General features: G+C 73.9%; 35 protein-coding genes and 1 riboswitch. Of the genes, 15 read left to right on the forward strand and 20 right to left on the reverse strand.

Annotation, left to right across the window (positions count from 1 at the left end; all coding sequences use genetic code 11):
• Positions 1 to 214: 214 nt before the first annotated feature.
• From O4J56_RS19780 to O4J56_RS19810, 7 genes are all read right to left on the reverse strand, one after another.
• Positions 215 to 1,291 (reverse strand): FKBP-type peptidyl-prolyl cis-trans isomerase, encoded by a 1,077-nt coding sequence (locus O4J56_RS19780; protein WP_270687617.1) that lies wholly within the window; start codon positions 1,289 to 1,291, stop codon positions 215 to 217.
• Between the two features lie 194 nt (positions 1,292 to 1,485).
• Positions 1,486 to 2,844 (reverse strand): Pup--protein ligase, encoded by a 1,359-nt coding sequence (gene pafA / locus O4J56_RS19785; RefSeq protein ID WP_270687618.1) that lies wholly within the window; start codon positions 2,842 to 2,844, stop codon positions 1,486 to 1,488.
• A gap of 189 nt (positions 2,845 to 3,033) precedes the next feature.
• Entirely contained in the window at positions 3,034 to 3,804 is a 771-nt protein-coding gene (gene prcA, locus O4J56_RS19790) for a proteasome subunit alpha (RefSeq protein WP_270687660.1), read from the reverse strand.
• A 62-nt stretch (positions 3,805 to 3,866) separates the two neighbouring features.
• Complete coding sequence (prcB, locus tag O4J56_RS19795) at positions 3,867 to 4,712, reverse strand: proteasome subunit beta (RefSeq protein ID WP_270687619.1); 846 nt, start codon at positions 4,710 to 4,712, stop codon at positions 3,867 to 3,869.
• A gap of 214 nt (positions 4,713 to 4,926) precedes the next feature.
• A complete protein-coding gene (locus O4J56_RS19800; RefSeq protein WP_017625449.1) occupies positions 4,927 to 5,130 on the reverse strand; it encodes a ubiquitin-like protein Pup in 204 nt (67 codons plus the stop codon).
• A gap of 321 nt (positions 5,131 to 5,451) precedes the next feature.
• A complete protein-coding gene (gene dop / locus O4J56_RS19805) occupies positions 5,452 to 6,972 on the reverse strand; it encodes a depupylase/deamidase Dop (protein ID WP_408639142.1) in 1,521 nt (506 codons plus the stop codon).
• A gap of 530 nt (positions 6,973 to 7,502) precedes the next feature.
• Positions 7,503 to 9,305 (reverse strand): alkyl/aryl-sulfatase, encoded by a 1,803-nt coding sequence (locus O4J56_RS19810; protein ID WP_270687663.1) that lies wholly within the window; start codon positions 9,303 to 9,305, stop codon positions 7,503 to 7,505.
• Between the two features lie 369 nt (positions 9,306 to 9,674).
• Here O4J56_RS19810 and O4J56_RS19815 point away from each other — a divergent pair, with 369 nt between their 5' ends.
• Positions 9,675 to 10,463, forward strand: a complete 789-nt coding sequence (locus O4J56_RS19815) for an isocitrate lyase/PEP mutase family protein (protein WP_270687620.1) — start codon at positions 9,675 to 9,677, stop codon at positions 10,461 to 10,463.
• 76 nt (positions 10,464 to 10,539) lie between these two features.
• On the opposite strand, the gene arc is transcribed toward O4J56_RS19815, so the two are convergent.
• Together arc and O4J56_RS19825 are read right to left on the reverse strand one after the other, a co-directional pair.
• Complete coding sequence (gene arc / locus O4J56_RS19820) at positions 10,540 to 12,309, reverse strand: proteasome ATPase (protein WP_270687621.1); 1,770 nt, start codon at positions 12,307 to 12,309, stop codon at positions 10,540 to 10,542.
• A 225-nt stretch (positions 12,310 to 12,534) separates the two neighbouring features.
• Positions 12,535 to 13,515: a tRNA (adenine-N1)-methyltransferase gene (locus O4J56_RS19825; protein WP_270687623.1), complete on the reverse strand. Its 981-nt coding sequence runs from the start codon at positions 13,513 to 13,515 to the stop codon at positions 12,535 to 12,537.
• A gap of 242 nt (positions 13,516 to 13,757) precedes the next feature.
• Here O4J56_RS19825 and ppgK point away from each other — a divergent pair, with 242 nt between their 5' ends.
• Positions 13,758 to 14,537, forward strand: coding sequence for a polyphosphate--glucose phosphotransferase (gene ppgK / locus O4J56_RS19830; RefSeq protein WP_270687624.1), 780 nt, complete (start codon positions 13,758 to 13,760; stop codon positions 14,535 to 14,537).
• A gap of 111 nt (positions 14,538 to 14,648) precedes the next feature.
• Here the strand turns inward: ppgK and O4J56_RS19835 are convergent, their stop codons facing one another.
• Positions 14,649 to 14,927, reverse strand: coding sequence for a hypothetical protein (locus O4J56_RS19835; RefSeq protein WP_270687626.1), 279 nt, complete (start codon positions 14,925 to 14,927; stop codon positions 14,649 to 14,651).
• A gap of 305 nt (positions 14,928 to 15,232) precedes the next feature.
• On the opposite strand from O4J56_RS19835, the gene O4J56_RS19840 reads away from it, so the two are divergent.
• The gene (locus tag O4J56_RS19840) at positions 15,233 to 16,483 is read left to right on the forward strand and encodes a helix-turn-helix domain-containing protein (protein WP_270687665.1); all 1,251 of its coding nucleotides are present in this window, start codon (positions 15,233 to 15,235) and stop codon (positions 16,481 to 16,483) included.
• Positions 16,484 to 16,550: 67 nt separating this feature from the next.
• The gene (locus tag O4J56_RS19845) at positions 16,551 to 17,024 is read left to right on the forward strand and encodes a hypothetical protein (protein WP_270687628.1); all 474 of its coding nucleotides are present in this window, start codon (positions 16,551 to 16,553) and stop codon (positions 17,022 to 17,024) included.
• 16 nt (positions 17,025 to 17,040) lie between these two features.
• Here O4J56_RS19845 and O4J56_RS19850 read toward each other — a convergent pair whose 3' ends face one another.
• Positions 17,041 to 18,195 (reverse strand): site-2 protease family protein, encoded by a 1,155-nt coding sequence (locus tag O4J56_RS19850; protein ID WP_270687629.1) that lies wholly within the window; start codon positions 18,193 to 18,195, stop codon positions 17,041 to 17,043.
• Positions 18,196 to 18,249: 54 nt separating this feature from the next.
• Here O4J56_RS19850 and O4J56_RS19855 point away from each other — a divergent pair, with 54 nt between their 5' ends.
• Together O4J56_RS19855 and O4J56_RS19860 are read left to right on the forward strand one after the other, a co-directional pair.
• Positions 18,250 to 19,074, forward strand: a complete 825-nt coding sequence (locus O4J56_RS19855; protein ID WP_270687630.1) for a RecB family exonuclease — start codon at positions 18,250 to 18,252, stop codon at positions 19,072 to 19,074.
• A 96-nt stretch (positions 19,075 to 19,170) separates the two neighbouring features.
• Positions 19,171 to 20,463: a sensor histidine kinase gene (locus O4J56_RS19860; protein ID WP_270687632.1), complete on the forward strand. Its 1,293-nt coding sequence runs from the start codon at positions 19,171 to 19,173 to the stop codon at positions 20,461 to 20,463.
• Between the two features lie 57 nt (positions 20,464 to 20,520).
• Here O4J56_RS19860 and O4J56_RS19865 read toward each other — a convergent pair whose 3' ends face one another.
• The 3 genes from O4J56_RS19865 to O4J56_RS19875 all read right to left on the reverse strand — a co-directional run bounded on the left by O4J56_RS19865 (position 20,521) and on the right by O4J56_RS19875 (position 24,771).
• Positions 20,521 to 23,094, reverse strand: coding sequence for an ABC transporter permease (locus tag O4J56_RS19865; RefSeq protein WP_270687634.1), 2,574 nt, complete (start codon positions 23,092 to 23,094; stop codon positions 20,521 to 20,523).
• Positions 23,091 to 23,861 carry an ABC transporter ATP-binding protein gene (locus O4J56_RS19870; protein WP_270687635.1) on the reverse strand — a complete coding sequence of 257 codons (771 nt, stop codon included), beginning with the start codon at positions 23,859 to 23,861 and terminating at the stop codon, positions 23,091 to 23,093. The genes O4J56_RS19865 and O4J56_RS19870 overlap by 4 nt, the downstream gene beginning before the upstream one ends.
• Positions 23,862 to 24,087: 226 nt before the next feature.
• Positions 24,088 to 24,771, reverse strand: coding sequence for a response regulator (locus O4J56_RS19875; protein WP_270687637.1), 684 nt, complete (start codon positions 24,769 to 24,771; stop codon positions 24,088 to 24,090).
• 332 nt (positions 24,772 to 25,103) lie between these two features.
• Here O4J56_RS19875 and O4J56_RS19880 point away from each other — a divergent pair, with 332 nt between their 5' ends.
• The 4 genes from O4J56_RS19880 (at position 25,104) to O4J56_RS19895 (ending at position 28,603) form a co-directional block, all read left to right on the forward strand.
• Positions 25,104 to 26,537, forward strand: a complete 1,434-nt coding sequence (locus O4J56_RS19880; protein ID WP_270687638.1) for a threonine/serine exporter family protein — start codon at positions 25,104 to 25,106, stop codon at positions 26,535 to 26,537.
• A gap of 71 nt (positions 26,538 to 26,608) precedes the next feature.
• Positions 26,609 to 27,334, forward strand: a complete 726-nt coding sequence (locus tag O4J56_RS19885) for an endonuclease V (RefSeq protein ID WP_270687639.1) — start codon at positions 26,609 to 26,611, stop codon at positions 27,332 to 27,334.
• Between the two features lie 83 nt (positions 27,335 to 27,417).
• The gene (locus O4J56_RS19890; RefSeq protein ID WP_270687641.1) at positions 27,418 to 28,164 is read left to right on the forward strand and encodes a phosphotransferase family protein; all 747 of its coding nucleotides are present in this window, start codon (positions 27,418 to 27,420) and stop codon (positions 28,162 to 28,164) included.
• Between the two features lie 244 nt (positions 28,165 to 28,408).
• The gene (locus O4J56_RS19895; RefSeq protein ID WP_270687643.1) at positions 28,409 to 28,603 is read left to right on the forward strand and encodes a DUF5999 family protein; all 195 of its coding nucleotides are present in this window, start codon (positions 28,409 to 28,411) and stop codon (positions 28,601 to 28,603) included.
• Positions 28,604 to 28,736: 133 nt separating this feature from the next.
• On the opposite strand, the gene O4J56_RS19900 is transcribed toward O4J56_RS19895, so the two are convergent.
• Positions 28,737 to 29,354 carry an alpha/beta hydrolase family protein gene (locus tag O4J56_RS19900; protein ID WP_270687645.1) on the reverse strand — a complete coding sequence of 206 codons (618 nt, stop codon included), beginning with the start codon at positions 29,352 to 29,354 and terminating at the stop codon, positions 28,737 to 28,739.
• 137 nt (positions 29,355 to 29,491) lie between these two features.
• Between O4J56_RS19900 and O4J56_RS19905 the strand changes: the two genes are divergently transcribed.
• Together O4J56_RS19905 and O4J56_RS19910 are read left to right on the forward strand one after the other, a co-directional pair.
• On the forward strand, positions 29,492 to 29,872 hold the full coding sequence (locus O4J56_RS19905; protein ID WP_270687647.1) for a hypothetical protein: 381 nt from the start codon (positions 29,492 to 29,494) through the stop codon (positions 29,870 to 29,872).
• Positions 29,869 to 30,360, forward strand: coding sequence for a MarR family winged helix-turn-helix transcriptional regulator (locus O4J56_RS19910; RefSeq protein ID WP_270687648.1), 492 nt, complete (start codon positions 29,869 to 29,871; stop codon positions 30,358 to 30,360). The genes O4J56_RS19905 and O4J56_RS19910 overlap by 4 nt, the downstream gene beginning before the upstream one ends.
• 34 nt (positions 30,361 to 30,394) lie before the next feature.
• Here the strand turns inward: O4J56_RS19910 and O4J56_RS19915 are convergent, their stop codons facing one another.
• The 4 genes from O4J56_RS19915 to O4J56_RS19930 form a co-directional block, all read right to left on the reverse strand.
• Positions 30,395 to 31,588, reverse strand: a complete 1,194-nt coding sequence (locus O4J56_RS19915) for a tetratricopeptide repeat protein (protein ID WP_270687649.1) — start codon at positions 31,586 to 31,588, stop codon at positions 30,395 to 30,397.
• Between the two features lie 157 nt (positions 31,589 to 31,745).
• Positions 31,746 to 32,369, reverse strand: coding sequence for a Uma2 family endonuclease (locus O4J56_RS19920; RefSeq protein WP_270687650.1), 624 nt, complete (start codon positions 32,367 to 32,369; stop codon positions 31,746 to 31,748).
• A 153-nt stretch (positions 32,370 to 32,522) separates the two neighbouring features.
• Positions 32,523 to 35,417, reverse strand: coding sequence for an aminomethyl-transferring glycine dehydrogenase (gene gcvP / locus O4J56_RS19925; protein WP_270687652.1), 2,895 nt, complete (start codon positions 35,415 to 35,417; stop codon positions 32,523 to 32,525).
• 132 nt (positions 35,418 to 35,549) lie between these two features.
• Positions 35,550 to 35,638: riboswitch (glycine riboswitch) on the reverse strand.
• Between the two features lie 272 nt (positions 35,639 to 35,910).
• Positions 35,911 to 36,405, reverse strand: coding sequence for a MerR family transcriptional regulator (locus O4J56_RS19930; RefSeq protein WP_270687668.1), 495 nt, complete (start codon positions 36,403 to 36,405; stop codon positions 35,911 to 35,913).
• 621 nt (positions 36,406 to 37,026) lie between these two features.
• Here O4J56_RS19930 and O4J56_RS19935 point away from each other — a divergent pair.
• The 3 genes from O4J56_RS19935 to O4J56_RS19945 all read left to right on the forward strand — a co-directional run bounded on the left by O4J56_RS19935 (position 37,027) and on the right by O4J56_RS19945 (position 40,208).
• Complete coding sequence (locus O4J56_RS19935) at positions 37,027 to 37,785, forward strand: metal-dependent hydrolase (RefSeq protein WP_270687655.1); 759 nt, start codon at positions 37,027 to 37,029, stop codon at positions 37,783 to 37,785.
• 598 nt (positions 37,786 to 38,383) lie between these two features.
• Positions 38,384 to 38,983 carry a hypothetical protein gene (locus tag O4J56_RS19940; protein WP_270687657.1) on the forward strand — a complete coding sequence of 200 codons (600 nt, stop codon included), beginning with the start codon at positions 38,384 to 38,386 and terminating at the stop codon, positions 38,981 to 38,983.
• Between the two features lie 106 nt (positions 38,984 to 39,089).
• Positions 39,090 to 40,208: a PrsW family intramembrane metalloprotease gene (locus tag O4J56_RS19945; protein ID WP_270687658.1), complete on the forward strand. Its 1,119-nt coding sequence runs from the start codon at positions 39,090 to 39,092 to the stop codon at positions 40,206 to 40,208.
• Positions 40,209 to 40,317: 109 nt separating this feature from the next.
• Here O4J56_RS19945 and O4J56_RS19950 read toward each other — a convergent pair whose 3' ends face one another.
• Positions 40,318 to 41,157, reverse strand: coding sequence for an alpha/beta fold hydrolase (locus O4J56_RS19950; protein ID WP_270687659.1), 840 nt, complete (start codon positions 41,155 to 41,157; stop codon positions 40,318 to 40,320).
• Positions 41,158 to 41,784: the final 627 nt, after the last annotated feature.

The following is a 41,784-nucleotide window of genomic DNA, read 5'->3' on the forward strand; positions in this document are numbered from 1 at the left end:
GCGGGGCGCGAGGCTCGGCCCCTGCGGCGCGCCCGCCTATCCGCGCGAGCTCTAAAAGCGGCCCGGTAGCGTCGCTCCTCCCGAGATCAACGCGGGTACGCGCCCGTGGTGTGGGCCGGGCACGGCGAAGGCGCGGGGCGGCCCTCGGCCGCCCCGCGCCCCGTGTCCTCATGGTCCCCGTGCCGGGAGCCCTCCGGCTCCCGGCACGGCGCCGCTACTTCTCCTCGTCCCCGGACTTGTCCTCATCGCCGGACTTCTCGTCGCCGGACTTCTCCTCGCCTTCGCCGGTCTCCTCCGCCGGCGGCGGCGGGTCGACGGCGCCCAGGATGTCGATGACGAACACCAGCGTCCCGGCGGGCTGCCCGTTGTCGGCGGCCTCCTTGCCGTAGGCCTGGTCCTCGGGGATCGTCAGCAGCACCCGGCTGCCGACCTTCTCGCCCTTGAGGCCCTCGTCCCAGCCCTCGATGACCTGGCCCTGGCCCAGCGGGAAGGTGAACGGCGCGCCGCCCTTGCTCCAGGTGGAGTCGAAGACCTTGCCGTCCTCCCAGCGCACGCCGGTGTACTGGACGACGAGCTCCTGCTCGTCCTTCACCTCGGGGCCGTCGCCCTCCACGAGGTTCACCTTCTCCAGCTCCTTGGGCGGATCGCCCTCGGGGATGGAGATCTCCGGCTCGGCGGCGCCGTTGTCGGGGGCGGTGGGCAGGCCGTCGCCGCCGTCGGTGGTCTGCTCGCCGGGGACGGTGTCGCCCTTGCCGAAGCGGTCGCGCACCTCCAGCACCGAGACCGAGTCGCCCTCGGGGATCTCCGAGGGGTCCATCCCCTGCGCCTGGGCCTGCTCCGGGTCGGCCGCGGGGAAGACGAACACCACCTGCGCGCCGACGTTCTGGTTGACGATGTCCTTGTTGAACTCCTCGCCCAGCTGCTCCATGGACAGCAGGAAGGGGGTCCCGGTCTCGTAGGTGGAGTTGGTTTTCTCCGCCTTGCCCTTGCCCTCCCACTGGTAGTCGACGATGTCGACGAGCAGCAGGTCGTCGGCGCGGACGATCTCCCCCTGGTCCTCGCCGGGCCGCACCACGCCGGAGATCTGCTCACCGGGCGGGGCGATGTCGGGGAACTCGACCTTGGGCTCCTCCCCGGGCTTCCCGCTGACCTCCGGAAGCCGGCTGTCCACGTCGTCCCCGGTCTGAAGGAAGGCCGGCGTCTTCCAATCCTCGGGAATCGTGCCGCAGGCGGACACCGCCAGCAGCACGGCAGAGAACGGTACCGCGAGGGCGGCGGCACGTCGTCGCATAGGGCACAACCTCTAAATCGGCTCGGGTCCCCGACACACTATCGGAAAGGCGATCCTTCCGTATCCGGGTAAGAGCCGGTTAAGGGCCCTGCGGCACAGGGGTTTCGGCCGCGCCCCGTCCGAATCGCGGGGGCGCGGAAGCGCAGGCCGGGGCCGCGGGGGACGCACCCCCGCGGCCCCGTCGGCCCCGCCGGTCACATTCCGGCGATCAGCTTCTCCACCCGCTCGTCGACCGCCTTGAACGGGTCCTTGCACAGCACGGTGCGCTGCGCCTGGTCGTTCAGCTTCAGGTGCACCCAGTCGACCGTGAAGTCGCGCCGCTTCTCCTGCGCCTTGCGGATGAACTCCCCGCGCAGCCGCGCCCGGGTGGTCTGCGGCGGCACCGACTTGGCCTCGAAGGTGCTCAGGTCGTCGACGACCCGGTCCATCTGCCCCTTGCGCTGCAGCATGTAGAACAGACCGCGGTCGCGGTGGATGTCGTGGTAGGTCAGGTCGAGCTGGGCGATGCGCGGCGAGGACAGCGAGAGCCCGTGCTTGGCGCGGTAGCGCTCCAGCAGCGTGTACTTGGCGACCCAGTCGATCTCCCGCTCCACCAGCGACAGGTTCTGCGTCTCGACCGCCTCCAGGGTGCGCGCCCACAGCTCCAGCACCCGCTTGCCGGTGGAGTCGGTGCCGTTCCGGTCGACGTAGGCCTGCACCTTGTCCAGGTACTCGTGCTGGATCTCCAGCGCGCTGGCCTCCCTGCCGTTGGCCAGCCGCACCTTGCGGCGCCCGGTCATGTCGTGGCTGACCTCGCGGATGGCCCGGATGGGGTTCTCCAGGGTGAAGTCGCGCATGACCACCCCGGTCTCGATCATCCGCAGCACCAGGTCGGTGGAGGCCAGCTTGAGCAGGGTGGTCACCTCGCTCATGTTGGAGTCCCCGACGATCACGTGCAGGCGGCGGAAGCGCTCGGCGTCGGCGTGCGGCTCGTCGCGGGTGTTGATGATGGGCCGGGACCGGGTGGTCGCCGAGGAGACGCCCTCCCAGATGTGCTCGGCCCGCTGGCTGACGCAGTACAGCGCGCCGCGCGGGGTCTGCAGCACCTTGCCCGCCCCGCAGATGATCTGGCGGGTGACCAGGAACGGGATGAGCACGTCGGCCAGGCGCCCGAACTCGCCGTGCCGGCCCACAAGGTAGTTCTCGTGGCAGCCGTAGGAGTTGCCGGCCGAGTCGGTGTTGTTCTTGAACAGGTAGATCTCGCCGGCGATGCCCTCCTCGTGCAAGCGCTGCTCGGCGTCGACCTGCAGCCCCTCCAGGATCCGCTCGCCGGCCTTGTCGTGGGCGACCAGGTCGGCCAGGTCGTCGCACTCGGGGGTGGCGTACTCGGGGTGGCTGCCCACGTCCAGGTACAGGCGGGCGCCGTTGCGCAGGAAGACGTTGCTGCTGCGCCCCCACGACACGACGCGGCGGAACAGGTAGCGCGCCACCTCGTCCGGCGACAGCCTGCGCTGCCCCCGGAACGTGCAGGTGACGCCGTACTCGTTCTCAAGTCCGAAAATGCGGCGTTCCACGCGGCCTCACCCGTTTCCCGTCCCGTGGCAGCCGCGGATGCCCGTCGCGGCCGGTCCGCACCGGCCGGAGCCCCGCCGCGCTGCCGACGACTCCACTGTTGTTATCGGCTCCGTCCGGCCCGGGGAAACCGGCCGCGCCCCACCGGATGCTCCGCGGGGCGCGGCCGGGCCGTTCGGATCCGCCCCTGATCAGGCGGAGGGCTCCTGGTCGCCGGAGGCCTCCCCGTCGGAACCGCCGGAGTCCGCGCCCCCGGACGGGGAGGGGGACGAGCCCCGCCCCTCCTCGATGAGGCGGTTCAGCCGGGCCCCCTGGATGCGGCGGAACTTGCGGTGCTCGCGCGCCCGCTCCAGCACCGCCACCTCCAGGTTGGCCGCGTCCAGCTCCCGGCGCTCACCGTTCTCGTGGGCCAGGGCGTGCATGGCCGCCGACAGCGCCTCGCCCAGCGCGGCGCCGGGGTCGAAGCGCTCCTTGAGGGCGGCGGTCACCGCGTCCGCGGAGCCGCCCATGGCCAGCAGCCCCTTCTCGTCGACGACCGAGCCGTCGAAGGTGATGCGGTAGATCTGGTCGGTGTCGGCGTCGTCGCCGACCTCGGCCACGACGATCTCCACCTCCCAGGGCTTGTTGGACTCGCTGAACACCGTGCCCAGCGTCTGGGCGTAGGCGTTGGCCAGCATCCGGCCGGTTACGTCGCGCCGGTCGTAGGCGTAGCCGTGGGAGTCGGCGTAGCGCACACCGCCCAGCCGCAGGTTCTCGAACTCGTTGTACCGGCCGACGGCGGCGAAGGCCACCCGGTCGTACAGCTCGCTGATCTTGTGCAGCGTGCGGGACATGTTGTCCGCCACGAACAGGATCCCGCCGTCGTACTGCAGGACGACGGCGCTGCGGCCGCGCGCGATGCCCTTGCGCGCGTAGTCCGCCTTGTCCTTCATGCTCTGTTCGGGCGAGACGTAGAACGGCATCGACACCGCTGATCGTTCCTTTGCTCTCTTTGGTCCGTGCGGGCTTGTCGGCGCGGTCCGGGTCAGTCGATCGGCGCCGTGGGCCCGTCGGGCCGCTCGGACCGCCCGGCCACCACGGCCTCGGCGACCGCCGCCACCTCGTCGGCGGGCAGCCGCCGGTAGCCGTCCTCGGTGACCACGTCGACCAGCGGATAGATCTTGCGGTGGACGTCGGGCCCGCCGGTCGCCGAGTCGTCGTCGGCGGCGTCGTAGAGCGCCTGCACGGCCGCGGTCACGGCCTGGCCCTCGTCGAGCCCGTCGGTGAACAGCTTCTTCAGGGACCCGCGGGCGTAGACCGAGCCCGAGCCGATCGAGTGGAAGCGGTGCTCCTCGTAGCGGCCCCCCACGGGGTCGTAGCTGAAGATGCGCCCGGCCTCGCGGGACTCGTCGTAGCCGACGAGCAGCGGGACCACGACGAAGCCCTGCATGGCCAGGCCGAGGTTGCCGCGCAGCATATTCGCCAGCCGGTTGGCCTTGCCCTCCAGGGACAGCGGCCGCCCTTCGCGCTTCTCGTAGTGCTCCAGCTCGACCTGGTACAGGCGGGCCAGCTCGATGCCGATGCCGGCGGCGCCCGCGATCGCCACCGCGGAGTACTCGTCGGCGCGGAACAGCTTCTCCATGTCCCGGTTGGCGATGGTGGTGCCCGAGGTGGCCCTGCGGTCCCCGGCGAGCACGACGCCGCCGGGGAAGGTCAGCGCCACGATCGTGGTGGCCTCGGGGGTGAGGGGCCGGCCGTCCGTCCCGTGCGGCAGGTCCTGCCACCGGGGAAGCAGGTCGGGGTGGACCGCGCTGAGGAACTCGGAGAACGACGCCGGCCCCGGGTTCATGTACGCGGCGGGCAGCCGTCCGCCCTCGAACGCTTGAGACACGCGACTCCCTTCGGGTGGCGCCCCGCCCGCCCCGCGGTGGGATGCGGGGCGGACGGGGCGCGGGCGACTATCGACGTTTACCGCCGACCCTACTGACAGCGGAGGGAACGGGTGTAGCCACCGGCCCGGTCTCTGCTGTGGGCGAACCGGCCCGGGGCGGCGTCCGGGACCGGAATCCGGGCGGTGGGCCCGCGGGCGGCCCCGGGCCCAGGGGCTACTGGCCGCCCTTCTGGACGAACTGGCGGACGAAGTCCTCGGCGTTGGACTCGAGGACCTCGTCGATCTCGTCCAGGATGTCGTCGACGTCCTCGTCCAGCTTCTCGTTGCGCTCCTGCGCCTCGGCGCCGGCCTCGACCTCTTCGACGTCCTCGTCGCGCCGGGTCGTGTGCTTCTGCCCGCCGGTGTCCTTGGTCGCCATCCCACAACCTCCTCGATCGGGGCCCGTTGCCCTTATCTTGGCCCAGCGGAACCCGGCTCAACCTTGATCGCCGGTCCCGTTGTCCGCACGTTACCGAGTTCGCGGCGTTTTGTCCGTACACCCGTCCGAACGTCGGCGTGGCCCGGGGTGTTCCCCGCCACCCCCGGTGCGAACCGGGCCGCCCCGGCCGAGGCGCCGGTCAGCGGCGTGCGGCGGCGCGGCCGGGGCCGGGCGCTGGGCCCGGGACCGTCCCGCGGCGCCGTGGGCGCACGTGGGCCCGGGCCGGGGGCCTACCGCTCCCCCGGCCCGGGCCCACGCGGCTCAGCGCCTGCCGCCGGTGAGCACGGCGACCAGGTCGGCCGCCGTGTCGGCGCTGTCCAGCAGCGCCCCCACATGCTCGCGGGTGCCGCGGTTGGGCTCGAGCGTGGGGACCCGCTGCAGCGAGTCGTAGCCGGGCAGGTCGAAGATGACCGAGTCCCAGGAGGCCGCCGCCACCGCGTCGGCGTACTTGGCCAGGCAGCGGCCGCGGAAGTAGGCGCGGGTGTCCTCGGGCGGCTCGGTGATACAGCGCTCGACCTCGGCCTCGTCCACCAGGCGCCTGATCCGGCCCCGCCCGGCCAGCCGGTTGTACAGCCCCTTGTCCTGGCGCACGTCGGAGTACTGCAGGTCGACCATCTGCAGGCGGTGGTGGCCCCAGTCGAGCCCGTCCCGGCTGCGGTAGCCCTCCAGCAGCTTGAGCTTGGCGACCCAGTCCAGCTCCTCGGCGCAGAGCATGGGGTCGCGCGAGAGCCGGTCCAGGACGTCCGCCCACATCCGCAGCACCTCGGCGGTGTCGGCGTCGGGCTCGCTGCCGTAGCGGTCCTGCACGTACTTCTCGGCCAGCTCCAGGTACTCGCGCTGGATCTGCAGGGCGGTCATCCGGCGCCCGTCGCGCAGCCGCGCCTGGTGGGTCAGGCCGGGGTCGTGCGAGATGGCCCGCAGGTCGGCCACGGGCGTCTCCAGCGACAGGTCGACGCCGATGAACCCGTCCTCGATCATCGACAGCACCAGCGAGGTGGTGCCCAGCTTGAGGAAGGTGGACACCTCGCTCATGTTGGCGTCGCCCAGGATGACGTGCAGCCGCCGGTACTTGTCGGGGTCGGCGTGCGGCTCGTCGCGGGTGTTGATGATGGGGCGCTTGAGCGTGGTCTCCAGCCCCACCTCGACCTCGAAGAAGTCGGCGCGCTGGCTGATCTGGAAGCCCGAGTCGCGCCCGTCGGCGCCGATCCCGACCCGGCCCGCGCCGCAGACCGCCTGGCGCGAGACGAAGAAGGGGATGAGGTGGCGCACGATGTCCCCGAAGGCGGTCGACCGGCGCATCAGGTAGTTCTCGTGGCAGCCGTAGGAGGCGCCCTTGTTGTCGGTGTTGTTCTTGTAGAGCTGGATCGGCTCCACCCCGGGCACGGCGGCGGCCCGCCGGGCCGCGTCGGCCATCACCCGCTCACCGGCCTTGTCCCACAGCACCGCGTCGCGGGGGTTGGTCACCTCCGGGGCCGAGTACTCGGGGTGCGCGTGGTCGACGTACAGGCGGGCGCCGTTGGTCAGGATGACGTTGGCCAGCCCCAGGTCCTCGTCGGTGAGCTGGGTCGGGTCGGCGACCTCCCGCGCGAGGTCGAAGCCCCGCGCGTCGCGCAGCGGGTTCTCCTCCTCGAAGTCCCAGCGCGCCTTGCGCGCCCGGGCGGCCGAGGCCGCGAGGTAGGCGTTGACCACCTGGGTAGAGGTCACCATCGCGTTGGCACCGGGGTTCCCGGGCACGGAGATCCCGTACTCGGTCTCGATGCCCATAATCCGCCGCACAGTCATGGTGGAAGGTTATCCACCGACGCGCCGTCTTGAACTCCCCTCCGGGGATTGTGGCCCAAGTGCCTCCGGGCAGGGGCCGGAGGGACCGTTTCCGGCACCGGGGGCCGGGCGCCCCGGCGGGCGGGGCCCACGGGGCGTCGGCGCCGCCGGAGCGGGGTCCGGCCGGTTCGGCCCCACACGGACGGCGCGCCGGGCGCGCTCCGCGTTGATCTCGGGGGAAACGACGCTTCCGGGCCGCTTTTAGGGGCGCTTTTCCCGAGATCAACGTTGTAGGGGCGGTGATCGGCGGCGGAGTGGGAGGGACTGGGCCCTCGCGGTCCCCCGCCTATCCGCGCGGGCCCTTATTCCGCCCACCTGCCACAGGCGCCGGCGAAAGGCGGCGGAATCGCCCTCCGCCCCCTCTTTACCGGGCGCGGACAGGCACGAACGAAACGCCTGCGGTATTCCGCGCCGGGGAGTTCCACCGGCGCGGGAAAAGGCGACGGGGGACCGACCCGCTCCCCCGTCGTCCCGCCCTCACACGGCGGCCCTCACGGGGTGACGATGTCGAAGTCCGGATCCACGTCCGCCAGGAGGCTCCACAGCGTGGCGAGCGCCTGGGGGTCGCCCTCGGTCGTGATGCCCTCCAGGCTCTGCGTGGCGATCAGTTCGAGGAGCTGCTGCTTGGTGAGCAGCAGGGTGAGGTCGGCGCGGGAGCCGTTGCGGGCGCCGGTCTGCACCAGGACGCCGTTGGACAGGCGGAGCCGCACCTCCTGCTTGAGGTCGGTGAAGATCCAGTCGATGGTCAGGCTGGTGTACCAGGCGCGGGGGCCGTCGACCCGGACGGCGATGGAGTCGAAGATCTGCGCGACGCTCAGCGCCCGGAGGACGTCCGGGGACGAGCTGTCGAGCGGCGTGGGGACCTTGTTCCCGCGCAGTTCGGCGGCGCCCTGCAGGTAGAAGTTGCGCCAGGTGCCGTTCTCGGCGCCCCGGCCGAGCCGGTCGTACACCTCGGCGAGCAGCTCACGGGCGCGCACGTGGCGGGGGTCGGCGAAGACGACGTGATCGAGGACCTGGGCGGGCCAGCGCAGCTCCCCCGCGTCCACGTCCTGCCGGGCGCGGTCCACCACCGTGTCGGCGCCGCCCATGTAGTCCACGTACCGCCCTGCCGCCTGAACCGGGGGCAGCTCCCACAGGTGGGCGGGGTTGCCGTCGTACCAGCCCATGTAGCGCTGGTAGACCGCCTTGACGTCGTGCGAGACCGAGCCGTAGTAGCCGCGGGCGTGCCAGGCGGAGGCGATCGCGGGCGGCAGCTTCATCCGCTCGGCGATCTCGTTGCCGGTCAACCCCTGGTTGATCATCCTCAGGGTCTGGTCGTGCAGGTAGGCGTAAAGGTCCCGCTGCTGCGACAGGTAGGTGGTGAGCTCCTCGGTGCCCCAGGTGGGCCAGTGGTGCGAGGCGAACAGCACGTCGGAGTCGGCTGCGTACAGCTCGATGGCCTCGGTGAGGTAGTTCGCCCAAACGTGCGGGTCGCGGACGAGCGCACCGCGCAGGGTGAGGATGTTGTGCAGGGTGTGGGTGGCGTTCTCGGCCATGCACAGGGCCCGCATGTCGGGGAGGAAGACGTTCATCTCCGCGGGCGCCTCGGTGCCGGGTGTCAGCTGGAACACCAGCCGGACGCCGTCGACCACCTGCTGCTGGCCGGTGGCGGTGACGGTCACGGTGGGCTCGATCAGCGAGATGGTGCCGGTGGAGGTGGTCTGGCCCAGGCCGGCGCCGATCTGGTGGGAGGCGTCCTTGCCGAGCACCGTCCCGTACATGAACACCGAGCGGCGGTTCATGGCGGTTCCGGCGTAGACGTTCTCGGCGACCGCGTGCTCCAGGAAGCCCTCCGGGGCGATGACCGGAACGTCGGCGCCCTCGGGCAGCACCCCCCGGACGCCGCCGAAGTGGTCGGCGTGCGAATGGGTGTAGACGACCGCCTTGACCGGGCGGTCGCCGCGGATCTCCCGGTACAGGGACATCGCCGCCGCCGCGCACTCGACCGACATCAGCGGGTCGATCACGACGACGCCCTCGGTGCCCTCGATGATGGACATGTTGGACAGGTCGAAGCCCCGGACCTGATAGACGCCGTCGGTGACCTCGTACAGGCCGTGCCTAGCGCAGAGCTGGGCCTGGCGCCACAGGCTCGGGTTCGCCTCCGGCGGGCATTCCGCGTCGAGGAACGCATAGGCGTCCAGGTCCCACACGACGCGCCCGGTGTCGTCGGTGATCCGCGTTTCACTCGCCGTTCCGCGGTAGCCCTTGTCGGCGTTCTCGAAATCGGTGCGGTCGTCGAACGACGGTTGCATCTCCACCGTGGACCTCCTCGGACGTGAATGTACATTTCAGCCGTTTTCGTTCCCGCGGCCGTGCGGCTGCAAGCGCCAGGGAAAAGTCACTCGCACGGGCGGGACCAATCACTGGACGAAATGGCGTCCGGCGCTACACGGACGGGCGCGGTCGAATGGACGCATGAAGGGACGACTTTCGCCCCTATCGACGAATAAAGGAGGCGCGTCCCGAACCGGTTCCGGCGGAGCGGCGCGGCGGCGGCCCGTGGGCCCCCGCCTCAGGAGCACCTGTCCCGCAAGGCGCCGCCGGGCGGTGTGTCACGTTTCCGGATCCCGCCGCGTCTCGTAGGGGACCGACATCCAACCGACCGATCGGAGGCCGGACCGATGGGCACGACGACCACCGCCGCCACTACCGGGGCGGCGAGGCTCCGGGACCTGCACACGCCGGGCGACCCGCTGCTGCTGCCGAACGTGTGGGACGCCGCCAGCGCCGCCATCGTCGAGGAGGCCGGGTTCCCCGCGGTCGCGACGGCCAGCGCGGCCATCGCGGCCATGCTCGGCCACCCCGACCACGAGGGGGCACCCGCCGACGAGATGCTGGACGCGGCCGCGCGCGTCGCCCGGGCCGTGCACGTCCCGGTCAGCGTCGACGCCGAGGCCGGGTACGGGCTGCCCGCGGAGGAGCTGGTGGAGCGGCTCGCCGGGATGGGCGCCGCCGGTTTCAACGTCGAGGACACCGACCACCGGGGCGGCGGGATGGCCGGCGCGGCCGAGCAGGCGGCGCGCATCTCCCGGCTGCGCGAGGCGGCCCGGAGCAGCGGCCACGACCTGGTCATCAACGCCCGGGTGGACGTGTTCGTCAGCGGCGGGGACGCGAGCGCGGAGGACCGCCTCACCGAGGCCGTCGAGCGGGGGCGCCGGTACATGGACGCCGGCGCGGACTGCGTCTACCCGATCCTGATCCCGTCCGAGGAGGCGCTCGCGGCGCTCGTCGAAGGGGTGCCCGGGCCGATCAACGCCAACTGCATGCCCGGGTGGTCGACCCTGAGGCGCGTGGCCGAGCTGGGGGCGGCCCGCGTGTCCCTGGGCCCGGTTCCGTACCTGCGCGCGCTGGACACGCTGAAGGAGGTGGCCGCGCAGGTGGCCGACTACGGCGATCCGTACGCGGTCTGAGCAGGGCGGCACCGGGACGAACGGGGGCCCACCGGCAGTGCCGGTGGGCCCCTTCAGGCCGCTGTGGGCCGCGCTTCTACAGGTACTGGCCGGTGTTGGCCACCGTGTCGATGCTGCGGCCGGAGTCGGCGCCCTTCTTGCCGGAGACCAGGGTCCGGATGTAGACGATGCGCTCGCCCTTCTTGCCGGAGATCCGGGCCCAGTCGTCGGGGTTGGTGGTGTTGGGCAGGTCCTCGTTCTCGCTGAACTCGTCGACGCAGGCCTGCATCAGGTGCGAGACCCGGATGCCCTTGGACTGGTTGTCGATGAAGTCCTTGATGGCCATCTTCTTGGCCCGGTCCACGATGTTCTGGATCATCGCGCCGGAGTTGAAGTCCTTGAAGTACAGGACCTCCTTGTCACCGTTGGCGTAGGTGACCTCCAGGAAGCGGTTCTCCTCGGTCTCGGAGTACATGCGCTCCACGACGCGCTGGATCATCGCGTCCACCGTGGCCGACCGGGAGCCTCCGTGCTCGGCGAGGTCCTCGTCGTGCAGCGGCAGCTCGTCGGTGATGTACTTGGAGAAGATGTCCCGCGCCGCCTCGGCGTCCGGCCGCTCGATCTTGATCTTGACGTCCAGGCGGCCGGGCCGCAGGATCGCCGGGTCGATCATGTCCTCGCGGTTGGAGGCGCCGATGACGATGACGTTCTCCAGCCCCTCGACGCCGTCGATCTCGCTGAGCAGCTGGGGGACGATGGTGTTCTCCACGTCGCTGGACACGCCCGAGCCGCGGGTGCGGAAGATCGAGTCCATCTCGTCGAAGAACACGATCACCGGCGTGCCCTCGCCGGCCTTCTCCCGGGCCCGCTGGAAGACCAGGCGGATGTGCCGCTCGGTCTCGCCGACGTACTTGTTCAGCAGCTCGGGGCCCTTGATGTTGAGGAAGAAGCTCTTGCCGACGTTCTGGCCGGTCCGCTGGGCCACCTGCTTGGCCAGCGAGTTGGCCACCGCCTTGGCGATGAGCGTCTTGCCGCAGCCGGGCGGACCGTAGAGCAGCACGCCCTTGGGCGGGCGCAGCTGGTGCTCGTAGAACAGGTTCTTGTGCAGGTAGGGCAGTTCGACCGCGTCGCGGATCATCTCGATCTGCCCGCCGAGGCCGCCGATGTCGGTGTAGGAGATGTCGGGCACCTCCTCCAGGATCAGCTCCTCGACCTCCGACTTGGGGATGCGCTCGTACACGTATCCCGAGCGCGACTCCAGCAGCAGGGAGTCGCCGGGCCGGACCGGCTCGCCGCGCAGCGGCTCGGCCAGCCGGACGATGCGCTCCTCGTCGTGATTGGAGATCACCAGGGCCCGCTCGCCGTCCTCAAGGGCCTCCTTGAGCATGACGACCTCGCCCACCGTCTCGAAGGACTGCGCCTCGACGATGTTGAAGGCCTCGTTGAGCATGACCTCCTGGCCGGGGCGGAGCGTCTCCACGTCCACCGACGGGCTGACGTTGACCCGCATCTTGCGGCCGTTGGTGAAGATCTCGACCGTGTCGTCCTCGCGCGAGCCCAGGAACACCCCGAAGCCGGAGGGCGGCTGGGCGAGCCGGTCGACCTCCTCCTTCAGGGCCACGATCTGGTCGCGGGCCTCCTTCAACGTGGAGACCAGGCGCTCGTTCTGCCCGTTCGCGGCGGCGAGGTTGGCCTGCGCCTCGCGGAGCCGGTCCTCCAGAAGCCGTACATGGCGAGGGGAGTCGGCGAGCTTGCGCCGGAGGACGCTGAGTTCCTTTTCCAAGTAGGAGACCTGGGCCGTGAGTTCTTCGACTTCACGGTCGCGCTCTGCCTGACGCTCGTCGTCGCGATCGGCCACGTCCGCCACCTCCTTATAAGAGGACGACTACTCGGAACCCTACCTACCCATGGACTATTCCTAACCTCCCGGGCGCTGCGAGTGTCGTAGGCCTCACTTTTCGATCTTGTAAAAGCCTAGGTCACCCTGGTAGTAGAGCACGCGCCGTAATGAGAAAGTAACGTTTCCACCCAGGTCCCGGCGCCGCAGGGGCGCCCGGCCCCCGGGAGGGGTCCGGGCGCCCGCGGGCGTGTGCTACTCCCCCGCTCCGTCCGCCGCGGAGGCGTCCGGGGCGGTCGGCTCCGGGGCCGCCGGCTCGGGGGCGGCGGCGCCCCCGCCGCCCTCCCTCTTCTTCTGGCTCTTCTGCCACTCCTCACCGTAGGCGCCCTTGGCCGGGCGGCGGCGCCGCTCCGGCGGCTCCGCGTCGTCGGCCCGGCGGCGGGCGGTCACCAGGAAGCCGGTATGGCCGATCATCTTGTGGTCGGGACGCACCGCCAGGCCCTCCACGTGCCAGTCGCGCACCATGGTCTCCCAGGCGTGCGGCTCGTAGAAGCGGCCGTGGTCGCGCAGGGCCTCCACGACGCGGGAGACCTGGGTGGCGGTGGCGACGTAGGCGCACACCAGCCCGCCGGGGATGAGGGCGTCGGCGACGGCGTCCACGCACTCCCAGGGCGCCAGCATGTCCAGGACGACGCGGTCGACCTCGCGCGGGGCGCCCGGCTCGGCGAGGCGCTCGTTGAGGTCGCCGACGGTCAGCTCCCAGGCCGGGTGGTCGTCCCCGAAGTAGCGGCGCACGTTGGTGCGGGCGATCTCGGCGAAGTCCTCGCGCCGCTCGAAGGAGTACAGCCGCCCGTGCTCACCCACCGCGCGCAGCATCCAGCAGGACAGCGAGCCCGACCCGGCGCCGGCCTCGATCACCCGGGCGCCGGGGAAGATGTCGGCCTGGGCGAGGATCTGGGCGGCGTCCTTGGGGTAGACGATGGTCGCGCCGCGCTTCATCGACAGGGTGAAGTCGAGCAGCAGCGGCCGGAGGGCGACGTAGCCGACGCCGGAGGTGGAGCGCACCACGCTGCCCTCCGGGCGGCCGATGAGGTCGTCGTGGTCCAGCCGCCCCTTGTGGGTGTGGAACGCCGTACCGGCCTTCAGGGTGATGGTGTGCATCCGGCCCTTGGGGTCGGTGAGCTGCACGATGTCGCCGTCCTCGAAGGGTCCGCGGCGGCCGTGGATGCCGGTCACTGGTGCTCGTCTCTCCGGTGTCGTGGGTGGTGGTCGACGGCGCGCCGCGGCGGGGCCCACACAGGCTCCGGATACGGATCGACCTGCGGCCCGGCGCCGCCCGGGCGCGCGACGGCCCAGAGTATCCCCCGCGTGCGCGCGCGGCGTAATCGGTCGCGCGCGGGGGCATCGAATACGGCGGAGGCCGGAACGGGCGGCGGGGGCCGCCCGGGCCGCGCAGGTGGCGGACTCAGGAGGCGGACATGGCGGACCAGGCAGCGGACGCGTACGTCGGCGTGGGCGTGGACATCGGGGGCAGCGGCATCAAGGGCGCGCCGGTGGACCTGGGCTCGGGCGCGTTCACGACCGACCGGGTGAAGATCCGCACGCCGCATCCGTCCACACCGGAGGCGGTGGCCGCGGTGGTCGCGCGGATCGTGTCGTCGGTGGGCGCGAGCGCGCCGCCCGGGACGCCGCTGGGGGTGACCTTCCCGGGGGTGGTGCGCGGCGGGACGGCCGAGACCGCGGCCAACGTCGACGACGGGTGGATCGGGCGGGACGTGGAGGGGCTGCTGTCGGCGGCGACGGGGCGGTCGGTGGCCGCGGTCAACGACGCCGACGCGGCGGCCGTGGCCGAGCACCGGTGGGGGGCGGCGCGCGGGGTGCGCGGGACCGTCCTGCTCACGACGCTGGGCACGGGGATCGGCACGGCGCTGCTGGTCGACGGGCACCTGGTGCCCAACACCGAGTTCGGCCACCTGGAGGTGGACGGGCACGACGCCGAGACGCGGGCGGCGTCGGCGGCCAAGGAGCGCGAGGAGCTGTCCTACGAGGACTGGGCCACCGAGCGGCTGCAGCGGTACTACGAGGAGGTGGAGAAGCTGCTGTCGCCGGACCTGATCGTGATCGGCGGCGGGGTGAGCCGGAAGGCGGACAGGTTCCTCAAGTACCTGAAGCTGAGGGCCGAGGTGGTCCCGGCCGGGCTGCGGAACGCGGCGGGCATCGCCGGCGCGGCGCTGATCGCGGCCGAGCGCTTCGCCTGACCCGCCCCGGGGCGGGCGGCGGGGTTGCGCCCGGGCCGTGCCCGGCGGGCCCGGGACACGGCGGCCGGGTGGGCCCGGGGCGCCGCCCGGACCCGTTCCGGGTCCCGGGGGTCAGGACTCGGGACGGGCGGGGGACAGCACGCGGACGATGCGCCGGGCGGCGCCCCGGGGGTCGGCGGCCGGGGTGAGCGGGGACTGGGGCAGGGCGGCGCCGCCCGGCAGGCCCTCGGCCTCCCAGCGCAGCCACCACCACAGGCTGCCGCGGTGCGGGCGCAGCACCGCGCGCTGCACGCGGCGGCCCCCCGCCCCGGCGGCCTCGACGGTTCCGGTCGCCCGGTCGACGCGGGCCTCCAGGCCCCAGGACCGCAGTTCGGCGGTCAATCCGCGCACCGCCCGCGCCCATGCGGCGTCGGGGGCCCTGTCAAGCCGATGACCGTTTCCGGTCACGCCGGACACACCGGAACCACGGGTATCCATGCTCGTCCGCCCTCCCCTTGGTCGACGAAATCCCAGCCAGGCGGGGACTTCAGTCCCTTGACTGTGCACCATGGGACGCTCGCGGAACAGCCATATGCGGACTACGCATAGCAGCATTTCTTTCACACATAGCCATCAACACCAGGTGGCGACCCTAACCTAGGCTCATGCCCCACCGAGACGGCGCTCTGCCACCGGAATTCTGGACCCGGCCGCCGATGGCCGCCGCCCTGTCCACGTGCGACATCGCCGCGATCGTGGAGGAGGTCCGCCGCTTCCGCGGCTGGTCGCAGGGCGAGCTGGCCCGCGCGGTCGGGTACTCCCAGAGCTGGGTGTCCCGCGTGGTGAACGGCCAGCAGTCGCTCACCGTCGACCAGGTCCGCGACCTGGCGACACGCCTGGGCATCCCGCTCCACCAGCTCCGGTTCGGCGGTGCCGGCGAACCGGACGAGGGGGATCCCACGCGACGCAGAGAGTTCGGCAAGGCCGCGGCGGTGACCGCGCTGACGCTGCCGCTGTCGGCGGCGGCCGCGCCGGTGCCGGCGGCCCAGGCCGAGATCCACGAGGAGACGGCGCCCACGCTGCGCGCCATCACCGGCGGCCAGCGGCGGATGGACGCCGCCGCGCCCGCCCGCGACCTGGCCCGGGGCGCGATCGCCCACGTCGACCTGGCCGGGCTCACCCTGGAGCGGGCGCGCAACACCCCGTTCGCCGCCGACGTGGCCGCGGCGGCCAGCGAGGCCGCCGGGTTCGCCGCCTGGCTGCACGCCGACATGGGCGACGCCGGCTCGGCCCGCTCCTACTACCGCATCGCCGTCGAGCGCGCCCGGCGGGCCCGCAGCCGCCTGCTCGACGTCTACATGCTCGGCAGCCTGGCCGCGTTCGAGATCGACGCCGACGACCCGGCGCTGGGCCTGTCCCTGGCCCACGAGGCCGGGCGCCGCCTGGGGGCCGGCGCGCACCCCACCGCCACCGCCTGGCTGGCCTGCGTGCGCGCGCAGGGCCAGGCGGGGCTGGGCCGCACCGCCGAGGCCGACCGGGAGATCGCCCTGGCCGAGCGGTGCGTGGACCGGCCGGACAACGCGCACCCGCCCTGGCCCTGGGTGTTCGCCTTCGAGCCCGCGAAGGTCGCCGGGTACCGGGCCCTGGTCAACGTCCGGCTCAAGCGCCCCGGACCGGCGCGCCGGGCCTTCGCCGAGGCGTTCTCGGGCACCCGGCCCGGCGCCAAGCAGGGGGCGGTCCTGCAGGTGGAGATGGCCCGGGCGCACGCCCACGCGGGCGACGCCGACGAGGCCTTCCGGCTGGCCGGGGAGGCGCTCACCACCGGGGCGCGGCTGCGATCGGAGCGGGTCGTGGACCGGGTGCGCAGGTTCCGCAAGGAGTACCGGGGGCCGCGCGCCCGCGCCGCCGACCGGCTCGACGCCCAGCTGACCGCCGTGCTCACCGGCGGCCCGTCGTCCCTGGTCTGACCGGGGGCACCCGGGGGTATTGCTCCCACACCAGGCCCGTCATCTCCTCCGGGGAGGGGGGATCCGCGTGCGACGCATCGCCATCACCGGGCACCGGGGCCTGCCGCCCGCCGTGGAGCGGGAGGTCGACGCGGCCCTGCGCGCCCACCTCGCCGCGCTCGGCGGCCGGCTGATCGGCCTGAGCTGCCTGGCCGACGGCGCCGACACCCTGTTCGCCCGCGCCGTGGTCGAGGCCGGGGCCGACCTGGAGGCCGTGGTCCCGGCCGAGCGGTACCGGGACGGGCTGCCCCCCGCCCACCGCCCGGTCTACGACGCGCTGCTGGAACGGGCCGCGCTGGTGCACCGGCTGCCGTTCACCGAGTCCACGCCGCGGGCGCACCTGGAGGCGGGAAGGCACCTGGTGGACCACAGCGACGAGCTGCTGGCGGTGTGGGACGGCCGCGCGGCGCGCGGGCTCGGCGGGACCGCCGACATCGTGGCCTACGCCCAGGAGCGCGACCGCCCCGTGGTGGTGCTCTGGCCGGACGGGGCGATGCGCTGAAGGCGCGGGCGCCGCGTCAGGTCCCGGCGAAGGCGTCGCCCACGTCGCGGGAGCGCAGCACCCCGTACACCCCGCCGTCCTCGCGGACCAGCAGGTAGACGGGGGCGGGCGTGCGCCGCATGGCCTCCAGCAGGCGCTCGCCGTCCAGGTCGGCGTCGAGCACCGAACCGGCGGTGACGGCGACCGCCACCTGCGACACCGGCGTCCATGGCAGCCGGTCCTCGGCGATCCGCTCCTCGGCCGCGGGGTCGACGATCGACACCGGGGCACCCGAGGAGTCGGTCACCAGGACGGCGCCGGCGTCGGCCTCGCCCATCAGGCGGCGGGCCTCCGACAGCGGGGTGTCGCCGGACACCGGGACGGCGCGGCGGGCCAGGGTCCGCGCGCGCAGCTTGGGGATGCGCTCCCGGATGCGGGCGTTGCGCAGCGCGGTCCCGGCGCCCATCCACATGAAGGCGCCCAGCAGCACGCCGAGCAGGACCATGAACACGCTCGGGGTCTCGCCGGTGCGCAGCGCGAGCAGCAGCGGCGCCAGCATCACCAGCACGGCGATGAAGCGGCCGCCCCAGGCCGCCACGACGGTCCCGGCGGTGGGGCGGCGGGTCAGCTTCCACACGAGCGCGCGCACCACCTTGCCGCCGTCCAGCGGCAGCCCGGGCAGCAGGTTGAACACGCCCACCAGGAGGTTGGCCACGAACAGCTGCCAGGTGAGCACGCCCGCCACGGTGTCCGGCGGGACGAACGGCAGCGCCGCGAACCCCACGGCGGCCAGCACCAGGGACAGCAGCGGCCCGGCGAAGGAGATCCAGAACTCCCGGCCCGGGGTGCGCACCTCGTCGCGCATCTCGGTGACCCCGCCCAGCATGAACAGGGTGATGCGGAAGACCGGGACGCCGAACAGGCGGGCGACCACGGCGTGCGCCAGCTCGTGCACCAGCACCGACGCGTACAGCAGCACCGCGAAGGCGAACGCCACCAGGTAGGAGGCGGGGCCCAGGGCCAGGGTCCGCTCCACCACGGGCTCGTAGACGATGGTGATGATCGCGGCGATGACCAGCCAGGACGGGGTCACGTAGATCGGGATGCCGAACGGACGCCCCATGAGCAGGCCGGAGCCGCGCCCCGTCCCGCCCCGCGCCGCGGGCCGAGTGCTGCTGCCGTTGTCGGTCACACCGCCAGGCTACGCGGTGCGCGCGGCGGGCGCGCCGCCCTAAGGTTGGGGGGCATGGACACCGCCTCCGCGCCCCCGCTCCCCGCCCTCTCCCCGTCGCGGGCCTCGGACTTCCTGCAGTGCCCGCTGCTGTACCGCTTCCGGGTGATCGACCGGCTCCCGGAGAAGCCGAGCCCGGCGGCGCTGCGCGGAACGCTGGTGCACGCGGTGCTGGAGCGCCTGTACGAGCTCCCGGCCGACACACGGACCCCGCGCACCGCCCGCGCGCTGGTCGAGCCGCAGTGGGAGAAGCTGCGTTCATCGCGGTCGGAGGCGGCCGAGCTCTTCGGCGAGCCGGGCGGCGAGGAGGAGCGGGAGTGGCTGGAGAGCGCCTACCCGCTGGTGGAGCGGTACTTCGAGATGGAGCAGCCGCACCGGCTGGAGCCGCGCGACCGTGAGCTGCGCCTGGACGTGACCCTGGAGTCGGGGCTGCGGCTGCGGGGGTACGTGGACCGGCTGGACGTGGCGCCGACGGGGCAGATCCGCGTGGTCGACTACAAGACGGGCAAGACGCCGCGGCCCCGGTTCGAGGACAAGGCGAAGTTCCAGATCTTCTTCTACGGGGTCATGCTGTGGCGGGAGCTGGGCGAGGTGCCCACCCGGCTGCAGCTGATGTACCTGGGCGACGGCGGGGTGCGCTGGTACGAGCCGACCGAGGAGGAGCTGCGGGCCGCGGAGGCGGAGATCTCGCGGATCTGGGCGGAGATCGAGCGAACGGCCCGGTCGGGCGAGTGGCGCCCGCGCAAGAGCAGGCTGTGCGACTGGTGCGACCACCAGGCGGTGTGCCCGGAGTTCGGGGGGACGCCGCCGCCGCTGCCGACCCCTGCGCCGAGGAGCTGAGCGCCCGGGGGCGTCCGCGGCATCGTCCGAGGGAAGGAGGGCGGATCGGCCTCGGGGAGGTACTGCGGCGCCCCCTGCCGCCTCTAGCGTCGAGGTGTGTCGCCGTCCCCTTCCCGAACCGGTTCCGAGAGCGGCGCCGCGGGAGGCCGCGGCTCCCCGGCCCGCCGTGTGCTCGCGTGGCTGCCCGCCCGTCGTCGGGACCGGGTGACCGATGCGCTATTGGTGCTGCTGCTCGCCGGGCTCAATGCCGCGCTCGTTCCCACCTGGAGCAGGGCCTCGGAGTTCGATGCGAGCTTCACCTGGCCGCTCGGCGGCTATCTGGCCGGGTGCCTCCTGGCCGCGGTCATGGTGGCGCGCCGCCGCCTGCCGCTGACGGTGCTGGTCTGCATGTCCCTGGGCGGCGTGCTCGCCGAGGCGTCGGGCGCGTTCGTGTGGGGTGTGGCCGGGCCCGGCATCGCGGTGGCCTCGTACGCCGTCGGGCGGCACCTCCCCCTGGCGCGCAGCCTGGGTTCGCTGGGGGTGGGGGCCGCCGTGGACGCGGCCGCGACCCTGGCCTCGCCGGTGCAGCCGTCCGCCGACATCCCGGGGGCGACGCCCTACGTGCTCACGCTCGTGTGGATGGGCGGGGCCTGGTGGGTGGGGCGGCTGGTGCGGATGCGCACCTACGACACCGCCGAGCTGCGGGAGCGGGCGCGGCGCCTGGAGCGGGCCCGGGACGCGCACGTGCGCGCCGTGCTGGCCGAGGAGCGCTCGCGGATCGCCCGGGAGCTGCACGACGTGGTGGCCCACCACGTGAGCGTGATGACCGTCCAGGCGACGGCGGGGCGGCGCGTCATCCACCGGTCGCCGGAGGCCGCCGAGCAGGCGCTGACCGACATCGAGGAGACGGGCCGGCAGGCGCTGGCGGAGATGCGGCGCGTCGTCGGGGTGCTGAGGATGGCGGAGGCGCCCGAGGGCGGGGGCGCCGAGCGCGGGCCGCAGCCCGGGGCGTCCGACCTCGGCGCACTCGCCGCCCACCTGCGCGAGGCGGGCCTGGACGTCGACCTGGAGGTGCGCGGGGAGGGCGGCGACCCGCCCCCGGCGCAGGGGCTGACGCTGTACCGGGTGGTGCAGGAGTCGCTGACCAACGTCCTCAAGCACGCGGGCGAGGGCGCGCGGGCGCGGGTGGTGGTGGACCTGGGCGCGGACGCGGTGACGGTGGAGGTGACGGACGACGGGGGGCGGGGCGGCCGGGTCGGCTCCGGGGCGCGCCCTCCGGAGGAGCCGGGGCACGGCCTGCTGGGGATGCGCGAGCGTGTGTCGCTGTTCGGCGGCCGGCTGGAATCGGGGCCGATCGAGGGGGCGGGCTTCCGCGTGCGGGCGGAGATCCCGCACAACCGCACGAGCTGACCGCCCCCGGGGCCTCCTCCCGCGGACTCCCGCGGACCCGTCGGGCTCCCGGCCCCGCTACTCCGTCGCGATCGCCTTCAGGACGTCCAGCCGGGACGCCCTCCACGCCGGCCACAGGGACGCCAGAACGCCGATGACGACCGACGCCCCCAGCAGCGCAGCCAGGGTCCCCACCGGCACCGCGAAGACCACGATGCCCTCGTCCTCCAGGACCTTGTGCAGCGCCCACGCGAACAGCAGGCCGACGCCCAGGCCCGGCAGCGCCCCGAACACGGCGATCACGACCGCCTCCAGGCGGATCATCTTCCGCAGTCCGACCCGGGACAGGCCCACCGCGCGCAGAAGGCCGATCTCGCGCACCCGCTCGGACGCCGACAGGGCCAGCGTGTTCGCGATCCCGAGCCCGGCGATCACCACGGACAGCACGAGCATCGCCGAGATGGTCCCGGTCAGCCGCGCCAGGCTCTCCCGGTTGCGCTCCTTCATCTCTCCCCGGTCGAGGACCTCGGCGCCCGGTGCGCCCTCCAGCGCCGTGTCCACCGCGGCGCGCGCCCGGTCCGCCGCGCCCGGCTCGGCGGACACGTAGACCGCCGCCACCAGGTCGTCGTCGAAGTACTCGGTGTAGGCCTCGGGCGAGAGCAGGTGGTCGGCCGACACCAGGGAGCCGGTGGCGTACACCCCTTCGAGGGGCAGCTCGGCCTCCGTCCCGTCGGGGAAGACGACGGGGACGTCCCGGCCGACGCGCCACCCGCGCTCGTCGGCGACGTCCTGCGACACCATCATCCCCGCCTCGGAGAAGCCCCCGCCGCCCTCCACCACGTCCAGCGAGGCCGCGCGGGCCAGGCGCTCGGGGTCCCCGGACGAGGCCATCGCCGGGGCGCCCGCGACCTCCAGCTGCCCGACCCGCACCGCGGCCACCGCCGCCACTCCGGGCGCCCCGTCGACCTCCTCGACCACCTGCGGCGGGACCGACCGGTCGAACCCCTCGGCCACCACGGCCAGGTCGGCGCCCATGGCCTCGTCGATCCTGCGGTCCACCGACTCCTCGGCCGACGCGCTCAGCGCCGCGATCGCCGCGACCAGCCCCAGCCCCACGGTCAGCGCCATCGCGGTCGCGGCTGTGCGGCGCGGGCTGCGCAGCGCGTTGTCCCGCCCCAGCCGTCCGGGCAGGCCCCACAGGCGCGGCAGCGGCGCCCCGACGGCGCGCAGCACCGGCCGGCCGAGCACGGGGGCCAGCGCGGCCAGCGCCAGCAGCACCAGGGCGGCGCCGGCCCCCACCAGCCACGGCGCCGCGTCCCCTCCCGCCAGCAGGACCCCGCCGGCGGTGGAGGCGGCACCCGCCACCGCGGCCGCTGCTCCGGCCGCGAGCCGGCCCGCCCCGGTGACCGGGGCGGTCGTGGCGCCGATGTCGTCGCGCATGGCGGCCACCGGCGGCACACGCGTCCCCCGTCGCACCGGCACGTAGGCGGCGGCGAGGGTGACCCCGACGCCGACCGCCACCGCGACGGCCGCGCTCGTTCCGGTGAGCCGCAGCGGCACCTCCGGCAGCCCCACCCCGGCCGCCCCCATGGCGGCCAGCACGCCCCGCGCCAGGGCGGCACCGGCGGCCAGGCCCAGCGCCGAGCCGACCAGCCCGACGCCGACGGCCTCGCCCATCACCACGGCGCGCACCTGCGCCTGGGAGGCGCCGACCGCGCGCAGCAGAGCCAGCTCCCGCACGCGGCGCGCCACCAGCACCGCGAAGGTGTTGGCGATCAGGAAGGAGGCGGTGAACAGGGCGATCCCGGCGAAGGTCAGGAGGAAGACCTCGAAGAAGCCGAGGACCTCCAGCAGCGGGCCGGTCTCCTCGTCGCGCACGATGTCCATGGGCAGGGACTCGGCGCCGAGCGGCAGCACGGGGGCGACGGAGTCGGCGATCTGCCACTGCGACTTGGCGTCGTCGCCCACCAGGTGGAACTCGGTGACCCGGTCGGGGTCGCCGAGCAGCAGGCGGCGGGCGGTCTCCGGCTCGAAGGCCGCGACGGTCGCCCCGGCCGCCATGCCCACCTCCCCGGCGCGGAAGACGCCGGTGAGCTCCATCTCGCGCTCGTCGACCTGCCCGCCGCCCGGGTCGGGGAAGCGCAGCACGGCGCGGTCGCCGGGTTCCAGGCCCTGGTCGGCGGCGGTGCCCTCGTCCAGGGCGAACTCGTCACCGGCCGCAGGGCCGCGGCCCGCCGTCAGGGCGACCCCGGACCCGGGCCTGCCGTGCCAGGTGGTGCCGATCTGCGGCGGCCCCTGGCCGCCGACCTCCTCGCCGTCGGGGCCGAGCAGCGCGGCGGTGCCCTCGGCGACCGGGTAGACGCCCTCGACCTCCTCGGGTTCGGCCAGCTCCTCCGCCAGGTCGGCGGGCAGGCCGGGGCCGGCGCCGAGGGAGGGCCCGGCCTGCTGGGAGAAGGCCTGCTCGGCGCGGACCACGGCGTCCACGTCGGCGTCGACGCCCTCGAACATGCGGGTGAAGGACCGCTCCATGGTGTCGGTGAGGATGAGCGTGCCGCTGGTGAACGCCACGCCCAGCACCACGGCGACGGCGGTGAGGGCCAGGCGGAGCCGGTGGGCGGCCAGGCCGCGCAGGGCGAGGCGGAGCAGGATCATGCCGGGCTCCCCGCGCTCTTCATCCGCTCCAGGATCGTGTCGGCGTCGGGGTCGGCCAGCCGCCCGGCGACGCGGCCGTCGGCGAGGAAGACGACGAGGTCGGCGTAGGAGGCGGCGGCGGGGTCGTGGGTGACCATGACGGTGGTCTGGCCGTGCAGGTGGGCGGCGTCCCTGAGGAGGCCGAGGACTTCGCGGCCGGAGGCGGTGTCGAGGTTGCCGGTGGGTTCGTCGGCGAAGACGATGTCGGGGCGGGCCGCGAGGGCGCGGGCGCAGGCCACGCGCTGCTGCTGGCCGCCGGAGAGCTCCGAGGGGCGGTGGCCGAGCCGGTCGCGCAGGCCGACGGCGTCGATGACCCGGTCGAGCCAGTCGCGGTCGGGGCGGCGCCCGGCGATGTCGGAGGGGAGGGTGATGTTCTCCAGCGCGGTGAGCGTGGGGACGAGGTTGAATGCCTGGAAGACGAAGCCGACCCGGTCGCGGCGGAGGCGGGTCAGGGCGCGCTCGCCGAGGCCGGTGAGGTCGGTGCCGCCGAGCACGACCCGCCCGGAGGTGACCGTGTCGAGCCCGGCCATGCAGTGCATCAGCGTGGACTTGCCGGAGCCGGAGGGGCCCATGACGGCGGTGAGACGGCCCTGGGGGACGGCGAGGCTGACCCCGTCGAGGGCGGCCACGCGGGAGTCGCCCCTGCCGTAGATCTTGCGGACGTCCTCGACGGCGGCCGCGGCGGGCGGCCCGGTGGACTCCTCGGTCGTCGCGGCGGTCTGGGTCATGGGTTCCTCCCGGCGGGCGAGGGGACGGGGCGGTCGGCGGCCCCGCGCCATGGCCCCGACGCTAGGCCGAACCCCCGGTCGCGCGCCTCCCCCTGAGGAGGTATTCGGCCCTACGCGCAGGAGCGTGCGAGACGGTGCCGACGACGGGACCGGCCTACCCGGCCAGGAAGAAAGCGACGGGGAGGATCGGCGCCCCGCCCGCTAGCGCTGCCGGACGGGCCGCCCCTCAGCCGTCGTCTTCGCCCGGGCGCACCACTCCGGTCTCGTAGGCGTGGACGACGGCCTGGACGCGGTCGCGCAGGCCCAGCTTGGTCAGCACGTTTCCCACGTGCGTCTTCACCGTCGTCTCGCTCACCACCAGCGCCGCCGCGATCTCGGCGTTCGAGCGGCCCCGCGCGAGCAGGCGCAGCACCTCGCGCTCGCGCTCGGTCAGCCGGTCCATCTCCGTCGACGGCCGCTCCCGCGTGCTCGGCAGCTTGTCAGCGAACCGGTCGAGAAGGCGCCGCGTGACGGTCGGCGCGACGATCGCCGCCCCCTCCGCCACCACCCGGATCGCCCCCGCCAGCTCCTCCGGCGGCACGTCCTTGAGGAGGAACCCGCTGGCGCCCGCGCGCAGCGCCTCCACGACGTACTCGTCCAGGTCGAAGGTGGTCAGCACGAGCACCCGCACGGTCTGCCCCGTGCCTCGCGCCCAGCCGAGGATCTCGCGGGTGGCGTCGATGCCGTCCTTGCCCGGCATGCGGATGTCCATCAGCACCACGTCGGGCAGCAGCCGCTTGGTCGAGGCCACGGCGCCGTTGCCGTCGGAGGCCTCCCCCACGACCGAGATGTCCTCCTCGGCCTCCAGGATGAGCCGGAAGCCGGTGCGCAGGAGCGGCTGATCGTCGACGAGCAGAACACGGATGGCCATGGAGGGGATTCTTCCCGATCCGCGGACCCGCGGGCACACTCCGGCGCCCTCCGGGCCGGTTCCGGCCCACGCGCGCACCCCCTTTCCCGCCCCGCCCCCGCCGTGGCCCGGGCCGCCGTGCGACCCGCCGGACGGCGCCCCGGTTCTCCCGGTTCCACCCCCGGACTGCGACCATGAGGCTCGTGACGGACCTCACCAGCGCACCGCCTCCGACGCCGCCAACCCTCCGCCCCGCGGCGGCGTCCCACCTTGTGGCGCGCGCCCGGAGGATCCCGGAGACGCCCGCCGCACGCCCCACTCCCCGTCGAGAACCGAAATAGCGAGAACCGCCCATGGCCGACGACCCGCAGCAGCGGCCGACCCCGACGAGCGAGGACAACCTGCTCAGCAGGCTCCGCGACTGGCGTGCCTCCAAGGAGGCGGAACTGCACGCCGAGGGGCTCGAGGACGAAGCCGTCGAGATGCCCGACCCGCGCGCGATCGACCTGGTCCTGCGCGTGGGCGAACTGCTACTCGCCAGCGGGGAGGGCACCGAGGCCGTCAGCGAGGCCATGCTGAGCCTGTCGGTGGCCTTCGAGCTGCCCCGCACCGAGGTGTCGGTGACCTTCACCGTCATCTCCCTGTCGACGCACCCCGGCGGCGACAGCCCGCCCATCACCGGCGAGCGCGTGGTGCGCCGCCGCGCCCTCGACTACTTCCGGGTGAACGAGCTGCACACCCTGGTGCAGGACGCCGCGCTCGGGATGCTGGAGCTCGAAGGGGCCATCGCCCGGCTGCAGGCCATCAAGCGCGCCCGGCCGCCCTACCCCGGCTGGCTCATGATCACCGGCTTCGGGCTCATCGCCTCCAGCGCCAGCCTCATGGTCGGCGGCGGGCTCCTCGTCGCCACCGCGGCGTTCATCGCCACCGTCCTGGGCGACCGGGTGGCCGCGGTCACCGCCAAGCGCGGGATCGCCGAGTTCTACCAGATGGCGCTGGCCTCGGCGACCGCCTCCAGCATCGGCGTCCTGCTGCTGTGGATCAGCAGCGTCCTCGACCTGGGCCTGTACGCCGGGGCGATCATCACCGGCAACATCATGGCGCTGCTGCCGGGGCGGCCGCTGGTCGCCAGCCTCCAGGACGGGATCAGCGGCAGCTACGTGTCGGCGTCGGCGCGGCTGCTGGAGGTCTTCTTCACCCTCGGCGCGATCATCTCCGGCGTCGGCGCCGTCGCCTACACGGCGGTGCGCCTCGGCGTCGACATGGACCTGGACAACCTTCCGTCGGCGGGCACGTCGGTGGACCCCGTCGTGCTGCTGGGGGCCGCCGGGATCGCGGTCGCCTTCGCCGTCTCGCTGGCCGTGCCGCCGCGCATGCTCCCGGCGATCGCCGTGATGGGCGTGGTCATCTGGCTGCTGTACGCCGGGGTGCGCACCGCGTTCGGGGCGCCGCCGATCATGGGCACCGTGGCGGGCGCCGGCGCGATCGGGGTGCTCGCCCACGCGCTGTCGCGGCGCACGCGGCGGCCGGTCCTGCCCTACGTCATCCCGGCGATCGCCCCGCTGCTGCCGGGGAGCATCCTGTACCGGGGCCTGCTCCAGATCACCCTGGACCACCCGGTGTCCGGGCTGCTCAGCCTGTCCGAGGCGGTGACCGTGGGGCTCGCGCTCGGTGCGGGCGTGAACCTCGGCGGCGAGCTCGTGCGGGCGTTCCAGCGCGGCGGCCTGGCGGGCGCCGGACGGCGGCACCGCCCGGCGGCCCGCAGGACCCGCGGCGGGTTCACCTGAGGGGCCGGGTCGGCGGCGGGGCGGCGTGCGCCCGCTTCGGCGCGCGTCCGCGCGGGCGCTAGGGTCGGCCCATGATCGCCGATCCCGACCGCATCTCCCGCCCCGGCCTCTGGCCCTCCGACCCCGACGAGGCCCGCGCGCTGCAGGAGCGGCTCGCCCCCGAGGTGCGCACGGAGCCGCTGGACGCCGGGGCGGTGCGGCTCGCCGCCGGCCTGGACGTGTCCTACGCCCCCGATGAGGACCGGCTGGTGGCCGCGGCGGTGGTGCTGTCGCTGCCCGGCCTGGAGGTCGTGGAGGCCGCGACCGCGGACGCGGCGCCCGCCTTCCCCTACGTTCCGGGCCTGTTCGCCTTCCGGGAGCTGCCGCCGCTGCTGGAGGCGATCGGCCGGCTGTCGGTGGAACCGGACGTCTTCGTGTGCGACGGGTTCGGGCTGGCCCACCCGCGCCGGTTCGGGCTCGCCTGCCACCTGGGGTGGCTGCTGGACCGCCCGACGATCGGGGTCGGCAAGTCGCCCTTCGTGGGCCGGTCCGATGAGCCGGGGGCGGAGCGCGGGGCCCGCGCCCCTTTGGTCGCCGACGACGGCGCGGAGGTGGGCTGCGCGCTGCGCACCCGGGCGGGCGTCCGGCCGGTGTACGTGTCCGTGGGCCACCGGGCGGACCTGGAGGGCGCGGTGGACCTGGTGCTGCGCCTGACGCCGAGGTACCGCCTGCCCGAGACGGTGCGCGCGGCGGACCACCTGTCCCGCGAACGCCTGAAGGGGCTGTCAGCGGCCGAGGGCCGCGCCGTGGGCCCCTGACGGGCGGACCGCACCGGCGGACCGTGTGACCCGCGAGAAAAATCCGGCGACACCAGCGGCCGTCCCCGGGATACTGCTCCCCCATGGACGAGGTCGAGGTCGTCGTGGCCCATTCCGAGCGCGCGACCCTGCGCGTCGGTGACGTGTTCGTGAAGGTGGACAGCGATCAGGCGCGCATCGACGCCGAGGTCGAGGCGATGTCCCTCGCGCCGGTCCCGACTCCGGAGGTCCTGTGGCGCGAGCCGCCCGCGCTCGCGCTCGCCGCGGTCCCGGGGACGACGCTCGGACGCCTCGGCGGGCCGTCGACCGGGTCTCCGGAGGCGTGGGCCGCGGCGGGCGCCGCCATCCGGAGGCTGCACGACGCACCCCTGCCACCCCTGCCGGGTCGGCCCGACCGGAGGCCCGAAGCACTGGCGGCGGCACTCGACGACGAGTGCGAAGCGCTCGTGGTGAACGGGGTCCTGCCCGCCGACCTGGTCACGCGCAACCGCCGGGTCGCCGATGCCGCGCTCCGGCCGTGGACTCCGGCGTTCACCCACGGCGACCTGCAGATCGCGCACGTCTTCGTCGACGGTGACGAGGTCACCGGCATCATCGACTGGTCCGAGGCGGGCCCGGGCGATCCCCTATACGACCTCGCCACCTTCACACTCGGACACGAGGAGCACCTCGCCGACGTCGTCTCCGGCTATGGCACCGGCATCGACCTCGACGTGATCCGCGCATGGTGGTCGGTGCGGAGCCTGCTGGCGGTCCGCTGGCTGGTCGAGCACGGCTTCGACGCCTTCGCGCCGGGGTGTGAGGTCGACGTGCTGAGATCCCGGATGTGAGGACGCACGGGCCCGGATACCACCGGGCACCATGCGCGGCGCTCCCCGCCCTTGGACGCCTCTTTCCCGTCCGGGGTTCGGCGGGTGGCCTACTGCGGCCTCCTTTCGCCCCCGTTCGATCCAGGTGCAGGTACGACGCGTCGGAATCTCTATAAAGACGCGGCAGAGTGTGCCGCACACCACTATGGTGCATTTGGGGGCGGCCACCCGCCCCCGTGGACACGACCGAATCCGGAGGCGCGCGATGTGCCGTCACGAACCCCCGTGCCCGTCCTTCACCGCGAACGACCGCGAGGCGGCCCGAGTGGTGGCCGAACACCCGGAGCAGGGCTGGAGCCTGCTGTGCAACGGTGTCGTGCTCTTCGAGGACACCGGCGAGCTGCTGCCCGACGGCAAGACCATCGCCCCGCACCGCCCCGCCGTCCACACGGCCGCCTGACCACCGCCCCGCCGGGTCGGTGCCGGGCGCCCGGTTGCCGGACCCCTTGTGCCCGGCACGTGCCGTCGGCCCCCTGAGCGGGCGACGGGGGAAGCGAGGATCCCCGCCTCCCCCGGAGCGCTCGGCCCGGTGCTCACCGTGCCGGGAAGCGCTCCCCCAGCCACTCGGCGACCACGGTGCCGACCCCCTCGGGGTCCTTCGACAGCTCGTGCCGCTCTCCCCGGCGCACCTCCAGCGTCCGGGCGTCGGCGGCGTCGGGAACCCCGAACGGGTCCCGGTCCCCGTTGACCACGAGCACCGGCACCCCGGCCCCGCGCAGCTCCCCGGCGCGCGACTTCTCCGGCTTGCCCGGCGGGTGCAGCGGGAACGCCAGCGCGACCACGGCGTCCGCCCCCAGCGCCGACGCCGTCCGGCAGGCCACCCGCGCCCCGTTGCTCCGCCCGCCGAGCACCAGCGGGACGCCCGCCGCGCCCGGCTCGGCCCGCAGCTTCTCGATCATGGCCGACCAGGCCAGGTCCTGCGGTCCCGTCGCGGCCCCCGGCATGCGCCGCCCCGCGACCCGGTAGGGCTGCGTCACCCGCGCCACCGCGCCTCCTGAGGCGAGCACGGCGTCCCGCACGGCAAGGATGTCCGGGGCGTCCACGCCCCCGCCCGCGCCGTGGGTGATCGCCAGCAGGTAGCGCGCGTCCCCGTCGGGCCACTCCACCTCGGCGCGCCCTGGGCCCTTCGGGGTGTCGATCTCGATCTCCATGGTCCCCAACCTAGGTGCTCCGCCCCGGAGAGCCGGAGACCGACGGGACGGGAACGCCCGGCCCCTCGGCGGGGTTCGTCCGCACACGCCGCCTCATGCGATGGCGAAATGTATGCGAATCGCATATATTCCTGTCCATGACATCCCACCTCGAACTCGCGGTCGACCGCTGGCACGCCGCCGTGAACGGCGGCGACCCCGGTCGGGCGGCCGCCGCCGTCACCGATCCCGTCGTCGTCCTCGGCCCGAAGGGCGCCGGCCCCATCTCGCCATCGGACTTCGCCGACTGGGTGCGGCGCTCCGGGATCCGCATGCGCCCCACGTCCTGGCACCCCGTCAGCGACCGCCTGATGGTGGTCGAGCAGGAGGCCGCCTGGCCGCAGAGCGAGCGCCCCTCCCCCGTGGCCACGGTCTTCCGGGCGGACGGCGACCGCGTCTCGGCCGCCCTGCGGCGGCCGGACCTCGCGTCCGCCCTGGAATTGGCCTTCATCTGCCGGGAAATGGCGGCCACGGAGTGAACGCCGACGGCGCACCGGAGGGGGCGGAGCCGGAAACGGCGCAGCTGGACACCGGCCCCGGGCAGACCCTCTTCGCCTTCGTCCGGCACTGGTCCCGGCGCTGGAACGGCCCCGCCGACCACTCCGCCGCCCGCCAGGGCCGCCTCGTCCTCGTCACCGAGGCCGTGCACGCCCTCCAGGCGCGAGGACGGACCCCGGTGACCGTCAACGCCGTCGCCCGGGAGATCGGGATCGACCAGAGCGGCGCCTCCCGCCTGGTCAAGGACGCGGTCGACGCGGGACACCTGGAGCTGCGCCCGTCGGCGGACGACGCCCGCCGCCGCGAGGCGTCGGTCACCGCCGCGGGCACCGAACTGCTCCGCGGCGCCCACCGCTGGCAGGAGGAGGTGTTCGGGCTCCTCACCGAGGAGTGGACCGAGGAGGAGCGCACCGGGTTCCACCGAGCCATGGTCCGCCTGCTCGACCGCTCACACGTCGTGGAGCCCTGACCGCGAAGCCCTGCCCCTCGGTCGGCCGCACCCCTCACCCCAGGTCCGGCCAGCCCTCCGGGAGCACGTCCTCGGCCGAGCCCGACGCCTTCCTCAAGCGCTCGCGGAAGTCGTCGTGAAGCGCCCGGCCCCACATGAACTCGCTCGGCGTGCGCACCGCCTCCTCCAAGGCGCCCCGCAGTTCGGCCACGCGCGCCTCCCCCTCCACGAGCGGGAGCGCCGCGCGCGCGTGCACCGCGCCGAGCGCCGCGAACAGCTCGCCCGCCAGCATGGGGGTGCTCCCCTCGGCCTCGGCGGCCTCCAGGTACGGCTCCCACCACTGCGCCTCGTCCGCCCCTTCGGCCTCCGGGTCGGGTTCGAGGAAGCCGCGGCGCAGCCTGGAGCGCACCTCCCCCGCGACATCGGCGTCGGTGTGCCGCGTCCCCTCGTCCCAGACCTGGGCCGCCGACTCCTGGTCGCCGCGCACCGCCAGCAGGCGGGCGAGGAGTTCGTAGGCGGTCGCCGCGGCGGGCGCGGGAACATCGCCGGAGGGGGCGGAGGGGTCCGCCGCCCGGTCCCGAGGTGCGGCGGCGTCGACGACGATGCCGAACTGCTCGATGGCCCGCTCCACGTGCACGGCGCCCAGGAGCATGCGCAGCCCCGGGTGCTCGCCCGCTTCGAGACCGCGCCGCACCGCCGCCTCGGCTCGTTCGGTCTCGCCGCGCGCGAGGAGGCGTTCGGCGTAGTCCTGGGCGGCGTCGGGGACGGAGTCGGAATCGCCCTCCAGCGCGCGCTCCCAGTGCCCGCGCGCCACGTCGGCATCGCCCCGCTCCTCCGCGGCACGGGCCAGCCCGTGGTGGGCGGCGGGCGCGTACCCGTCGTGCCCCGAGTCGAGCACGGCGGTCCAGGCGCGCTCGGCGTCGGCGAGCAGCCCTTCCTCCTCGCAGGAGAGGGCGAGGTGGTAGGCGGCGCGGGGCGCGTACTCGGGGTGCCCGGTCTCGACGGCGGCGCGGGCTGCCGCGCGGGCCTCGGGCACCTGTCCGGCGCTGTGCCGGGCGACCGCCAGGCCGAGCGCGGCGGCGGCCCTGTGCTCACGGGAGCCGCCTTCCAGGACCTTCTCGTAGAGCTGTGCGGCCCGGGCGAAGTGGCCGTTGTGCGCGAGGTCGCGCGCCTGGTCGCAGAGGTCGGCGAACGCGGATTCGTCTCCGGCGGCGTCGGAGGGCGAGGAGGAACCGGTCGTCGCGGTCATGCAGGCAACTCTCCACAGGGGGCGGGATCCGCCGCGCGGACGCGGCGGAGGCGCTGTCCCTCGGAGAGTAGCGGGTGTGAACGCGCGATCCGATCCGCCCTGCCCGGGTGTCCGCGAAGAGAGCGGTGGCCCGGAGCAGGGCGGTCAGGACGCGGAGTCACTCGTAGGCGAGGAAATCGCTGCTGTCGACCTGGGCTTCAAAGGGATCGGCGATTTTGAACGTCTCACCGAACCCGAACTTCTGCACCGTCTTGTACTCGTCCTTGCCCGGCCGGCTGAACACGGTGGTGTTCTCTTCCAACGGGTCCACCAGGATGAAGCAGGGGATCTGCGCCTGTGCGTAGATACCCGGCTTCACCGTGCGGTCGGCTCTCGTACTCCCAGGCGAGACGACCTCGGCCACGAGGAGGACGTCGTCCGGGGGGACGGAGTGCTCCGGTGTCCTCAGCACCGCGACAGGGGCGACGAAGAGATCAGGAACGACGCTTCTCTCCAAGGCCGGTAGCCGGATCTCGAGGTTCCCCTCCGTCCTGTGCCCTTTCGGAAGGCATGGACGCAATTGCTCATCGAGCAAGTAGACGTTCTCTTGATGTAGACCGATGGGGGTCGGAGACAAGGTGATGGTCTCCCCGTCCAGGATTTCAGCCCGCCACCGCCTGGTCTCAGGCAGGCTGTCGAGGATCGCGAAGAGCTCGCCTCCGACGGATTCCGCCCCGGTGCCAACGTCCCGAACCGGACCATCCACGAGTGCCGTCACTCTCGACTCCTCAATGTCGGACATCCGACCCTCACATCCTGTCACCGAGCGAAGACACTTGCGGGCGCTTTTCCCTGTCTCCCCTTCATTTCACCCGCAATGCGGCGGCGGCGCCAGCACCCGCTCCGGGTACCGGCGCCGCCGCTCACCTGACAGGGCCGTCGCCCCGTCACCGCCTCACTCCTCGAACGCCTCCGGCGGCGGGCAGGAGCAGACCAGGTTGCGGTCGCCGTAGGCCTGGTCGATGCGGCCCACCGGCGCCCAGTACTTGTACCGGCGCAGCCGGGGGACGGGGTACCCGCCCTCGGCCCGGGTGTAGGGGTGCTCCCACGCATCGGCGGTCAGGGCCTCCGCCGTGTGCGGTGCGTTCTTGAGCGGGTTGTCCTCCGGGTCGTACTTCCCGTCGGCCACGCGGTCGATCTCCTGGCGGATCGCGACCATCGCCTCGATGAAGCGCTCCAGCTCCTCCAGGTCCTCGCTCTCGGTGGGCTCCACCATCAGGGTGCCCGCCACCGGGAACGACATGGTCGGGGCGTGGATGCCGTAGTCGATCAGCCGCTTGGAGACGTCCTCGTTGGTGATGCCCGTCTTCTTGGCGATCTGCCGGATGTCGATGATGCACTCGTGCGCCACCAGGCCGTTGTCGCCGGTGTAGAGCACCGGGTAGTACGGCTCCAGCCGCTTGGCCAGGTAGTTGGCGCTGAGCACGGCCGCCTCGGTGGCCGCGCGCAGGCCCGCCTCGCCCATCATCCGCACGTACGCCCAGGAGATCTGCAGGATGCCCGCCGACCCGAACGGCGCCGCCGACACCGGGCCCACGCCCGTGTGCGGCCCGGCGTCCGGCTGGCCCGGGTGGTTGGGCAGGTACCCGGCCAGGTGCGAGCGCACCGCGACCGGCCCCACGCCGGGGCCGCCGCCGCCGTGCGGGATGCAGAAGGTCTTGTGCAGGTTCAGGTGGCTGACGTCGGCCCCGAACCTGCCGGGCTTGGCCCAGCCGAGCAGCGCGTTGAAGTTGGCGCCGTCGACGTAGACCTGGCCCCCCGCCCCGTGCACGAGGTCGCACACCTGGGTGATGGTCTCCTCGAACACCCCGTGGGTGGAGGGGTAGGTGACCATGATGGCCGCGACCCGCCCCTCGTGCTTGGCGAGCTTGGCGCGCAGGTCGTCGAGGTCCACGTTGCCGCTGTCGTCGCAGGCGACCACCGCCACCCGCATGCCCGCCATGACGGCGCTGGCGGCGTTGGTGCCGTGCGCCGAGCTGGGGATCAGGCACACGTCGCGGTCGGCCTCGCCGCGCCCGCGGTGGTAGCCGCGGATCGCCAGCAGCCCGGCCAGCTCGCCCTGGGACCCGGCGTTGGGCTGCAGCGACACCGCGTCGTAGCCGGTCACCTCGGCCAGCCAGCGCTCCAGGTCGCGCACCAGGGACACGGTCCCGGCCGCCTGGTCGAGCGGGGCCAGCGGGTGCAGCCGGGCGAACTCCGGCCAGGTCACCGACTCCATCTCGGCGGTGGCGTTGAGCTTCATGGTGCACGAGCCCAGCGGGATCATGGTGCGGTCCAGCGCCAGGTCGTAGTCGGCCAGGCGGCGCATGTAGCGCAGCAGCGAGGTCTCGCTGCGGTGGGTGTTGAACACCTCGTGGTCGAGGTAGTCCACCCCGCGGCGCAGGTCCTGCGGCAGGTGCGAGGACGGCTCGGGCGCGGGGCGCTCGGCCTTGTCGCCGCCGGAGAAGGCGGCGAGCACGGCGGCCAGGTGGCCGTCGGCGGTGGTCTCGTCGCAGCTGATGCCGACGGTGTGGTCGTCGACCCGCAGCAGGTTGACGCCCCGCTCGGCCGCGGCCTCGACCTTGCCGGCCGCGCCGTTGGGGACGCGCACGCGCAGGGTGTCGAAGAAGTCGTCGTGGACGACGGTGAAGCCGCGGTCGCGCAGCCCGGCGGCGAGCCGGGCGGTCTGCCGGTGCACCCGCTCGGCGATCGCCCGCAGCCCGTGCGGGCCGTGGTAGACGGCGTACATCCCGGCCATGACGGCCAGCAGCACCTGGGCGGTGCAGATGTTGCTGGTGGCCTTCTCCCGGCGGATGTGCTGCTCGCGGGTCTGCAGCGCCAGGCGGTAGGCGGTCTTGCCCGCCGTGTCCACCGACACCCCGACCAGGCGGCCGGGGAGCTGGCGCTGCAGGCCCTCGCGCACCGACATGTAGCCGGCGTGCGGGCCGCCGAAGCCCATAGGCACGCCGAAGCGCTGGGTGGAGCCGACGGCGATGTCGGCGCCGAGCCCACCGGGGCTGCGCAGCACGGTCAGGGCGAGGATGTCGGCGGCGACGACCGCCATGGCGCCCTTGTCGTGCGCGGCCTCGATGACCGGGCGCGGGTCGCGCACCGCGCCGCTGGAGGCCGGGTACTGCACGAGCACGCCGAACGCGTCGTCCTCGGGCAGGCCCTCGGTGAGGTCGGCGACCACGACCTCGATGCCCAGCGGCTCGGCGCGGGTGCGCAGCACCGCCAGGGTCTGCGGGAAGACGTCGGCGTCCACGATGAAGGTGGAGCTCTTGGACTTGGTGGCGCGCCGGGCCAGGGTCATCGCCTCGGCCGCGGCGGTGGCCTCGTCCAGCAGCGATGCCCCAGCCACCGGCAGGCCGGTCAGGTCCGAGACCATGGTCTGGAAGTTGAGCAGGGCCTCCAGGCGGCCCTGGGAGATCTCCGGCTGGTAGGGCGTGTAGGCCGTGTACCAGGCCGGGTTCTCCATGATGTTGCGCAGGATGACCGGCGGGGTGACGGTGTCGTAGTAGCCGCGGCCGATCATCGAGGTGCGCACGGTGTTGCGGTCGGCCAGGGACCGCAGCTCGGCCAGCGCCTCGGTCTCGCTCGCCGCGGCGGGCAGGTCCAGCGGGGCCGGCGAGCCCGGCGCGGTGAGGATGCTGTCGGGCACGGCCGCCGCCATGAGCTCCGCGGGGGAGTCGTACCCGACCGTCTTGAGCATCTCGGCGAGCGCGGCCGGGTCGGGACCGATGTGCCGGTCGGCGAAATCGCGCGCCGGCCCCCCATCGGTCGCGCGGTTACGGGTCGGCTGGTCCGGCATGGAGACCTCCTGGTCGCATTGGCCGCACGTCGCGGCCGCTGTGTCCGGTCTCCCCCTCTGTCGCTCGCCGCCGTGCGGCCGCGGGCTCGCGACCGTGCGGGCTCGCTCCGCACGTCGCCGCTCCAGAGTGGCCTCCTCCGCGCGGTCCCTGGTGCCTGAGAGGTTACTGGGGAGTATTGCCCCGTCGGCGCCCCTGCCGGGGTCTCTCCCGCACGGTATCGACGGCCCGATGATGAACTTGTCCTTCGATTATCCACCGATCCGCCGGATTCGCACGATTCCGCGCCGCGGAGGATCACCTCGGTCCCGGTCCGGCGCGCCTGTGCGCCGACCGCCCCCGAGGGCGGTGGATACCCGACCGTACTCGATGCCGCGCGGCCGTGCGCATCCGGGCCCCGCGCCGCGCGGGGCCGAACGACGTGCCGGGACGTGCTGGTCGGGGCGGATGCGGCTGCGGATGCGGCTGAGGGGCGCCCGCGGCGGGACCCGCCGCTCAGCCCGTCTTGCGCTCGCGGCGCCGACGGGCGAGCTCGTCCCCGGGGTGCGGCTCGTCCGGCAGCGGCTCGGCCAGCCGCTCGCCCGGCAGCTGCCCCAGCGCGCCCTCCAGCTCGCGCCAGACCCGCCCCAGGGCGATGCCGAACATGCCCTGGCCTCCCTGCATCAGCTCGACGACCTCGCTCGGTGAAGTGCACTCATAGACGCTCACGCCGTCGCTCATCAGGGTGATGTGCGGAAGGTCGGATGTATCGCGCCCGCGCAGGTGCTCGACGGCGGTGCGGATCTGCTGCAGGGAGATGCCGGTGTCCAGCAGGCGTTTGACCACCTTGAGCAGCAGGACGTCCCGAAAGCTGTACAGAGGGATCTCGCCCGTCCCGGGCTCGGGGCGGACGCTCGGCCCGACCAGGCGGGTGCGCGCCCAGAAGTCGAGCTGGCGGTAGGTGACCCCTGCCGCAGCACACGCCGTTGGGCCGCGATACCCGACGTCCATAGGCAGCGCCACCACGTCCTCTTCACACAGCAGGCCCTGCTCCCCCGCTCGCCGTATCGCCATCGCCGATCGCCCGGAGACGGAGGCCTGATGATTGCCGCTCGTAACCGCCACGCCGAAACCTCCGGCTCCTCAGCCCACGGCGGGTCGACAGGGGGTTGCGAAGGGTACGCCGCGGGTGTTTCGACATTGAAGGTAAGCCGGTGCGCCAGAGAGCGTCAACGACACTCATCGGCGCGTCGCGGAACCTTTCGACGACCTTCCGGGGCCCCGCGACACGATGTTCGTTTCCGCAGCTCACCACGATGATAAAGGGCGCGCGCCGAAGTCGGCCGACGACACGCCACCGGGCGCCGCCCGCACGGGTGCGCGTTCCCGGCGCCCCAAGGGCCCGGTGACCCGCTGTGACATGCGACACCGCCCGGTGCCGGTGCCGTGGTCACGGGTGCCTTCACGCTCCGCGAAGACGGCCGTCTGCGGCCACCGGGGCTCGGCACCGGACGCGCGCGGGGACGAACGGGGGTGACACGCTCCCCGGGGCCGCCGGCCCCCGACGCCCCGAAAGGACCGGATGCCCTCCCTCTCCCCCGCCCGCGCCGCCGTGCCCGGGGCCGCCCGGTGATGGCCCCCTCCCACGCGGCCACCGGCGCCCTCGCCGGGGTCGCCGCGACGGCCGCGACCGCGGCCGCGTTCGGCTGGCCCGCCGGATTCGCCGACCTGGCGGCCGCCGCCGGGATCGGCGCGGGGGCCGCGCTCCTCCCCGACCTGGACCACCCGCGCTCGACGGCGTCCCGCTCCCTGGGCCCGCTCACCGGGCTGCTCTCGCGCGGCGCGCAGGCCCTCTCGGCCTCGGTGTACCGGGCCACCCGCACGCCCCGCGACGCGCGGGGGGACGGGCGCCACCGGTACCTCCTGCACACGCCGGTGTTCGCGCTCGCGGCCGGCGCCGCCGTCGGGGCGGCGAGCACCGCGTGGCTCCCCGCCCTGGCCGCGTTCGTCTGGTTCGCCCTGGCCCTGGCCCTGCGGGGGCTGGGCCGGGCGCTGCCGAAGGGCCCGGTCCGCCGCGGGCTCTCCGCCGGGCCGACCGCGTTCGCGGCCGCCGGGCTGGCGACGGTGCTGCTGGTGTGGGGCGGGGTGAGCACCGGGCCGCACGTCGGGGCGGCGCTCGCGCTGGGCATGGTGGTGCACGACCTCGGCGACGCGCTCACCCGCAGCGCCGTTCCGCTGGCCTGGCCGGTGCGGGTGCGCGGCCGGCGGTGGGCGATGGTGGGCGCGCCCCGGGGGATGCGCTTCGCCACGGGCGACCGGGCCGAGCACGTCATCCGGTGGGCGTGCCTGCTCGCGGCCCCGGCGCTCGGCGCCGCCCACCTGGCGCTGTGACCTCACTGTCCGACGGCGGGGGACGCGGCGCGTGCGTGCCCGCGCCCTCCGGGCTCGGCGGTGCGCGGCCGGTCGGCCGGGGGTCGGATGCGCTGAGGCATCGGGGTCCTCTCATCCGGGGGTAGGGGATGCTCCGCCGACAGGACGCGCAGGCCCGCCTGAGGGTTTGCGTGACCGCCTGAACGGGCGCACGCGCAATCGCCCACGAGCGCGCGCGTGACCATGCGGAGGGCGGCAGCCTACGGCACTTCACCCGTCTGCCGCCTGTGAAATACCCGCAAAGAGGGCTCAAACGGAGGGCGCTCCCGCGTGCGAGGCGGTTCGTGGAACGGTTATCTGAGGGCGGAACGGTTACTTGGGGAAGGCGTCCGCGACGGATCCGCGCATCCGCGGTGTCAGCGGATCGGCGGATGAGCGGGCCCGACACGCACGAGGGCCGGTGGGCCGCGTGGGAGGCCGCACCGAGGACGACGGCGACGACCAGGACGAGACCGGGAGGCGTGATGGCGGATGGCGTCCGCTGGGCCGGGGGAACGCCCTCCGGCCGCGACCGCCTTCGGCGGGCATCGTCCGGCCGCCCGCCGGAGGGCGGCGTCCGATGAGCCCCTACGCCGCGTATCCCCGCGGCGCGCGCGATCCCGGGTGGGCGCCGCTCGGCGCGGCCGCGGCCGCGATCGCCCTCCCCCTGCTCGCATGGCCGCTCGCCGGGACGCTCCTCCCCGACTCCTCGTCGGTGCCCTCCGACCGCCCGGTGGTCCTCGGCGAGTCGGAGGACTACGAGGCCACGGCCCGGTTCGAGCGCGGCTGGTCCCAGCTCCCCGCCGAGAGCACCGAGGGCGAGCTGCTCGTCTACCGCCGCGGCCGCGTCCTGCTCCAGATCCGGATCGTGCGGCCGCCGCCCGACGCCCCCGAGGACGCGCGGGACCTGTGGAAGGGCCTCGAACGCATCACGCGCGCGACCGAACCGTCGGCGCGGTTCGGCGAGCCCTCCGAGATGACCGCGGACGAGGGCGCCCAAGGGCTCAAGGGCCCGGTGGAGGGAGACACCGTATCGGGCAAGGCCGCGGTGTTCCCCTCCCCCGGCGGCGGGTTCGCCGTGGAGTTCACGGCAACGGCCGACCCGTACGCCGCCGTGCACGACGTCCAGGCCGCAGACCACGTCATGGGATCGGTCGCGTTCTCAGAGGAGGACGGATGAACCGGCACCGCCCGGGACCGCCGCCGGCCCGCCGCCCCGGGCATGCGGCACCGCTTCCGTCCCGGTGGCGCACGGCCCCAGGGGAGGGGCGGCGAGAGGAGGAGCGATGAGCCCGAGCTCCATCACGGCCGCCCGCGGCCCGCGCCTCGCGGCGGCCGTCGTGTTCGTCGCGGGCTGCGCCCTGGGCGGCATGGCACTGGTGAAGGGGTTGGGCCTCATGGTGGCCGCCTTCCCCACCGAAGCGCTGCTCGCGGCCGTCGTCCTGGCCGTGGTGTCCGCGGTGGGGGTGGCGGTGCTACTGCGCCTCAGACCGGTCCGCCCGCCCGACGGCGCCTCGGCGGCCGCGGCCGTGATGTGGGGCGGCGTCGCCGCGACCGGGTGCGCGCTGATCGCCAACGACGCCTTGAGCGGGATCTGGTCCAAGTCCGGCGGGACCGCCTTCGCGGCGCAGTGGGGCGCGGCGCTCACCGCGCCGGTCAACGAGGAGGCGGTCAAGACCGCCGGGGTGGTGCTCATCGCCGTCGCCCTGCCCTCGGCCCTGCGCGGACCGGTGGACGGCCTGTTCCTCGGCGCCCTGACGGGCCTGGGCTTCCAGACGGTCGAGAACGGGATCTACGCGCTCAACGCGGTCATGGAGGGCGGCGCCACCGCCGGGGCGTCGTCGGTGGTCCAGTCCCTGGTGCTGCGGGTCGGGGTGACCGGGCTCGGGACGCACTGGGCGATGACCGCGATCGCCGGGGCGGGTGTGGGGCTGCTCGCCGCGGCGCGGTGGCACCCGAACGCGCGGCGCGCGTGGGCGGCGGCGCTGGCCGTGGCCGCGGCGGTGGCGCTGCACGGGTTCTTCGACGCTCCCGTGCTGAACGGGACGCTGGTGGGCCTGGGCGCCAAGACGGCCGTGGTGTTCGTGAGCGTGGCGGCCGTGTACACGGTGGCGCGCCGCTCCTATGTGCGCAAGGTGCGCGGGGCGTTGGTGGTCGAGGGTGAGCGCGTGGGCCTTCAGCGCGCCGACGCGGTGGCGCTGTCGACCCGCCGGGGCCGTCGTAACGCGCTGCGGAGGGTTCCGGCGCCCGACCGCCCGGCGGCCGCGGAGCGGCAGAGGGGAATCCTCGCGGCGGCGGAGCTGAGGGCGATGGGCGGGCGCCCTGAGGAAGAGGAGTACGGCTCCCGGGAGGACGGCACCCCCGCGGAGGGGGCGGCGCCCTCCCCCGGAGCCGATCCGGGATGACGGCGACAGCGGGCGCACGACCGCCCGCCAAGGGCGGGCCGCTCCCCCGTTCACTCGTCAGACGGCGGACTCCCCCAGCCCGGAGACGCGGTCGTGCAGGCCCCTCCCCTCATGACTCCCCTGAGGAGCCTGTCCCGCCCGAGCCCCCGGCCCCCTGCCGGTGGCACCGGTCCAGGAACGAGCCGATGACCGAGGCGAACCGCTCCGGTTCCTCCTCGTACAGCCAGTGGCCGCAGCCGGGGAACTCCACCGTCTCGACGCCGGGACGCGCGTTGCGCATGCGCTCGGCCTCGTCCGCCGAGAGCATGAAGCTGTCGCCGCCCCGCAGCAGGAGTGCGGCCTGCTCCGTCGCCTTCCAGGCGGCCATGTGGTCACCGATCAGCGCGCGCTGGGACTCCATCAGGTCGCCGCGGTCGAACAGCAGGCCCCACCCGTCGTCGAACTCCGCGGCGCTCTGCATGAAGAACCAGGAGGGTACACCGCGCGCTTCGATGGCCTGGGCCAGAGCCTCGCGGGTGGGAGCGCGGCGGGGCCAGTCGGAGACGTCGAGCACCGGTTCGACGTCGGGGCGCTCGTTGACCGTGCCGATGTCCACGACCACCAGCGCCCGCACCAGCTCGGGGAAACGCGCCGCCAGGCGGTAGGCGACGATGCCGCCCATCGAGTGCCCGATGACGGCGACGGCACCGGTGCCGAGCCGTTCGATCAGCTCCGCGGCGTCGTGCACGTACTCGTCAGGGGTCAACGGGGGCCCACCCTCGGAGCGGCCGTGTGCGCGCTGGTCGGGCGCGACGACACGGAAACGCCCCTTCAGCGATTCGGCCAGCGGGGCGTAGACGGCCCCTCGGGAGAAGTGGCCGTGCAGTGCCAGGACGACGGGCCCGTCACCGCCCGAATCCAGGACCGCCAGCCGGCGACCGCGAACGGTCTGCAGGCTTTCGTCGAACACGCTCGGATTCACCGCGCCATCCTGCCGAGGCGCCATACCGGGCGCAACCGGTTTCGATCGCTCCGCCACCCATCAGGCGGGCGGACCACAGAGGGCCAAACCTCGCGCCCCGTCGCCGAACCCCCGCCCCCGCGTCGTTGATCTCGGGAAATGCGCCCCTGAAAGCGACCCGGAAGCGTCTTTTCTCCCGAGATCAGCGCCGAATACACATGCCTGTCCGCACGCTCTCCAAAAGCGGCCCCTCGAGTTTCGGGTCGTCGCTGTGCGGGTGGGCGGCTCGGCTGGTACCCCGCTCACGGGCCCCGCCTGGGCGTAGGGCCGACAGAGTGCGGCGTGGAGGGCGGCGACGACGGAGGTCAGCGGCCCTTGCGGCAGCGTTGACGATTGCACGGAGTGTGCGTGGTCGCCGTGAAGGGCAGCGACGGCGAGAGCAGGGCGGTTCCCGGGCCCTGCCTGCCGTCCAGCGGGCCCCTCGCGGTCCGGGTGGCGGCGCGACCGGGTGGGTACGTGGTCACCCGCGCTCGTGGCGGCCACCCGCCCGGTGCGCCCCTGCCCGGCGATGATCTCGACAGGAGTGCTGTCAAAACCGCCGGAATGGCAGCACATCCGTCGAGATCATCGCCGAGG

This window comes from Nocardiopsis endophytica (assembly GCF_027706725.1).
GTDB classification, from domain to species: Bacteria; Actinomycetota; Actinomycetes; order Streptosporangiales; family Streptosporangiaceae; genus Nocardiopsis_A; species Nocardiopsis_A endophytica.

What these genes read in the sequence shown, in the direction of transcription:
- O4J56_RS19780 (WP_270687617.1), bottom strand. Translation starts at nt 1,291, where the DNA reads ATGCGACGACGTGCCGCCGCCCTCGCGGTACCGTTCTCTGCCGTGCTG.
- O4J56_RS19940 (WP_270687657.1), top strand. Translation starts at nt 38,384, where the DNA reads ATGAGCCCCTACGCCGCGTATCCCCGCGGCGCGCGCGATCCCGGGTGG.
- O4J56_RS19945 (WP_270687658.1), top strand. Translation starts at nt 39,090, where the DNA reads ATGAGCCCGAGCTCCATCACGGCCGCCCGCGGCCCGCGCCTCGCGGCG.
- O4J56_RS19865 (WP_270687634.1), bottom strand. Translation starts at nt 23,094, where the DNA reads ATGATCCTGCTCCGCCTCGCCCTGCGCGGCCTGGCCGCCCACCGGCTC.
- O4J56_RS19800 (WP_017625449.1), bottom strand. Translation starts at nt 5,130, where the DNA reads ATGGCGACCAAGGACACCGGCGGGCAGAAGCACACGACCCGGCGCGAC.
- O4J56_RS19935 (WP_270687655.1), top strand. Translation starts at nt 37,027, where the DNA reads ATGGCCCCCTCCCACGCGGCCACCGGCGCCCTCGCCGGGGTCGCCGCG.
- O4J56_RS19905 (WP_270687647.1), top strand. Translation starts at nt 29,492, where the DNA reads ATGACATCCCACCTCGAACTCGCGGTCGACCGCTGGCACGCCGCCGTG.
- O4J56_RS19900 (WP_270687645.1), bottom strand. Translation starts at nt 29,354, where the DNA reads ATGGAGATCGAGATCGACACCCCGAAGGGCCCAGGGCGCGCCGAGGTG.
- O4J56_RS19870 (WP_270687635.1), bottom strand. Translation starts at nt 23,861, where the DNA reads ATGACCCAGACCGCCGCGACGACCGAGGAGTCCACCGGGCCGCCCGCC.
- O4J56_RS19920 (WP_270687650.1), bottom strand. Translation starts at nt 32,369, where the DNA reads ATGTCCGACATTGAGGAGTCGAGAGTGACGGCACTCGTGGATGGTCCG.
- gcvP (WP_270687652.1), bottom strand. Translation starts at nt 35,417, where the DNA reads ATGCCGGACCAGCCGACCCGTAACCGCGCGACCGATGGGGGGCCGGCG.
- ppgK (WP_270687624.1), top strand. Translation starts at nt 13,758, where the DNA reads ATGGCGGACCAGGCAGCGGACGCGTACGTCGGCGTGGGCGTGGACATC.
- O4J56_RS19815 (WP_270687620.1), top strand. Translation starts at nt 9,675, where the DNA reads ATGGGCACGACGACCACCGCCGCCACTACCGGGGCGGCGAGGCTCCGG.
- O4J56_RS19895 (WP_270687643.1), top strand. Translation starts at nt 28,409, where the DNA reads ATGTGCCGTCACGAACCCCCGTGCCCGTCCTTCACCGCGAACGACCGC.
- O4J56_RS19810 (WP_270687663.1), bottom strand. Translation starts at nt 9,305, where the DNA reads ATGCAACCGTCGTTCGACGACCGCACCGATTTCGAGAACGCCGACAAG.
- O4J56_RS19855 (WP_270687630.1), top strand. Translation starts at nt 18,250, where the DNA reads ATGGACACCGCCTCCGCGCCCCCGCTCCCCGCCCTCTCCCCGTCGCGG.
- O4J56_RS19840 (WP_270687665.1), top strand. Translation starts at nt 15,233, where the DNA reads ATGGCCGCCGCCCTGTCCACGTGCGACATCGCCGCGATCGTGGAGGAG.
- prcA (WP_270687660.1), bottom strand. Translation starts at nt 3,804, where the DNA reads ATGCCGTTCTACGTCTCGCCCGAACAGAGCATGAAGGACAAGGCGGAC.
- O4J56_RS19930 (WP_270687668.1), bottom strand. Translation starts at nt 36,405, where the DNA reads ATGGACGTCGGGTATCGCGGCCCAACGGCGTGTGCTGCGGCAGGGGTC.
- O4J56_RS19915 (WP_270687649.1), bottom strand. Translation starts at nt 31,588, where the DNA reads ATGACCGCGACGACCGGTTCCTCCTCGCCCTCCGACGCCGCCGGAGAC.
- dop (WP_408639142.1), bottom strand. Translation starts at nt 6,972, where the DNA reads ATGACTGTGCGGCGGATTATGGGCATCGAGACCGAGTACGGGATCTCC.
- O4J56_RS19890 (WP_270687641.1), top strand. Translation starts at nt 27,418, where the DNA reads ATGGACGAGGTCGAGGTCGTCGTGGCCCATTCCGAGCGCGCGACCCTG.
- O4J56_RS19875 (WP_270687637.1), bottom strand. Translation starts at nt 24,771, where the DNA reads ATGGCCATCCGTGTTCTGCTCGTCGACGATCAGCCGCTCCTGCGCACC.
- O4J56_RS19885 (WP_270687639.1), top strand. Translation starts at nt 26,609, where the DNA reads ATGATCGCCGATCCCGACCGCATCTCCCGCCCCGGCCTCTGGCCCTCC.
- O4J56_RS19880 (WP_270687638.1), top strand. Translation starts at nt 25,104, where the DNA reads ATGGCCGACGACCCGCAGCAGCGGCCGACCCCGACGAGCGAGGACAAC.